Below are 55,648 nucleotides of genomic sequence, written 5' to 3'. Positions count from 1 at the left end.
TTCTGGCTGCTGGAGTTCGCGGATGTCAACGGCTTCGCCGGACAGAGATCGGACGAATCCGCACTGTCGGGGGTGGCGGTTAGGTTCGAGGCATGCTGACCACGCTGGCTGTCGAGAACTACCGCTCGCTGCGCGACCTGGTGCTGCCGCTGTCCGGGCTGACCGTCGTCACGGGGCCGAACGGCAGCGGCAAGTCGAGCCTGTACCGGGCGTTGCGGCTGCTGGCGGACGCGTCCCGCAACGGCGCGGTGGCGGCGCTGGCGCGCGAAGGCGGGCTGCCGTCGACGCTGTGGGCGGGGCCGGAGAACGGGGTACGCCCGGGTGCGCGCGTCCAGGGCACGGTGCGGACGAAGCCGGTCGGGCTCCGGCTGGGGTTCGCGGGCGATGAGTTCGGCTACGCGCTCGACCTGGGGCTGCCGGTGCCGGAGCGGGAGACGGTGTTCAACCTGGACCCGGAGTTCAAGCAGGAGGCGGTGTGGTCGGGGCCGGTGTTGCGGCCGGCGTCGCTGCTGGCCGACCGCGCGGGGCCGTCGGTGCGCACGCGGGTCGCGTCCGGCGGGTGGGGCCCGGACGTCCACCGGATCCGGCTGTCGGACAGCATACTGAGCGAGTTCGCGGACCCGCGGGCGTGCCCGGAGCTGCTGGTGGTCCGCGAGCGCATCCGGTCGTGGCGGTTCTACGACCACTTCCGCACGGACGCGTCGGCCCCTGCCCGCCGGTCAGTGGTGGGAACACGCACGTTCGTGCTGTCCCACGACGGCGCGGACCTGGCGGCGGCACTGCAGACGATCATCGAGATCGGCCGGGCGTCGGAGCTGGCTTCGCTGGTGGACGCGGCGTTCCCGGGTTCCCGGCTTTCGGTGGTCTCCCAGGACGGCCTGCTGTCGGTCCGCTTCCACCAGCACGGATTGCTGCGGCCGTTGTCGGCGGCGGAGCTGTCGGACGGGACGCTGCGGTACCTGCTGTGGGTGGCGGCGTTGCTGACCCCGCGGCCCCCGGAACTGCTGGTGCTGAACGAGCCGGAGACTTCGCTGCACCCGGACCTGCTCCCGGCGTTGGCCGTGTTGATCGCGACGGCGGCGAAGGAGACCCAGCTGGTGGTGGTTTCGCACGCTTCGCCGTTGATCCGGGCTCTCTCGGAGGTCGCGGACGTCGGGGCTTTGGAGCTGGAGAAGGAGGGCGGGGAGACAAAGCTGGTCGGCCAAGGCCGCCTGGACAGGCCTTCCTGGCACTGGCCCAAGCGGTAGCTCACGTACCTGGAGGGTCGGCTCACGTACCCAGGCAGTCGGTTCGCGTACCTGGAGGGTCGGTTGGTGAGCCGACTGTCCAGGTACGCGAGTCGTCCGCCTGGGTACGCGAGTTGGCGTTCCGGGTACGCGTTGGCTCGGGTCCAACGGCCCTGGTGAGCTTGGCCGGGCGGGCGGAGGGTGGGTGGATCGTCCGCCGCGCCCGAAAGTTCCGATCATGCGTTACTTCGCCACTGCCGCTGGGGTGCTGGCCGCCGCTGTGTTGGTCGGCGGCTGCACGGCCGCGCCCAAAGCGCAAACTCCGCAGCCGGTTCCGACCACCGTCACCGCCGAGCCCGTGACCGCCACCGTCACCACGACCGAAACCGTGCCCACGACGGTGACCAGCGTGGTCACCAAGGCGAACGCCGCACCCAAAACCACCCGACCCAAGGCCGAGGACTGCCAGACCGGCGGCTGCCTGAACGCCGCCAGGGGGATGAGCCAGGAGGACGTCGACCGCGAGCGGGATGCCTGGCTCGCCACCCACCCCGGCTGGTGCGCCGTCGGAACCACCGGTGCCGTCGCGCCCTGCTGAACCTCAGCGGCCCTTGGTGCTCTCCCGGATCTCCAGCGCGAACGGTGTCTGGATGTCCTGCGCCGGCGATGTCTTGTCGCCCGTGATCCTCCGGTGCACCAAATCGATCGCCGCTTCCGCCAATGCCGTCTTGTCCGGGGCGATCGTCGTCAACGCCGGGAGCGAGAACGCGCTCTCCTCGTTGTTGTCGAACCCCACGATCGCCACGTCCTCCGGCACCCGCAGCCCCAGCTCCGCCACCGCCCGGAGAGCGCCGATCGCCAGCAGGTCGTTGAAGCAGAACACCGCATCGGGCGGCGAAGGCAGCGCCAGCAACGATCGCATCGCCGCCGCCCCCACCGATCGGTGCCACTTCTCCGCCGGTGCCACCAACGCGTCCGAATAGGACAGTCCCGCCGACGACAAGGCCGCCCGGTACCCCGCCAGCCGCTGGGAAGACGTCCCACGAGCCGGATTGCGTCCGATCGCCGCGATCCGCGTCCGGCCCAACGATGCCAAATGGGACACCGCCGTCTGCGCCGCCAGGACGTTGTCGATCGCCACGTGGTCGATCGGGACGTCCACCGCGTGCTCGCCCAGCATCACGAGCGGGATCTCGCCCGGGGACGGGAAGTCCGCCGCCTCCAGTGCTTCCGGGTGCACCAATGCCCCGTCCACCAGGTGCGGCCCCAGCGACGACAGCGTCTCGCGCTCCCGGGACCTGGTCCCCTGCGTCTGCTCGATCAGGACGCTCCAGCCGCGCTTCTGCGCCGCCGTGATGACCAGGCCCGCCAGCTCGCCGAAGTACGGGATCGACAGCTCCGGCACCATCAGCGCCAGGAACCCCGTGCGGCCACGACGCAGGTTGCGCGCCCCGACGTTCGGCCGGTAGCCGGTCGCGGCCAGGGCTTCCTCGACCCGCCGCCGGTTCTCCGGCTTGACGAAGGCGTAGCCGTTCACCACGTTCGACACCGTCTTCACCGACACTCCGGCGAGCGTGGCGACGTCCTTGAGCGTCACGGTCACGGGCGGCTCCTTCTCAGCTGGTGAGCACGAAGCATAGCGACAATTTGCCGGTTTACAACGTTGTTCCAACGATGTAAAAAGTACCTCAAGGCTCCCGCGGTGACTCCGATCACCCCGGTGAGCGGGCCACCACCGTCGCTGCCCGAGGAGTCACCCGTGCCTCTGTCCACCCGCCCCCGCCTGGTCCTGGTCACCGTGGCCGCCGCCGCGCTCACCCTCACCTCCTGCACCAGCCGGGAAGAGACCCCGGCCGCCCCGTCGAGCGGCGGCGGACCGGCCGCTTCCGCGCAGTCCGTCGCGCCGTCCGCCGACGGCTGCACGCTCCAGAAAACCGGTTACGCCAAGGTCGACCTCAAGACCGCGGTGGTCGGTTTCTCACAGTCCGAAAAGGAAGCCAACCCCTTCCGGATCGCCGAGACGCAGTCCATTCGCGACGAAGCCGCCAAGCTCGGCATCGCCAGCGACAAGCTGCTCGTCACCAACGCCCAGAGCGACCTGAACAAGCAGATCAGCGACATCAAGTCGATGCTCGACCGCGGCGCCCAGCTGCTCGTCGTCGCGCCGCTGAACTCCGACGGCCTCCAGCCCGCGCTCGACGCGGCGAAGGCCAAGAAGGTCCCGGTCGTCACCATCGACCGCAAGGTGACGTCGCAGCCCTGCACCGACTACCTGACCTTCATCGGCTCGAACTTCGTCGAACAGGGCAAGCGCGCGGCGCAGGAGATGGCGCGGGTCACCGGCGGCACCGGCAAGGTCGCGATCCTGCTCGGCGCGTCCGGCAACAACGTGACCACCGACCGCACGTCGGGCTTCAAGGACGAGCTGGCCAAGACCGCCGGCCTCTCCGTGGTCGCCGAGCAGACCGGTGAGTTCGACCGCTCCAAGGGCCAGGCCGTGATGGAGCAGCTCATCCAGAGCCACCCGGACATCACCGCCGTCTACGCCGAAAACGACGAAATGGGCGTCGGCGCGGTCAACGCGCTGAAGACCGCCGGCAAGACGCCGGGCAAGGACGTCAAGGTCGTCTCGATCGACGGCACGCGCAACGCCGTGCAGCTCATCGCCGACGGCAGCTACAACGCCGTGATCGAGTCCAACCCGCGCTTCGGCCCGCTGGCCTTCCAGACGCTGCAGAAGTTCGAGAGCGGCGAGGCCATCCCGGCCAGCATCGTGATCACCGACGACCAGTACGACGAGACCAACGCCGCGCAGAAGGTCGGGAACGCGTACTGATGACGGCAGCCACCGAAGAGGACGTCGCCATGACGACCGCACCGGTGCTCGAGGTGGCCGGGGTGACCAAGCGGTTCCCCGGCACCCTCGCGCTCGACGACGTGAGCTTCGCGCTGCGACCCGGCGAGGTGCACGCGCTCGTCGGGGAGAACGGCGCGGGCAAGTCCACGCTGATCAAGGTGCTCACCGGCGTCTACCAGCCCGACGAGGGCGAGGTGCGCCACCTCGGCGAGCCGGTGACGTTCAAGCGGCCGATCGACGCGCAGCGGGCCGGGATCTCCACGATCTACCAGGAGGTCAACCTCGTCCCGCTGATGAGCATCGCCGGCAACGTCTTCCTCGGCCGCGAGCCGCGCACCAAAGCCGGTCTCGTCGACTGGTCCAAGATGTACGCCGACGCCCGCGAGCTGCTCAAGGGCTACGGCATCGACGACGACGTCAAACGCCCGCTGCACTCCCTGGGTGTCGGCGCGCAGCAGATGGTCGCCCTCGCCCGCGCGGTCTCGACCGACGCCAAGGTCGTCATCATGGACGAACCGACGTCGTCGCTCGAGCCGCGCGAGGTCGAGACGCTCTTCGAAGTGCTGAACCGCTTGCACGCCGAAGGCATCGCGATCGTCTACGTCAGCCACCGGATGGACGAGCTGTACCGGGTCTGCGAGAGCGTCACGGTCCTGCGCGACGGCCGGGTTGTCCACAGTGGACCGTTGAAGGACCTGCCGCGCATCGAGCTCGTGTCCAAGATGCTCGGCCGCGAGATCAAGCAGATCCGCGAAGAGGGCGTCACGGCGTTCGGCGAGGACCACGAGGTCGAGCGCGAACCGCTGCTCAAGGCGGAGAACCTGAGCGGCATGCGGAAGCTGCACGACGTCTCGGTGAGCATCCGGCCCGGCGAGGTCGTCGGCCTCGCCGGGCTGCTCGGCTCCGGCCGCAGCGAGACGGCACGCGCCATCGTCGGCGCGTTCCCCCTCGACCGCGGAAGCGTGCTGCTCGCGGGGAAACCGCTGAAGAAAGGCAAGATCGCCGCGGCCATGCGGGCCGGGATCGCGCTGCTGGCCGAGGACCGCAAGACCGACGGGATCATCCCGAACCTGTCGGTCCGCGAGAACATCGTGCTCGCCGCACTGCCGACGCTCTCGCCGTTCGGCCTGGTCAGCAAGGCCAAGCAGGACAAGGTCGTGAAGATCTTCATGGAGCGGCTGCGGATCAAGGCCGCGAGCCCCGAGCAGAAGGTGTCCGAGCTGTCGGGCGGCAACCAGCAGAAGGTGCTGCTCGCCCGCTGGCTGGCCACCGGCCCGAAGATCCTGCTGCTCGACGAGCCCACGCGCGGCATCGACGTCGGCGCCAAGGCCGAGGTCCAGGCGCTGATCGACGAGCTCGCGCAGGAAGGGCTCGGCGTGCTGCTCATCTCGTCCGAGCTGGAAGAGCTGATCGACGGCTCCGACCGCGTGGTCGTGCTGCGCGACGGCTCGGTCGTCGGCGAGCTGACCGGCGACCGCATCACCGAGGAGAACGTCCTGACCGCGATCGCAGCGGAAGCCGAAGAGGGTGACAACGATGTCTAGCGCCACCCTGACCAAGACCCCCGACCGCGCGAAAGTCACGGCGTGGCTGCAGAACTACGGCGTCTACCTGGCCGTCGTCGTGCTGTTGCTGTTCAACATCGCGTTCACCGAGAACTTCCTGTCCGCGGCCAACTTCCGCACCCAGCTGGTGCAGGCGGCGCCGGTCTGCATCGTCGCGCTCGGCATGGCGCTGGTGATCGGCACCGAGGGCATCGACCTGTCGGTCGGCTCGGTGATGGCGATCGCCGCCGCGCTCATCCCGCTCTACCTGGGCGCGGGCCCGCTGATGGCGATCATCGTCGCCGTCATCGCGGGCGTGGTCTCCGGCCTGTTCAGCGGATACCTGGTGGCGTACCTGGGGATCCAGCCGATCATCGCGACACTGGCGCTGCTCGTCGGCGGGCGCGGGCTCGCCCTGGTCATCGCGCACGGCCAGCTCGTCCAGCTGCACAACCAGGAGTTCCTGGAGCTCGGCACCGGCGACTTCCTGGGCGTGCCGATCATGGTCATCGTCGCGGGCGTGCTGGCGGTGCTGGCCGGGCTGGTCGTGCAGCGCACGACGTTCGGGCGGCACCTGGTCGCGGTCGGCGGCAACCGCGCCGCGAGCACCCTGGCCGGGCTGCCGGTGAAGCGCGTGCTCATCAGCGTCTACGTCATCTCCGGGGCACTGGCCGCGGTGGCCGGCGTGCTGGCGACGTCGCGGCTGGCCGCCAGCGACCCGAGTGACGTCGGCCTGCTCATGGAGCTGTCCGCGATCACCGCGGTCGTCGTCGGCGGCACCCCGCTGACCGGCGGCCGGGTCCGCGTGCTCGGCACCGTGTTCGGCGCGCTGCTCATGCAGCTCGTCCAGGCGACCCTGATCAAGCACAACCTGCCGGACTCGACCGCGCAGATGGTCCAGGCGGCCATCATCGTCGTCGCGGTCTACGTCGCGCGCGAGCGGAGCAACCGATGACAGCGCAGTCCGCTACTCCGATTACCGCCAGGAACGCCGCGTTCGCCGGTGTCCTGCAGCGCCAGGGCGCGGCCGTGGTGCTCGTGCTCGGCCTCGCCGCGTCGTGGTTCGCGTTCCCGCACTTCGGTACCGCCGACAACCTGCGCAGCCTCGTGCTGCAGGGCTCGTTCCTCGCGGTGATCGCGCTGGGCATGACGTTCGTGATCATCTCCGGCGGCATCGACCTGTCGGTCGGCTCGAACTACGCGCTCGGCGGCGTTCTCGCCGCGTACGGCGCGCAGTACGGGCTCGTCGTCGCGATCCTGCTGCCGCTGGCCGTGTGTTCGCTGATCGGGTTCGTCAACGGCGTGCTCATCGCGCGCACCGGGATGGCGCCGTTCATCGTCACGCTCGCTTCCCTGCTGTTCGCCCGGGGTCTGTTGCTGGCCCTGACGTCCGAAGGCGCGACGACGTACAAGGTCGACCCGGGCTCGGCGTTCCTCTGGCTCGGCCAAGGCACGATCTTCGGCGTCGGCGTGCCGGTGTACCTGACGCTCATCCTGTTCGCCCTCGGCGGGCTGCTGCTGCGCCGCACCCGGTTCGGCCAGTCCGTCTTCGCGATCGGCGGCGCCGAGCAGTCCGCGCTGCTGATGGGGCTTCCGGTGGCCCGCACCAAGATCAGCCTCTACACCCTCAGCGGCGCGCTCGCCGGGTTCGCCGGCGTCCTCACCGCCGCGTACCTCCAGTCCGGCGTCACGGTGATCGGCGTCGGGACCGAACTGGACGCGATCTCGGTCGTCGTCATCGGCGGCACGCTGCTCACCGGCGGCGCCGGGACGATCATCGGCACCCTCGTCGGCGTGCTGCTGCGCACGCTGATCCAGAACGTCATCAACCAGATCGGCACCCTCGACTCCAACTACCAGACGGTGGTGAGCGGGGCCTTCCTGCTCGTCGTCGTGGTGATCCAGCGCCTGCTGGCGCGCTCCCGAACCCGCTGACCCCTGTCCCCTACCAGGAGGTTCAACGATGTTCCGCCCTGCCCGAAAAACCCGGAGATGGCTGACCGCGGCCGCCGCGTTCGCCGTCGCGGTCGCCGGCCTCGGCACCGTGCCCGCCGCGAGCGCCGCCGACGCACCGCAGTGGCAGCGGCTCACCCCGCCGCTGTCGACGCCGTGGACCAAGGACGTCTCGCCGACGAACGCCCTCCCCGACTACCCGCGGCCGCAGCTGACCCGCGACAACTGGCAGAACCTCAACGGCGTCTGGGAGTTCGCGAAGGCGACCCCGGGTGAGGCCGCACCGGTCGGGAAGACGCTCGGCGAGCGGATCCTCGTGCCGTACCCGGTCGAGTCCGCGCTGTCCGGGATCATGCGGCACGAGACGAACATGTGGTACCGCCGCACGTTCGAGGTCCCCAAGAACTGGCAGATCGGCAAGGGACAGCGGCTGCAGCTGCACTTCCAGGCCGTCGACTACGACGCCACGGTCATCGTCAACGGCAAGACCGTCGGCCGCCACACCGGCGGCTACGACGCCTGGTCGGTCGACGTCACCGACGCGCTGACCACGAAGAAGACCCAGGAGATCGTCGTCGGCGTCGCCGACCCGAACGACCAGGGCGGTCAGCCCATCGGCAAGCAGCGCCAGCCCGGTGACGGCATCTTCTACACGCCGTCCTCCGGCATCTGGCAGACCGTCTGGATGGAGCCGGTGGCCTCGGCCCACATCGACCGGCTCGACGTCACCCCGGACGTCGCGAGCGGGTCGGTCACGGTGAACGCCGTGGTCGGCGGGCCGGTGAAACAGCGCGTCGAAGCCGTCGCCTACGACCACGGCCGCCCGGTCGGGCGCGTGTCCGGCGACGCGAACAAGCCGTTGAAGCTCAAGGTGGACCGGCCGCACCTGTGGTCACCGGACGACCCGTTCCTCTACGACCTGCGCGTCAAGCTGTCGGGCGGCGACGAGGTCGGTTCGTACTTCGGCATCCGGTCGATCAGCGTCGGCAAGACCGCCGACGGCAAGCAGCGGATGCTGCTCAACGGCAAGTTCGTCATGCAGGTCGGCCCGCTGGACCAGGGCTTCTGGCCGGACGGCATCTACACCGCGCCGACCGACACCGCCCTGAAGTTCGACCTGCAGCAGGAGAAGGCGCTCGGCTTCAACATGGTGCGCAAGCACATCAAGGTCGAGCCGGACCGCTGGTACTACTACGCGGACAAGCTCGGCCTGATGGTGTGGCAGGACATGCCGGCGATGAAGGACGACATCGAGCCGACCCCGGCCTCGCGCGTCAACTACGAGTCCGAGATGCACCGGATGATCGACCAGCACCGCAGCTTCCCGTCGATCGTCACGTGGGTGCCGTTCAACGAGGGCTGGGGCGACTACGAGGTCGGCCGGATCGCCGACGAGGTCAAGTCGTGGGATCCCTCGCGCCTGGTCAACGCCGAGTCCGGCGTCAACTGCTGCCGGTCCGAACCGGACAGCGGCAAGGGTGACATCTACGACGACCACACCTACACCGGGCCCGGAACGCCGGTGCAGACCGGAACCCGCGCGGCCGTCGACGGCGAGTACGGCGGTCTCGGCCTCAAGGTCGACGGTCACCAGTTCGACCCGGCCGGCAGCTTCGCCTACGAGATGGAACCCGACAGCGCGACGCTGACCCGGCGCTACGGCGAGCTCCAGCAGCGCCTGCTGCTGGTCGCCCAGCGGTGCGGCGTCTCGGCCGGCGTCTACACGCAGACCACCGACGTCGAGAAGGAGGTCAACGGCTTCTTCACCTACGACCGGCAGGTGAAGAAGATGGACTTCGCGGCGGTCCGCGCGGCGAACGAGGCGGTCATCAAGGGCGCCACGGGCAAGCCGGTGGCCGGGCCTTCGGTACCCGCGGGCACCCCGGGCATCGACGGCATCGCGGCGTACGGCTTCGACGAAAACGCGGGCACGACGGCCGCGGACTCCGTCGGCGACCACGACGCGACGCTCGTCGGCGGCGCGTCCTGGACCGCGGGCAAGAGCGGTTCGGCCTTGGCCACCAACGGTTCCGGCCAGTACGCCGACACCGGTGCGGCCCTGCTGAACACCGAAGGCAGCTACAGCGCGGCCGCGTGGGTGAAGTTCAACGCCGTGGGTGACGGCTTCCAGACGATCGTCAGCCAGGACGGCGACAGCACCAGCGCGTTCTTCCTGCAGTACTCGGGCCAGGACCACCGGCTGGCGATGAGCTTCGTGGGCACGCGGGCGCTGGCGCCCACGGCTCCGGAAGCGAACCGCTGGTACCACGTGGTCGGCGTCCGCGACGCGGCAGCGGGCACGCTGAAGCTGTACGTGGACGGGCAGCTGGCGGCCACGAAGAGCGTCTGCCTCGGCGACGCGTCGACGGGCCACACGGTGATCGGCCGCGGCAAGTACGGCGGCGGCCCGGTCGACTACCTCGACGGCGCGGTCGACCAGGTGCACGTCTACGACCGGGCCCTGTCCGACGCCGACGTCAGCGCGTTGTACTCCAGCGGAAAGTAGGCAACCGAAAGCACCCCTGAGGCGTGTGAGGCCCGGGAACCGCGATCGCGGTTCCCGGGTTTCGCATTCAGGGGGTGAGCCTTTTGGGCTCTCGAAGATCGTCCCTGCCCGCCAGAACGGGCGTCCTCGCCGTCACCGCGGCGCTCCTGCTCGCCGGGACGGCGCTGCCGGCTTCGGCCACGCAGTACACGTCGATCCAGTCGACGTCGTGGTCGTCCATCGATTCCGCCCAGCCGAAGAAGAGCTTCGTCAACCCGGCCGGCGACGCGCCGATCGGCGCCAAGGTGGACCACGGCAAGAAGCACGTTTCCAAGTCCTACTTCACTTTCGACCTCACCGGGCTGCGCGGCGCCAAGGTGCTTTCCGCGGAGCTGTCCGGCAAGGAGACCGCGGTCGCCGACTGCTCGGCGCCGCGCGGCACCGAGCTGTGGGTCACGGCCCCGGCGAAGAAGGCGCCGACCTGGGACGACCAGCCCCGCGAGCTGACCAAGCTGGCCGGCCCGGGCAGCCTCGACGTCTGCCCGTCCGACTACCTCGACTGGGACGCCGGACCGGCGCTGCAGCAGGCGATCGACGCCGGCCGGAGCTCGCTGACGCTGGTGCTGCGCCTGCCCGACAACCAGCAGTACAACCCGCGCTTCGGCCGCACCTACCGGCCGCTGCTGTACGTCAGCCTGGAGAAGAACCAGCCGCCCGCGACGCCCACGGCGTTGAAGACCGGCACGCACGCGTGCGCGGAGACACCGCTCGTCGGCCACGGCGACGCCGCGATGTCGGCCACCGTCAGCGATCCGGACGACTCCAGCTTCGAAGCCGAGTTCGCCTGGTGGCCGGTGGGCCACCCCGACCAGCGCGCGACCGGCCTCGACTACGTCTACAGCTCCGTCGCCTCCTTCGACCCCGACTCGCGGCTCGCGGACGGCGTCACCTACGAGTGGCAGGTCCGCGCGAAGGACAGCCTGGCCGCGAGCGCGTGGAGCGGGACCTGCCGGTTCACCACGGACTTCACCCCGCCGGCCACGGCGCCGACGGTCACCTCGACCGACTACGTGTACGAGGTGCCCGGCAAGGGCGGCATCGGCATCCCCGGCGACTTCACCCTCGACGCGGGCGGTGACACCGCGATCGTCGGCTTCCGGTGGCAGGCCGGTTTCACCGACAGCGGGTACGCCGCGGCCGACCGGCCCGGCGGCACGGCCACCGTCCGGTACACCCCGCGCAACGACGGCCCGCTGAGCATGTCCGCGTACGGGGTCGACGCGGCCGGGAACAGCGGGCCGTCGGGCGACTACCGGTTCTTCGTGGCCCGCAACGGTCCTTCGATGACCTGCACCCCGGCTCGTGCCTTCCTGGGCGAGACCCGGCAGTGCACCTTCGCCCCGCACGGCACCGACGGCGCGACCGCGTACGTCTACCAGATCGACGGCGGGCCCGAGACCACCGTGCCCGCGGGTGCGGGCGGCACGGCCACGATCACCGTCACGCCGACCGATGCCGACCAGCGCTACGACGTCTCCGTGCGGGCGCGGATGACCAACGGGAACCTGTCCGGCCCGGGTGGCGAGCAGCTCGACATCGACCGCGGCCTGCCCACGGTCGACGTGCCGGCGGTCCTCATGGTGGGCCAGCCCGCCGCCTTCACCCTGCACGCCACCCTGCCGGGGTCGACGTCGTTCACGTACGACTGGGACTACGGCGACCCGGCGACCGTCCCGGTGGGACCGGACGGCACGGCCCAGGTCACGATCGTCCCGCAGGAGCAGGGCCAGCACTGGATCCACGCGCGCACCACGACCGCGGCCGGGCTGGTCTCCGCGCGGAACGAAGTGAACGTCACCGCCGAGACCAACGGGCCGAAGGTGACGAGCGCCGAGTTCCCGGAGTCGTCCACCGGTGGCTACGTCACGACCCCGGGCACCTTCACGTTGACGTCGCCACTGCCGGGAGCGGTCAGCTTCACCTACCGCTTCCCGGGCGCGGAGCCGGCCACCGTGCCGGCGGGCCCGGACGGCTCGGCGAGCCTCGTCTTCACGCCGCTCACCACCGGCTGGCAGTACCTGGAGGCGACCACCACGTTCGCCGACGGAACCGTGTCGGCCGGCGCGTACTACTGGTTCAGCCCGCGGTCGGCCGCACCGGTGCTCACGTGTGACGGGAACGGGAGCTTGCGGCCGGGTCAGGTGGTCCACTGCACGCTGACGCCGGTGCAGCCGGACCTCGCCACCTACGGGTACACGATCGGCGACGGCCCGGAAGTGTCCCTGCCGGCGGGCGCCGACGGCACGGCGGCGTTCGAGTTCACGCTGCCGGCCGACCAGACGCGGTATGTGCTCCAGCTCCACGCCTGGAGCACGAACTCGGCCGGGCTGCGCACCGACGAGTCGTACACGTTGTTCTGGGTGGACGAAACCTCGGCCGCCCACGCGACTCACGCGGTCTGACGGCTCCGTGACGGCCACCCGGCGGGGTGGCCGTCACGGTTGACCTGGAGCCCGCTCCAGCCGCTACCGTCGCTGTCATGACCGAAGATCGTTTCGAACGCGGCAAGCAGGCCCTGGTCGACCTCAACGGGGAAGAGACCGCCCAGCGCGTGCTGGACAGCCTCGAAGACATCTCGCCGAAGCTCGCCGACAGTCTCGTGTCGTGGGGCTTCGGCGAGATCTACACGCGGCCGGCGCTCGTGCCGCGGGACCGGCAGCTCGTCACGCTCGGCATGCTCACCGCGCTCGGCGGGTGCGAGCCGCAGCTCGAGGTGCACGTCAACGCGTCCCTCAACGCCGGGCTCACCCCCGAGGAGATCGTCGAAGCGCTGCTGCAGTCGGCCGCCTACTGCGGCTTCCCGCGGGCGCTGAACGCGACCGCCGTGGCGAAGAAGGTCTTCGGAGAACGCGGGCTGCTGCCGGTGGCCGACCGATGAGGGCCGTGGTGTTCGGCGCGACCGGCATGGTCGGGCAGGGCCTGCTGCGCGAGTGCCTGCGCGACGAGCGGGTCGAGGCCGTGCTAGCGATCGGCCGGTCGCCCCTCGGCGAAGAGCACCCGAAGCTGACAGAACGCGTCGAGAAGGACTTGTTCGCGCTCGAGCCGATCACCGGCTACGACGTGTGCTTCTTCTGCCTCGGCGTGTCCTCGGTCGGGATGGCGCCGGAGGAGTACGAGCGAATCACCTACCAGCTGACGCTTTCGGTGGCCGGGAAGCTGCCGCCGGACACCACTTTCGTGTACGTCTCCGGGGCCGGCACCGACAGCAGCGAACGGGGCCGGGTGCGCTGGGCGCGCGTCAAGGGCGCCACCGAGAACGCGCTGGCGAAGCTGCCGCTGCGGGCGTTCTCCGTCCGCCCCGGCTACATCCAGCCACTGCACGGGGTCACGTCGAAGACCACGCTCTACCGGACGCTCTACCGCGTCGCGATGCCGCTGTACCCGGTGCTGCGGCGGCTGTTCCCCGGCTTCGTGACGACCAACGAGGAGCTCGGCCTGGCGATGCTGGAAGTCGCCGAGAACGGCTACGAGAAGCCCGTGCTGGAGAACGCCGACATCGTCACCGCCGCCGCGCGACGAGCCCGGCCAGCAGGTTCGTGAGCCCCTCGGCCAGCGCGGCCGCGAACTCCGGAGCCGCGCCCACCTCGGCCGCCGCCTTCGCCACGACGTCGGTCGGGTTCGCGAACGGCCACGCGCCCGACACCAGGACCACGACCCCGAGCGCGAACTGACGGGAGCCGTCGGCTGACAACTCCGGCACCCGCGTCCGGACCAGCGCGCCGAGCCGTTCGGTGCTGGCCGCCGCGCGCCCCTTGAAGCTACGCGCGAACTCCAGGGAGATGTTGCGCTCCAGCACCGGCGCCATCGAGCTGATCAGCTCGCACAGCAACCGCCGCTCGGCGAGCGTCGCGGCGATCGTCCCCGCAACACGCTCTTCGCGCGCGAAGCCGGGATCCGCCGGTGCCGGGTCGCCGAGCTTTCCTTCGAGGTCGTCGAGCCACGCCGTCCACGCCGCGTCGAGGACTTCGAGGAAGACCGCCTCGCGGCTGTCGAAGTAGCGGAGCACATTGGACTTCGCGAGCCCGACGTGGCAGGCGAGCTCCCGCAGGCTGATGTCGGCGACCGGCCGCTCGGCCAAGAGCTCCCGCGCGGCGGCGAGGATCGCGGTGCGGCGCGCCTCGATCTGCTCGGGCCGCCGGGCGCGCTGGAATCCGGCGCTCATGGCGCCGACAGTATCCCTTCTCAGCCGCTGTGCGCGGCCTCCCGGCGCGTCTTGACCCGGCGATAGCTCCAGATCAGCAGCGCGAAGAGGATCACCGACGACAGGATCAGGCTCGACCCGGTGCTCCAGCCGCCGAACGGCAGCGACTTCACCACGCCCCAGACGATCCCCGCGGCCAGCAGCGCCAGCCCGGCCAGCACCGAACCGGCGATCCGCAACGGCGACGACACGCTGTCCTCGGCCGCCTTCATCGCCCGGTCCCGCACCGGGTCGACGTACTTCTCGAGCGCCGGGAACTCCGACGCGAGCAGCAGGAGCCCGGCGAGCACGAGCAGCAGCCCGGGGCCGGGCAGGACGAGCAGCAGCACCCCGACCACGAGCAGGACGGCCCCCGCTACCGTGATCGAGATCCGCTTCGCCTGTTTGCCGATGCCCACTGGGCGTCTCCCCTCGTTTCGCCCGATTCTTCCTGGTTGCGGCCTCGCGTGCCACTCACGACCGCGCGGGCCCTGGCCGCGGCCACGCCCAGGCCGGCCAGCGCGACCACGCCGAGGGCGATCACGAGCCCCGGCCAGACGTAGAGCACCTGGGCGTAGGTACCCCGTCTTCCGGCGAACACCACCCCGAGCAGCTGCGGCAGGAACGCGAGCGGGAGCAGCGGCAGCAACGGCGGCGCGACCCGCCACCACCGGGGCTTCCGCCGGGCCCGCCGGACGCCCAGGATCGCCAGGGCCACCGCTGCGAGGGCCAGCGCGGCGAGCACCCGGTCCGCGATCACCCCGGCCGGCAGCGCGGGCTCGGGCGAACCGCCCTGGACCAGCGTCACCAAGCCCTGGGCCAGGGACTCGGCGTCGTTGTCGAGGGCGAGTCCGGTGCCGGCCAGCACCGCGATGCCGTAGCCGTCCGGCAGCAGGATCTGCGCGGCGGTGTGCGTGAACCACTCGCCGTTGTGGGAGATCTGATCCGGCCGGTACTTCCCCCAGCCCAGCGCGTAGTCGCGGCCGGCCGCCGGGGTGTGCGCCAGCGCGTTCGACGCCGGGGAAAGCACGCCGCCGCCGTCCTGCTGCGCCTCGAGCCACCGCGCGAGGTCGGTCGCGGTGCTCAGGACGCCGTGGCTGCCGCCGGTGAACCAGTCCGGTTCGGCCGCCGGGACCTCGAACCCGAAGGCCCGGACGTACCCGGTGGTCCCGGCCGGCGGCTCGTCCACCGTGGTGCTCGCGGTCATGCCCAGCGGGGCGAACAGCCGCGTCCGCAGGTACTCCGCGAACGGCTGCCCGGCCACGATCTCGACGATCCGGGCGGCCACCTCGTAGTTCGGGTTGTGGTAGTGGAACTCCGTCCCGGGCTCGCTCGCCAAACCCGCGTCCCGCAGCCGGTCGACGGCCTCGGCGAGCGTGTGCGGCTGCGGCAGCGTGAGGTCGGGGAACGCGGAGTCGGCCATCCCGGACGTCTGGTCCAGCAGCATCCGGACGGTGATCCGCGCGCCGCGCTCGTCGGCGAGCCGGAAGGCGGGCAGGTAGCGCGTCACCGGCTCGTCGAGCGTGATGCGACCGGCTTCGACGAGCTGGAGCACGGCGAAGGCCGTCATGGACTTGCTCAGCGAGGCGATCGGCAGCCGGGTCGACGCGGTGATGGGCGTGCCCGAGGCGTCATGGCCGTAGCCCGCGACGCGCACGACGTCACCGCCGCGGGTGACGGCGACCGCGGCGCCGGGCAGGCCGGTGTGGTCGAGGTAGGCGCGGACGTACCCGTCGATGTCGTTCGTCGCGGCGGCCGCCGCCGGGGTCGCGGTGCCGAGCAGGAGCGCGGCAAGCACGAGGAAAAGCCTGGTCATGCGGGTCAACGTAGGTACTGGGCGGGGTCGCCGGCGGCTGCCGGACGACGTCGACCACCCCCGACTTTCGGCAGGTCTTGACAGCCCGGCTATATTCAACTTATCGGTTGATAAACAGATTGGTTGATAAAGATGTCGGTTGACGAGGAGGCGCTGGACCGGGCGTTCACCGCCCTCGGCGACCCGGTCCGCCGGGCGCTGGTCGCGCGGCTGTCCCGCGGCGAAGCGACGGTCAACGAGCTGGCCGAGCCCTTCGCGATCACGAAGCAGGCGGTGTCCCGGCACATCCAGGTGCTGGAGCAGGCCGGCCTGATCACGCGCAGCCGCGACGGGCAGCGCCGGCCGTGCCACCTCGTGCCGTCCGCCCTCGAAGCCCTCACCAGCTGGATCGACACGTACCGGCTGGCCACCGAACGCAGCTACCGGCGGCTCGACGCCGTCCTCGAAACGCTGGAGGAAACGCCATGAGCACCACGATCACCGCCCGGCCGGGAACGCCGTTCATCGAGATCACCCGCGAGTTCGCGGCCCCGCCGTCGGCGGTCCTCCGCGCGCACACCGACCCGGAGCTGATCGTGCGGTGGCTGGGCCCGCACGGGATGGAGATGGAGATCGTCGAGTTCGACGCCCGATCAGGAGGTGCGTACGACTACATCCACCGCGACGAGCGTGGCGAGTATCGCTTCCGCGGCGTCTACCACACGGTGAGCGCCGACCGGATCGTCCAGACTTTCGAGTACCTGGGCGCACCCGGCGAAGTCACGCTCGACTCGATGACGCTGACCGAGGCCGGCGGCCACACCCGCGTGGAGACCCGCTCGGTGTTCCCCTCGGTGGAGGCGCGCGACGCGGCGCTGGAGAGCGGGATGAGCCGCGGGATCACGGAGTCGTACGAGCGGCTCGACAAGGTCCTGGCGGACTGAGATGGCCGGGGTGGTGGCGAGTTTCTGCATGTCACTGGACGGGTTCGTGGCCCGGCCCGACGATTCGGTCGGGCCGCTGTTCGACTGGTACACCGCGGGAGACGTCGAGGTGCCGATGGTCGGCTACCCGATGACGTTCCGGGTTTCCCCGCGCAGTGCGGACTACCTGCGGTCGTTTTTGGACTCGGTCCGCCACGGCGCGTTCGTCTGCGGCCGCCGGGTGTTCGACTACACCCACGGCTGGGGCGGCAATCCTCCCGGCGGAGGTGCGGCTTTCGTTGTCACGCACCGGCCTCCGCCTTCGGACTGGCCCGCGTCCCACCTTGCGCCGTTCACTTTCGTCTCGTCGGTCTCCGAGGCCGTCGAGCTGGCGCGGGGCGCCGGGGACGGATCCGTGGGCGTCTCCGGGCCGAATATCGCGCAGCAGTGCCTGAACCTCGGGCTTCTCGACGAGGTCCGGATCGATCTCGTACCCGTCTTCCTGGGCTCCGGTGTCCGGTACTTCTCCGACATCGACAGCGCTGCTTTGCTTGAGCAGGTCGAGGTCGTGGTCGGTTCCGGTGTCACGCACCTGCGTTACCGGGTGGTCCGCCCAGCGCCGTGAAACCTCAGTCCAGGCAGAACTCGTTGCCTTCGACGTCCTGCATCACGATGCAGGACTCGTTGAACCCGTCAGCCACCAGCACCCGCTCCTGCACCGCCCCCAGCGCAACCAACCGAGCGCTCTCCGCCTGAAGAGCAGCCAACCGCTCCTCCCCCACCAACCCGGTACCCACGCGCACATCGAGGTGCACCCGGTTCTTCACGACCTTGCCCTCGGGCACGCGCTGGAAGAACAACCGCGGCCCCACTCCCGAAGGATCACCGCACGCGAACGCCGCGCCCCGGCGATCCGCCGGCAGCGAACTGTCGAACTCCGCCCAGCTCGCGAACCCCTCCGGAGGTGGCGGGACCACGTACCCCAGCACCTCGCACCAGAACCGGGCCACGCGCTCGGGTTCCGCGCAGTCGAACGTGATCTGCACCTGCCTGATCGACCCCATCGGGCCAGCCTAGGCCACCCTCACTCGCCCGCGCCCGCCAGCAGCTGTTCGAAAGGGACGAACGCCGGCTCCTGAGCCGCAGCGGGCCGTCCGGCCGCAAGCGACGCCAGCTCCGCACCCGCCTTCTCGATCCGTCGCTGCAACGCCCCTTCCCCGCCGCCCCAGTCCGACGAAGCCGCGTACACCCCGGTGGCCACCGGATCCGCTTTCAGGTACCCGAACAACGGCCGCAGCTGGTAGTCCAGCACCAGGGAATGCCGCTCGGTCCCGCCCGTCGCACCCAGCAGGACCGGCTTGCCCGCCAGCGAGTCCGCGTCCAGCACGTCGAAGAACGACTTGAACAACCCGCTGTACCCGGCCGTGAACACCGGTGTCACCACGATCAGCGCGTCCGCGTCGACCACCGTGGCGATCGCCGACCGCAGCTCCGGGCTCGGAAACCCCGTCAGCAGGTTCTTCGTCACGTCCAGCGCGATGTCCCGCAGCTCCACCACCGAAACCGACACCGGCGACGGCGAAGCGGCGACCGTGGCCGCCGCCAGCCGGTCCGCCAGCAGCCGGCTGGACGACGGGACCGACAGCCCCGCCGTCACCACCGCGAGCTTCATGCCGGCACCTCTTCCGAAACCGCAGCAGCGGCCTCGACCAGCGAAGCGTGCGTGGGTGCGTCCGGAACGTGCGCCGGCCGCATCGAGTCCAGCTCCTTGCGCAGCACCGGCACCACTTCCGAGCCCAGCAGGTCCAGCTGCTCCAGCACCGTCTTCAGCGGCAGGCCCGCGTGGTCCATCAGGAACAGCTGACGCTGGTAGTCACCGAAGTGCTCGCGGAACGTCAGCGTCTTGTCGATGACCTCCTGCGGGCTCCCCACGGTCAGCGGCGTCTGGTCGGTGAACTCCTCCAGCGACGGGCCGTGGCCGTACACCGGCGCGTTGTCGAAGTACGGGCGGAACTCGTTCCACGCGTCCTGGGACTTGGGCCGGATGAAGGCCTGCCCGCCGAGACCGACGATCGCCTGGTCCGCCTGGCCGTGGCCGTAGTGCTCGAAGCGCTGGCGGTAGAACGCGATCAGCTGCTGGAAGTGCGATGTCGGCCAGAAGATGTGGTTGGCGAAGAAGCCGTCGCCGTAGAACGCCGCCTGCTCGGCGATCTCCGGGCTGCGGATCGACCCGTGCCACACGAACGGCGGGACGTCGTCGAGCGGCCGCGGCGTGGACGTGAAGCCCTGCAGCGGCGTGCGGAACTTGCCGGACCAGTCGACGACGTCCTCGCGCCACAGCCGGCGCAGCAGCGCGTACTTCTCGATCGCCAGCGGGATGCCCTGGCGGATGTCCTCGCCGAACCACGGGTACACCGGGCCGGTGTTGCCGCGGCCCATCATGAGGTCGACGCGGCCGTCGGCCAGGTGCTGCAGCATCGCGAAGTCCTCGGCGATCTTCACCGGGTCGTTCGTGGTGATCAGCGTCGTCGACGTCGACAGGACGATCTTGGACGTCTGCGCCGCGATGTGGCCCAGCATCGTCGTGGGCGACGACGGCACGAACGGCGGGTTGTGGTGCTCGCCGGTCGCGAAGACGTCGAGACCGACCTCCTCCGCCTTCAGCGCGATGCGCACCATCGCCTTGATCCGCTCGTGCTCCGTCGGCGTGGTTCCGTTCGTGGGATCGGTCGTGACGTCGCCCACCGTGAAGATTCCGAACTGCATGACCTGCTCCCTTCGCGACCCCCATCTTACATGCGCGTTCAACTACTTCCAAGCAAGAGATATTCCGGCCGTCAAAGCCGTAGGGGACACCAAGTAAGGTCATGGACATGGACGCGGAGCTCGGTCGGCTGGGTCTGGCAGAACGTTCGGTACGCCTTCTCACGGGCCGCGACATCTGGGGGTCGATCACGCCGCTGCTCGCGCCTCGCCGGAACCTGGTGGCGGCCTTCGGCCACGTCGGGCCCGGCGCGGCGGCGCTGCTGCCGCTGGAACCCGGCGACACGGTGATCACGGACGCGAGCCTGGACACCGTGCTGTCCGGCGCGACGAGTCCGCACGCCCTGCTGCACTGGGTGAAGGCGGGCGTGATCGTGCACTCGCTGCGCGGGCTGAACGCGAAGCTGGTGATCGCCGAGGACGAACCGTCGTTCGTGGTGGTCGGCTCGGCGGACGTCACCGCCGCCGGCCCGCGGCAGCTGTTCGAAGCCGTGACGGTCTCCCACGAGAAGCACACCGTCGAGGAGGCCCAGGAGGCCTGGCTCGAGTGGTGCGACCTCGCGGGACCCGCGCTGACGGCGGGTGACCTGGAGCCGCTCCTCGAGCAGTACGGCGCCGGCAAGCTGGTCACCTCGCCGCGCCCCGCCACCCCCAGCCGCCCCGCGGCACCCGCCCGGCCCGTCGTCACGAGCCGCCCGGCGACGCCGGTCCGGCCCGCGGCCCCGGCCCCGCCGCCGTCCCCCGTGCGGCCCGCTCCGACGCCGCCGCCCGCCCCGGTCGCCGAGGTCGCCCCGGCTCCTCCGGCCGAGCCGGCCCCGGAACCGGTTGCGGCACCGGCCGTCGCGAGCGAGCCGGAACCCGCCGACACGCCGGAGACGGTGGCGTCTTCGGAGTCTTCGGACGCTCCCGAGGCTCCGGAGACCGACGTCCCCCGGCCCTCCTGGCCGCGCCCGGCCGAGCTGTACCTCGTCAGCCTCGTCGAGGGCGGCGAGCCGTCGGCCGAGGCCGAGTACCGGCTCGAAGAGCTGACGCGCGAATACACCCACCCCGGCGAAAACGGCGAGCAGCCGTTCCGCGTCGAGCTGTTCTGGGCCGACGACGGCCAGGGCCAGGACCCGCCGCGCACGCTCCGCCCGGGCGTGCACGTGATCCGCGTGTACAGCCAGAAGCAGGGCCGTGCCCTGGTCGGGTCGCGGATCGAGGCACCCGGTCTCGTACTGCAGGCCTACGCCGACGAGTTCGCCTACCCGCGCCGCACCTACTGCTACATCCTGACCCGGGAGACGGCCTCGCGGCCGTTGTTCGGCGAGCTCCGCAAGGGCCTCGCGACGATCGGCGAGAAGCCGAACTTCCGGAACAGCTTCCAGGTCCCGCGGAAGATCGAAGCCCTCCTCGGCCTGTGGCCCGACCTGGGCTACGACCCCAAGTAGCGGGCGGCGCGCGCCACTCCGGAGCAGGGAGCGCGCGGAAGTTGTCGGGGTGGGCGGATATCCTGCAGTACGGTGCAGGCCGAGTCCGCACCATTACCAGCACTCTTCGCGAGCCACGATCCGGGAGAACGACCCTGTGACTGCCGAGACCTTGTACGGGGCCGACGACCTCACGCACCTCGAGGGGCTCGAGGCCGTCCGCAAGCGCCCCGGGATGTACATCGGTTCCACCGACAGCCGGGGCATCAACCACCTCTTCTCCGAGGTGGTGGACAACTCCACGGACGAAGGTGTCGCCGGCCACGCGACGAAGATCGTCGTCACGCTGCACGCCGACGGCAGCGTCCAGGTCGACGACGACGGCCGCGGCATCCCGACCGGCACCCACGCGAAGTCCGGTTTGTCCGGCGTCGAGCTGGTCCTGACCCGGCTGCACGCGGGCGGCAAGTTCGGTGGATCGGGCTACAAGACCTCAGGCGGCCTGCACGGCGTCGGCGCTTCGGCGGTCAACGCGCTGTCGCACCGCTTCGACGTCACGGTCAAGCAAGAGGGCAAGGTCCACCAGATGTCGTTCAAGCACGGCATCCCCGGCACCTTCGACGCGCCCGGCCCGAAGGCGAAGTTCACCCGCCGGTCCGGGCTGAACCTCACCGGCAAGATGAAGCGCGGCGAGCGCAGCGGCACGTCGATCCGCTACTGGTACGACTCGCGCTACTTCGAGTCCGGCGCGGCGCTGGACGTCGAAGGCGTGCGGGCGAAGCTGCGCAACACCGCGTTCCTCGTCCCGGGCGTCACGTACGTGCTGCGCACGGCGATCGAAGACACGATCAACGAAGAGACCTTCCACTTCCCGCACGGCCTGGTCGACATGGTCGACTTCCTCACGCCGTCGGGCGAGAAGCCGGTCTGCGGCACGCTGCTCATCACCGGCGAGGGCACCTACAAGGAGAACGCGGCGGACGCGGCGGGCGTCATGCAGTCCAATGTGGAGCGCCACGCCGAGGTCGAGGTGGCGCTGCGCTGGGGCACCGGCTACGAGCGCACCGTCGAGTGCTTCACCAACACGATCCGCAACGTCCACGGCGGCACGCACCGCCGCGGTTTCGACCGCGCGATGGCGAAGGCGTTGCAGGACGCGATCTCCAAGACCCGCGGGCTGCTCAAGCCCAAGGAGGACATGCCGACGATCGAGGACGTCCTCGAGGGCATGACGGCCGTGGTGCACGTCCGGCTGCCGGAGCCGCAGTTCACGTCGCAGACCAAGGACGAGCTGTCCACCGCGGGCATCACCCGGGTCATCCAGGGCATCGTCGACAAGCACGTGAAGGCCTGGACCGAAGACCGCAAGACGAAGTCCGAAGCCAAGGTCGTGCTGCAGAAGGTGGTCGACGCCTCGCGCGTCCGGCTCACCCAGAAGCAGCAGAAGGACGCCGCGAGGCGCAAGACCGCGCTCGAGGGCGCGGCGATGCCGCCGAAGCTGGTCGACTGCCGCACCACCGGCGTCTCCCGCAGCGAGCTGTTCCTCGTCGAGGGTGACAGCGCGCTGGGGTCGGCCCGGATGGCGCGCGTGTCGGAGTACCAGGCGCTGCTGCCGCTGCGGGGCAAGATCCTGAACGTGCAGAAGGCGTCGCTGGGCGACACGCTGAAGAACGCCGAGATCGCGTCGATCGTGCAGGTGCTGGGCGCGGGCACCGGGCGCACGTTCGACCTGACGACCATGCGCTACGGCCGCGTCATCCTGATGGCGGACGCGGACGTCGACGGCTCGCACATCCGGACCCTGCTGATCACGCTGTTCGCGAAGTACATGCGCCCGGTGATCGAGGACGGCCGGCTGTACGCGGCGATGCCGCCGCTGCACAAGCTCGTCACCAAGGGCCGCAACCCGGAGACGCACTTCACGTACACGCAGCAGGAGATGGAGTCCAAGTACGCGGAGCTGGAGCGGGCGGGCAAGAGCATCGTCACGCCGGTGCCGCGGTTCAAGGGCCTCGGCGAGATGGACGCCGACGAGCTGTGGGACACCACGATGAACCCGGCCAGCCGGTCGGTCCGCCGGATCACCATGGACGACGCCGAAGCCGCCGAGGGCGCGCTGGAACTGCTGATGGGCGAGAAGGTCGAGCCCCGGCGGAACTGGCTGGTCGCCTCTTCGGACCGGATCGACCGCGACGCCATCGACGCTTAATTTTCGCAGCTACCAAGGAGTTCTGCCGTGGCACGCCGCAAGGGCACCACCACCAAGGTCGATCCCAGCGCGTTCGACTCCGCCGGGGCGAACGTCTTCGACAACTCGCTGAAGACCGAGATCGAAGACAGCTACCTGGAGTACGCGTATTCGGTCATCCACTCGCGCGCCCTGCCGGACGCGCGGGACGGGTTGAAGCCGGTGCACCGCCGGATCCTGTACTCGATGAACGAGAACGGCTACCGCCCGACGCACGCGTACGTGAAGTCGTCGCGCGTGGTCGGCGACGTGATGGGCAAGTACCACCCCCACGGTGACGTCGCGATCTACGACGCGATGGTCCGGCTGGCGCAGGACTTCTCGCTGAACGTCCCGCTGATCGACGGCCACGGCAACTTCGGCTCGCCCGACGACGGCCCGGCCGCCTCGCGGTACACCGAAGCGCGGATGTCGCCCGAGGCGATGCAGCTGGTCGGCGAGCTCGGCGAGGACACCGTCGACTTCCGCCCGAACTACGACGGTTCGCTGGAAGAGCCGTCCGTGCTGCCCGCGGCGTTCCCGAACCTGCTGGTCAACGGCACGTCCGGGATCGCGGTCGGGATGGCGACCAACATGATCCCGCACAACCTCGGCGAGGTCGTGGCGGCGGCGCGGTGGCTGATCACGCACCCGTCCGCGACGCTCGACAAGCTGATGGAGTTCGTGCCCGGCCCCGACCTGCCGACCGGCGGCAGCCTGCTGGGCCTCGACGAGGTCCGCCGCGCGTACGAGACCGGCCGCGGTGTGGTCCGGATGCGCGCGAACTGCGAGACCGGGCCCCTCGAAGGCAGCCGGGGGCGGCAGGCGATCACCGTCACCGAGCTGCCCTACGGCGTCGGCCCGGAGAAGGTGATCGAGAAGATCACTGACGAGGTCAACAAGTCCAAGCGGCTCACCGGCATCGCCGACGTCAAGGACCTCACCGACCGCGAGAACGGCACGCGGCTGGTCATCGAGTGCAAGGTCGGCGTCAACCCGCAGGCGCTGCTGGCGGATCTGTACCGGCTCACGCCGCTGGAGCAGTCGTTCGGCATCAACAACCTCGTCCTCGTCGACGGCCAGCCGCAGACGCTGGGGCTCAAGGAGCTGCTGGAAGTCTTCCTGCGGCACCGCTACGAGGTCGTCACGCGGCGCACGAAGTACCGGCGCCGCAAGCGTGAAGAGCGGCTGCACCTGGTCGACGGCCTGCTGATCGCGCTGCTGAACATCGACAAGGTGATCAAGCTCATCCGCGAAAGCGAGAACGCGCAGGCCGCGAAGGACGGCTTGATGACGCGCTTCAAGCTGTCGGAGATCCAGGCGACGTACATCCTCGACACCCCGCTGCGCCGGCTGACCAAGTACGACCGGCTGGAGCTGGAGTCCGAGCAGGACCGGCTGCGCGAGGAGATCGCCGAGCTGTCCAAGATCCTCGACGACGAGTCGGTGCTGAAGAAGCTGGTCTCGGCGGAGCTGGCGAAGATCGCGAAGGACTTCCCGACCGAGCGCCGCACGTCGCTGATCGACGGCGACCTCAAGGAGGTCCTGGCCGCGTCGAAGCCGTCCGGTCCCCTGGAGGTCACGGACGACCCGTGCCAGGTGATCCTGTCGGCGACCGGCCTGGTGGCGCGCACGGCGGCGGAGTCCGAGGAGTCGACCGAGACCCGCCGGCGCAACGGCCGGGTGAAGCACGACGCGGTGGCGGCGGTGGTCCACACGACCGCGCGCGGCCAGATCCTGCTGGTGACGAGCCGCGGCCGGGCGTTCAAGACGGACGTGCTGCCGTTGCCGGTGCTGCCGGAGCAGGCGGGCACGGTCTCGTTGCGTGGCGGCATGGCGGCCCGCGAGCTGGTGCCGTTGGAGAAGGGCGAGACGGTCGTCGGCATCGCCCCGCTGGGCGAGCAGGCGGCGGGGTCCCCGGGCCTGGCGCTGGGCACCCGCGCCGGAGTGGTGAAGATCTGCTCGCCGGAGTGGCCGGTCCGCTCGGATGAGTTCGAAGTGATCTCCCTGAAGGACGGCGACGAGGTAGTCGGCGCCACGTGGCTCACGGACGGCTCGGAGACGCTGGCGTTCGTGTCGTCGGAGGCGTCGCTGCTGAAGTACGCGGCGTCGCTGGTCCGCCCGCAGGGCCTCAAGGGCGGCGGCATGGCGGGCATCAACGTGGGCGCGGGTTCGGCGGTGTTCTTCGGAGCGGTCCGCACGGACGACGACGAGCACGGCGAGCCGCTGGTGATCACGTCGACGGGTCAGAGCGTGAAGGTGACCCCGTTCAGCGAGTACCCGGCAAAGGGCCGCGCAACCGGCGGTGTCCGGGCGCAGCGGTTCCTGAAGGGCGAAACGGCTCTGCGTGTCGCTTGGATCGGCCCTCGCCCGGCAGGTGCGGCGAGGAACGGCGACCCGGTGGAGCTCCCGGAGATCGACGTCCGCCGCGACGGCTCGGGCCACGCCCACCCGGGTCCGGACGTGGTGGGCCACCTCATCGAACGAGACTGACGGGGTTTCCGGGGTGGTTCGAGCTTCGAGCCACCCCGGGTTCCTCAGGCCGGCGACTCCGCACGCAAGCGCAGCAAGGCCTTCCGCAGCCGGACGCGCTCGTACAGGAACGTGGCGATCACGACGACGATGCCGCCGGCGGCGAACAGGGCGAGCAGGTTGCCGACCGCCGCGCTGAGCAGGCAGCACCCCGCGGCCACCGAACAGCCGATGAGCGTGCTCCGGCGGCGGCGCCGGTGCTGGGCCAGCTGGTGAACCGCGATGCGCGTCGCGGCCGTGCGCAGCCGGGGATCCGCCGGCGCCCGGCCCGTGCGGCTCGCCTTGGCGGCGGCCTTGAACTCCGGCCAGGTCAGGTCTTCCGCGCAGGCCCGCCACATCGCCCGTTCCGTTCGCGCCATCGTGGGACCCAGGACCGCGCCGACGAACACACCCGCGCCGAGGCCGGTCAGCGCCACGACCCACCACGGACCGTCCGGCCACACCACTGCCGCCTCGAGCACCACCAGACCGGCGGCGAACAACCCGCCGGTCAGCAGTCCGAGCATCCAGGCGCGCCGCGATCCTCCGTGCCTCCCCATCCGCCCAGTTTCGTTCCCCCCGGAGCGCGCCGCCGAACGACTACGCCGGACGGCTCAACACCGGCACTACGGCAGCCTCGCCGCGATGTCGTCGATCGTCCACGCGCCTTCGGTCTCGATCACCTTCACGTCGTGCCAGCCGGCCAGCTCCGAGATCGCACCGCCCTGGACCGCGAACACCTTGCCCGTCAACGCGCACTTCTCGGACGCCAGGTAAGCCACCAACGGCGAGATGTTCGCCGGCGAGAACGCATCGAACTCGCCCTCGGCAACCGGTGCCGCGAAGATCGCGCCCATCCCCGGGGTCGCCAAGGTCAGCCGGGTCCGGGCGATCGGGGCGATCGCGTTGACCCGCACCCCGTAGCGCTCCAGCTCGGCCGCCGCCACCAGCGTCATCGCCGCGATGCCCGCCTTCGCCGCGCCGTAGTTGAGCTGGCCCGGGTTCGGCACCGTCGTCCCCGACGCCGATGCCGTGTTGATCACCGACGCCGCGACCGGCGCACCCGCCTTCGAAAGCGACTTCCAGTACGCCGCCGCGTGGTGGAGCACTGCCGCGTGGCCCTTGAGGTGGACCGCGATCACCTCGTCCCACTGCTGCTCGGTGAGGCCCGCGACGAAGCTGTCCCGCAGGATGCCCGCGTTGTTCACCACCACGTCCAGCCGGCCGAACTCGGACACCGCCTGGTCGACCAGCTCCGCCGCGCCCGCCCACGACGCCACGTCCGACGTGTTCGCCACCGCCGAACCACCTCGTTCGCGGATCTCCGAGACCACCTCGGGGTCCGGCTCGATGTCGTTGACGACCACCGAAGCCCCCTCCCGCGCGAACAACAGCGCGTGCTCCCGCCCGATCCCCCGGCCCGCGCCGGTGACCAGCGCGACGCGCCCGTCGAGTGCACCCATCACAGCTCTCCCAGCTCCGCGAGTCCGTCCTTGATCACCAACGTGTCACCGACGGTCGTCTCGAAGGCGTACGAACCGCCGCCCGCTGACCAGATCGACGTCGACAGGTCCTGCCCCGGCAGCACCGGCGACGCGAACCGCACGGCCAGCCGCCGCAGTCTGTCCACTGAGGACTCGCCGACCTCGGTCAGCAGCGCCCACGACGTGAACGCCATCGTGCACAGCCCGTGCGCGATGATCCCCGGGAGTCCCGCGGCGCGTGCGACCTCGTCGTCGAGGTGGATCGGCATCGGGTCACCGGCGGCCGGGCCGTAGCGGAACGTCTGGTCGTCGTCGACGTGCTGGCTGACCTTCGCCACCGGCGCCGAAGATCGCAAAGACTCGTCGAAGCGGTGCGAAGGCCCCAGCGACCCCTCCTTCGAACCGGTGTCGAAGCCGCGCACGAAGAACGTCACGTACTGCTCGTTCACCAGGTCACCGGAAGCACTGCGGCACTCCAGGTAGACCGTCGCCCGCGTGCCCTTCGGCAGCCCTTCGAACCCGGTCATCTTCGCCCGCGACACCAAGGAATCCCCGGGCCGGATCGGGCGGTGGAACCGGAAGTCCTGCTCGCCGTGGAGAACGCGACCGAACAACGACGTCGGTACCACTTCGAGGGCCGGCTCCAGCAGCGACTGGAACACCGGCACGATCGCGAACACCGGGCTCGCGACGTCCCCGGCGCGGTGGGCGGGGATCGGGTCGTTGGTCGCCAGAGCGTAGTCGACGAGCCGTTCCCGCGTGACGTCGAACGACACCGGCGACGTCCACTTGCCCAGGCCGGCGGGGTCGAACTTCATGCGACCAGTGCCTTGAACTTCTCGAGCGACTCGTCGAGGTTCTTCTTGCCGTCCTTCTCGACGGCCTTGCCCAGCGCGCCGACGATCATCTGGCCGGTGAACTCGGCCTCGATGGTCGCCGCCGAGCCGGCGCCGGCCGCCGCCACCGACAGCGAGAAGCTGATCTTCACCCCGGCCATCCCGGTCCCCGAAATGACCAGCCGGGACGGCGCTTCGTAGGTGTCGACGGTCCAGGTGATCGTGTTCGCCATCCCGAGCATGGTGACCACTTCGGACACCTGCGAACCCGGCGAGAACTCCGCCGGGACGTCGCCCTTCCACTTGGTGTGGATGGTCAGCCACTTCTCGAAGTTGGTGGGGTTGGAAAACTCCGCCCACACCTTGTCCGGCGCGGCGGGCAGTTCGACGGACGCGCTGATCCGGCCCACGGTCTCTCCTAAGCTCGCTGGTAGGCGGTGACGACGGCGGCGCCACCGAGTCCGATGTTGTGCTGCAACGCGGCCCGCACATCCGAAACCTGCCGCGCGTCCGCGTCGCCGCGCAGCTGCCAGGTCAGTTCGGCGCACTGGGCGAGCCCGGTCGCGCCGAGCGGGTGGCCTTTCGAGATGAGCCCGCCGGACGGGTTCACGACCCACCGGCCGCCGTAGGTCGTGTCCCCGGCGTCGACGAGCGACCCGCCTTCGCCCTCTTCACAGAGCCCGAGTGCTTCGTACGTCAGGAGTTCGTTGGCGGAGAAGCAGTCGTGCAGCTCGACGACCTGGAAGTCGGCCGGCCCGAGCCCGGCCTGCTCGTACACCTGGCGGGCGGCCTGCCGGGTCATGTCGTAGCCGACGATGTTCTTCGCGCTGCCGTCGAAGGTGCTGCGGAAGTCGGTGGTCATGGCCTGCCCGACGATCTCGACGGCCCGCTCGGCCAGTCCGTTCGTCTCGACGAAGGCCTCACTCGCCAGGATCGCCGCGCCGGAGCCGTCCGAGGTCGGCGAGCACTGCAGCTTGGTCAGCGGGTCGTAGATCATCCGCGACGCCAGGATGTCGTCGAGTGAATAGACATCCTGGAATTGCGCGTACGGGTTGTTCACCGAGTGCCGGTGGTTCTTCTCGCCGATCTTCGCGAAGTGCTCGGCGGTCGTGCCGTACTGCTTCATGTGCTCGCGGCCGGCGGCGCCGAACATCCACGGCGCGGGCGGGAACAGCACCTCGGAGATCTCGGCGAGTGCCTGCATGTGGTTGCCCATCGGCTGCTCGCGGTCGTCGAAGGTCGACCCGAGCGAGCCGGGTTTCATCTTCTCGAAGCCCAGCGCCAGGACGCAGTCCGCGCGGCCGCCGCGGATCGCCTCCGCGGCCAGGTACAGCGCGGTCGAGCCGGTGGAGCAGTTGTTGTTGACGTTGACCACCGGGATCCCGGTCATCCCCAGCTCGTAGACGGCACGCTGCCCGGACGTCGACTCGCCGTAGACGTACCCGACGTACGCCTGCTGGACGGCGTCGTACCCCAGCCCGGCGTCTTCGAGCGCCTTGGTCCCGGACTCACGCGCCATCTGCGGGTAGTCCCAGCCTTCGCGCCGCCCGGGCTTCTCGAACTTCGTCATCCCGACGCCGACGACGTACACCCTGTTCGTCATGGCAACAAACATACAGACCGGCATGTATTTATCAAGGCCGGACCACGGACCCGCAGGTCAGTGGCACAAAAGTCAGCCCAGCGGAGCCAGCGGACCCGGGTAGCGAGCCGGGTCGAGGCAGCTGCCGAGACCGTCGACGACCGAGCAGAAGCCCGGCGGCCGCACCGGCGTGTAGCCGGCCGGGACGCCGTGGCCCGTGATCAGCTGCCGGTACGCCGCGACGGCGTCGGTCGGCCGGCGCGTCAGCGTGGCGTCCGAGCGGGCGTCCACTGTGTACAGTCCGAACCGCGGCTGGTAGCTGCCCCACTCGTAGTTGTCGGTGAGGCTCCAGTAGTTGTAGCCGATGACGTTCATGCCGTCGGCCTTCGCGCGCTGCACCCAGTAGATGTGGTCACGCAGGTGATCCGAGCGCGTGTAGCCGTCGGGACGCGCGTTGCCGTTGTCGGTCGGCATCCCGTTTTCGACGACGTACAGCGGCAGGCCCGGGAACTTCCGCGCGTAGTAACGAAGTGCGTAGTAGATGCCGTCCGGCTGCGGCGTCACCTTCCAGAACTCGCCGCTCGCCGCGTGGATCGCGCTGAGGTTGTCGAGGCTCGCGCCGTAGTAGTAGTCGAGGCCGGCGAAGTCGAGCTTGTCGCGCACCTGGTCGAGGAACGACGCGTCGAGCACGCCCTGCACGGCCGGGATGTACGCGCTGTTGCTGGACACGAGCGCACCCGGGTCCAGCTGGTGGATCAGGTCGTACGCCGCGCGGTGCACCTTCACCAGCCGCGCCTGCGCCCACGGCAGCTTCCACCCGGCGAGCCCGCCGTTGGCGGTCTCGTTCTGCAGGTAGACGGTCGGCTCGTTGATCGTGATCCAGAGCGCGCCGAGCCCCTTGTACCGGTCCACGACGCGGCGGGCGTTGGCGAGCCAGGCGTCGACCGTGCGGTCGCTGTCCCAGCCGCCCTGGTCGGCGACCCAGCCCGGGTAGACCCAGTGGTCGAGGGTGATCATCGGCCGCATCCCGGCGTCCAGGACGCGGCGCACGACGTCGTCGTAGTTCGCCAGCTCGGCCTGGTCGACCTGCCCGGGCCGCGGCTCGATCCGGGCCCACTCGACGCTGAAGCGGAACACGTTCACGCCGAGCTGCTTCGCGCGGTCGATGTCCTCGGCGTAGTGGTGCCGGAAGTCGACGGACTCGAGGTAGGGCTCCTTGATCGACGACGTCTTCGCCTGCTCGTAGCGGCGCCAGTTGCTGTCGGGCGCCGAGCCCTCCGCCTGGTAGCCGGAGGTGGCGACACCCCAGAAGAACGGCTGCGTGACCGCCACTGCCGGGGACACGCCCGCGACGAGACCCGCGAGCAACGTCAGGACCACGAAGACCACGCCGCGCCGCATCGCACCCTCCATTTTGTGAAAGTGCTTCATGTTAAAGGGGCGGTGACTCGCCGCACATCCACCGAAGGACGGAAGACAGGGTCACTAAAGCAAGGCTAACCTCACTTCGATCTTGACCGAGGTGAGGGGACACCGTGACCGCCGAAGCACCCGAGCTGACCAGGGCCGATCCACCGAAACGCGCCGTCCGCCGCTGGTACCGGCGCAAGCCCGTGCGCCGCGCGCTGGTCGTCACGCACCGGTGGACGTCGCTGGTGCTCGGGCTGCTGCTGGTCCTCGAAACCACCGCCGGAGTAGTCCTGCTCTACCGCGCCGAGTACTTCCGCGCGACGCACGCGGACTTCTACGCGCACACCGAGAGTGCCCACCCGATCGGCCTCCAGCAGGCGCGGGACCTGGTCAAACAGGCTCACCCGGAGTTCTCCGCGGCCTGGGTCAGCAACGACGACGGCGTCATCGCGGTCGGCGACGCGAACTACACCGAGGCGTACGCGGTCGACCCCGGCAGCGGGCGGATCACCGGGCCGCAGAAGCTCACCGACGGCGTCATGGGCTGGCTGACGAACCTCCACGACTGCGCGTTCACCTGCCAGGACGATCCGGGATACGTCTCGTGGCTCGCTGCGCCGACACCGGTCCCGGAAATGAACTGGGGTGAGCTGGTCCTCGTCGTGCTCGGGCTGCTGATGATCTTGCTGGCCATCACCGGGATCGTCGTCTGGTGGCCGGGCTTCAAGAAGTTCTCGCACGGCTTCCGCGTCCGGCTCGGCAAGGGCCGCTTCGCCCGCGACTACGACCTGCACAACGTCATCGGCATCGTCTCGGTGCCGTTCGTGCTGATGTGGGGCGTCACCGGCGCGGCGTTCTACCTGCCCCCGGTCGAAAACGCGTGGCTCGCGATCACCGGCGGCTCGGCGCCGGACGAGGCGAAGTACAGCTTCACGGCGAACCCGGCCGCGCCCGGCACCCCGGAGATCGGCATCGACCGGGCCTCGGCCGCCGCGCTCGCCGCGTCCCCCGGCACGGTCCGCTACCTCGTCCCGCCGGCCGAAGGCACCGACTACTACACGGTTTCGATCGCGGACGACGGCTACCAGCCCTACGGCGCCCGCGCGTTCTTCGGCGGCGACCGCACGGTGTACGTCGACAGCCACGACGCCACGCACGTGTCCTCTGTGGACGCCAAGGCCGAACCGGCGGCCAACCGGTTCTACGGCAAGGTGTTCGAGGCCGCGCACTTCGGCTGGCTGGTCGACGGCTGGTGGCGGCTCGTCTGGGTGGTCCTCGGCCTGACCCCGCTGGCACTGATGCTCACCGGCATCTCGACGTGGCTCTTCCGGCTGGGCACGAAACGCCGTCGCCGCAAAGCGAAACGCGCGTGATCGAGCCGCTGGCCTTCGCGACGACCGCGGTCTGCCTGCTGGCCGGGCTCACGGCACTGGCCGTGACGGCGGCCGGGCGGTACCGCTGGCCGCGGTGGCGCCCGCTGGCCGTCCTGGTCGAACTCGCGCTGCTGGCCCAAGCCATCGCGAGCTCGGTGAGCGACCACCCGGCGGAACCCGGGACGCACCTGGCGTACCTTGCGACGTCACTGGTCGTACTACCGGCCGGGACGGCGTGGGGCGCCCGCGGAACGACGCGTTCCGCGGGCGCCCTCTTCGCCCTGCTGCTCCTGACGGTCGCCGTCCTGGTCGTGCGGATCAGGACGACGGCGCGCTAGGCGACCTTGAACGACTGAGCGGCGCTGCCGTCACAGGTCGACTGGACCAGCTGGACGCTGTCCGCGGTGGACGCTCCCGGCACGGTCAGGCACTTGCCGCTGTGGCGGGCGACGAAGTGGTAGTACCCGCTGCCCTCCGACACCGGCTGCCACTGCTGGTTGTTCCCGCCGCTGTAGGACCACAGCTGCAGACCGGCGTTGTCCGTCGTCGCCACGTTGGTGACGTCGATGACCTCGGCCGGGTTGGTGCGGTTGTTGATCCGGTCGAAGCCGCCGCTGGTCGGGGCGAACTGGTACTGCTGCGCCGTGGTGCCGTTGCAGGCGTACTGCTGGATCACGGTGCCGTTGGTGCTGCCCGCGGCCTTCGCGTCGACGCACTTGCCGGACGCCTTGTTCGTCACGGCGTACCAGGCCGACGGGTCGATCGTGCCGTCCGGCGGCGGGGTGGTCGTGCCGCCGCCCCCGAGCCACTTCAGGCCGTCGAGCAGGAACCGGTTCTGGTCGGCGCTTTCGAACGTCGAGGACAGCGCGGTGTTCGTGTCGTAGTTCATCGCGTTGTGGCCGAAGTTCGAGTAGATCATCTTGTAGTTCTTGTTCGTCCACGAGATCGGGTAGTACCCGCTGTACCAGGTCTGGTTCGGGTCGGTGCCGATCGGGAACGTGGACTGGTCCATCGACGCCAGGATGGTGATGTTCGGGTTCTGGCGCAGGTCGTTCTGCCAGGCGTACCACTCGGACGTCGACGACTTGATCGTCGCCGGCAGGTTCACCGTCGACGGGTGCGTGCGGTTCTCGATCTTCAGCGTCTCCGGCGTCGGGCCCCACGAGTTCGAGGTGAAGCGGCCGGTGCCGAGGAAGTCGTTGTGGAACCAGTTGGCGTACGACGGCGTCGAGCTGTCGTTGTAGGCCGTGACGTGGAAGCCGTAGAACGCGCCGCCGGCCTGCATGTACCGCTGGAAGCCCTGGAACTGCGCCTGCGACTGCGGCTGGTCGTCGAGGAACATGACGACCTGGTACTGGCTCGGCGTGATGGTGGTCAGCTGGTTCCAGTTGGTCGTCGAGGTGTAGGTGAAGCCGTTGGCGCCCGCCTGCTGCGGGAACCAGACGTTGGCCTCCTTCTCGAAGCTGATGTGCGCGGCGTCGTAGGTGCCGCTGTAGAAGGCGAGCACCTTGAACGGCGTCGCGGCCTGCACGGCCGGGGCGCCCAGGGTGAGACCCAGGCAGGCGGCGAAGAAGGCCAATACCCGGATCAGGGGGCGGCGGGATCTGGACGACATGCGTGTTCCTTCCGGTGGGGGCGGGGAAACGATCACCAGTGGCGCGAGTAGTGCAGGCCGTAGCCGAAGGGGAACAGCGCGGGCTTGCCATCGCCGGCGTTGATCGGCTGCTGGTCGGCGCTGCGCATCCAGGTCACCGGCAGCTTGCCGGTCGGGTTGTAGGCGCCGAAGAGGACGTCGGCGACACCCTGGCCTTCGCTGCCCGGCAGCCACGACTCGACGAGCCCGGCCCAGTCCGGCAGCTGCGCCGCGATGTCCAGCGGGCGCCCGGACACCAGCACGACCACCGTCGGCACGCCGGAGTCCTTCAGCTTCTGCAGCGTCGCGAGGTCGGTGGCGTCCAGCCCCATCCCTTGTGGACGGTCGCCCTTGCCTTCCGCGTACGGCGTCTCCCCCACGACGGCGACGGCGACGTCGTAGCTCTTGTCGATCCCCGCGCCGTCCTTGGCGTAGGTCACCTTCGACGACGTGCTCTTGATGCCTTGCAGGATCGTGGTGCCGGGGATGACCGGGCCGCTGGTGCCCTGCCAGCCGACCGTCCAGCCGCCGGACTGGTTGCCGATGTCGTCGGCGCTCTTGCCGGCCACGAAGATCTTTTCGCGCTTGGACAGCGGCAGCACGTGGTTGTCGTTCTTCAGCAGCACCTGGGATTCCCGGACGGCCTGGCGCGCCAGGTCACGGTGCTGCTTGCTGCCGATGGTGCTCAGGAACCGCCGATCGGTCAGCGGGTGCTCGAAGAGGCCGAGCTCGAACTTCTTCGTCAGGATGCGCTTGTTCGCGTCGTCGATCCGCGACATCGGCACGCGGCCTTCTTGCACCAGCGTGCGCAGCGTGTCGATGAACTTCTGCCACTCGTAGGGCACCATCACCATGTCGATGCCCGCGTTGATCGAGGCTTCGACCTCTTCGGGGGTGAAGCCGGTCTTGCCGTCGATCTTGTCGACGCCGTTGTAGTCCGAGACGACGATGCCCTTGAAGCCGAGCTCCTTCTTCAGGACGTCGTTGATCAGGTACGAGTTCGCGTGCAGCTTCACGCTGTTCCAGCTGCTGTAGGAGATCATCACCGAGCCGACCCCGCGCTGGACGGCGGCCTTGAACGGCGGCAGGTGGATCTGGCGCAGCTCCTGCTCGCTGATCTCGGTGTTGCCCTCGTTGACGCCGCCGGTGGTGCCGCCGTCGCCGACGTAGTGCTTGGCGGTGGCCAGGACCGAACCCGGCCGGTCGAGCTTCGTTCCCTGCAGGCCGGTGATGATCGACGTCATCTCGGTGGCCAGCTGCGGGACCTCGCCGAAGGACTCGTAGGTACGGCCCCAGCGGTCGTTGCGGGCGACGCACAGGCAGGGCGCGAAGTCCCAGTCGATGCCGGTGCCGGAGACCTCTTCCGCGGTGGCGCGGCCGATCTTCTCGACCAGCCGCGGGTCCCGGGTCGCGCCGAGGCCGATGTTGTGCGGGTAGACGGTGGCGCCGTAAAGACCGTTGTGGCCGTGGACGGCGTCGACGCCGTAGATGAGCGGGATGCCCAGCGGCGTGGCGAGGGCGGCTTTCTGGAAGCCGTCGTACATGTCGGCCCAGGTGACGGGCGTGTTCGGAGTCGGCTGCGAGCTGCCGCCGGAGAGCAGCGAGCCGAGCCGGCCGGTGGTGACGTCGGCCGGGCTCTTCACCCCGAGCCGTTCGGCCTGCATCATCTGGCCGAGCTTGTCGTCGAGGGTCATCCGGGACATCAGGTCGGCGACCCGGACCTTCACCGGACGCCAGGAATCCCGGTACGCCGGGCCGTTCCCGGCGAGGGCGGGGGTCTCCGACGCCACCAGCAACCCCAGTGCCAGCGCGCCGATGCCCAGTCTGCGTCCGAGACCCATCCGGGTCCTCCTCGTCGAGAGACCGAAATTCACGCCTTGAATTAAGACACAGGCTTTTGGGGTTGGTCCAGACCTCTGACCGAACTCGGTTTCCGCTCAGCGGGATTGCGGATTGCGGTCATATACTGACCTAATTCGCTTCTACGGTCGTCCCATGACTCGCGAACACGAAGACCTCCTGGGCCTGCTGGCGGAAGTGCGGAAGCGCTTGCTGATCCCGGTCCGCGACATTTCGGACGCCGACGCGGCCCGCCGGACGACGGTGAGCGAACTGACCCTGGGCGGCCTGATCCGCCACTTGGCGACGGGCGAGCGCATGTGGCTGCAGGTCCTGAAGTCCGCGGACGGCTCGCTCCCGGACGGCATGCTGGACACGGCGCAGTACTCGATGAGCGAGACGCTCTCGCGCTGGCTTTCGGCCTACTCGGCGGCCGCCGAAGCCACGGACGCGTATGTGCGGTCGCTGCCTTCACTGGACGTTTCGGTGCAGCTGCCGACGACCCCGTGGTCACCGCCGGATCCCCAGTTCTGGTCGGCCCGCCGGATCGTGCTGCACCTGATCCACGAGACGGCCCAGCACGCGGGCCACGCGGACATCATCCGCGAGTCCCTGGACGGCGCGAACTCGACCGCCCAGCTGAACTGAGCCACACTGGCCCGATGCCGGCCGTCTACAAGAACGCGCGCGGCCAACGCGAAGTACGGCGTTGGTGCACGGAAGCGTTGGCGCGCGCGGATTTCCCGATCACCGGTACGACGGTGACCACCAGCGCCGGACGGGTGGAGCTGACCTCTGCGGGCACCGGACCGGCACGGGTCGTCCTGGTCCCCGGCACCAGCTTCACCGCGGCGGTGGCCCTGCCGTGGCTGCGAGCGCTGTCAGCCCGCCGGCCGACGACGGTGGTGGACCTGCCCGGCCAGCCGGGACTCAGCGACCCGCGCCGCCCCCGGCGGGCCCGGTCGGCCTGGTACGGCGCCGTGCTGGACGAGGTCCTGACAGCGACGGACGCCGAAGACGTCGTACTGGTGGGCAATTCGCTCGGCGCGGCCGTCGTCCTGGCCGCCGAGTCACCGCGCATCGCGGGCCGGGTGCTGGTCTCCCCCGCCGGGATCGTGCGGCTGAGCGTGGATCCACACCTGGCCCTGGCCTCGACGCGCTGGCTGCTGCGGCCCACCACGGCGAACACCCACCGGATGCTGCGGCTGTTCGTCGGCCCCGGCGAGGAACCACCGGCGACGGAGGTGGAGTGGATGACGCTGGTGGCCCGCTGCTGCCGCACAACGCTGGCCCCGCCGCCGTTGCCTGCTCCGCTCCTGGCGCGTCGCTCCGCGCAGCCGTGCGTCGTCGGAGTCGGGGAGTACGACCGGTTCCTGCCCCCACGCCGCTTGGTCCCGGCGGCGCGCCGCACGCTCGGCTGCGACGTCCAGGTGTTCCCGGGCATGGGCCACCTGACCACGGCGGCCCACCTCGACGAGGTCACGGACCTCGTGGCGCGGCTGGCCTAGCGATCCGAGCGCAACGAAGCCGGGTCGAAGGAGTCCCAATATGCGTCCTCGTCCTCGGCGCTCGTCACCGGTTCGGGTGATTCCGGCGGCGCCGAACCGAGCCGCTCCGCCCTCAGCCGCTGGAACTCCTCGACCGTCATCCCCGGGTCGTCGTCCTCGGCTCGCGCGGGCGCCGGCATGCCCGTCATCTGCTCGATCAAGGACGTCATCTCTTCGCCCAGCAGCAAAGCGACCTTGTTGTAGCCGTCCTGGGTCGCCTCGCGCATGGCCGCCTGGGCGATCTCCACCACCAGCGGCCCCAGGCTCTCGCCCAGGTTCACCGCCGACGGCGCCAGCCACAGCCGCAGCAGCTTGCCGCGGCCGTCGACCGTTGCCTCCACCTGGCCGTCGAGGTCGTGGGCCGTGCCGGATGCCGACGCCAGCAGCTCGTCCACGCGGGCCATCGCCTCTTCGCGCGCCCGGGCCTGGGAAATCAGCTCACGCGTCGTGGGCATCGCGCTCACCTTCCGTACGAGTAGGTGTCGGCGTCCGGGTCGTCGTCCGGGATCGGTTCGTAACCCAGGACTTCCAGCTGCGACGCGTCCACCACCGGCGCCAGCGCGTGGTACATCTTGTCGCCCGCGCGGCGGGTCGCGCGCTGGGCCAGCTCGAGGATCTGGTCGGCGAGCACCGACGACCCGTGCCGCAACGCCGACCGGTGGATGCTGAGCCCGGTCAGCAGCCCGCCGGGCGCGACCTCGACCTCGATGGTGCTGTCCGGGGACGACGCCTTGCCCACCACCGGGCCGGATCGCTCGAAGCGCGCGGAAGCCTCCGCGCCCGCGCGGTCCGCTTGCTCGGCGATCCGCGAGGAAGCGAGGTCCATGTCGAATTCGGCCACGGTGCGAAGTTACCCCGTCGGCCGGTAGAAGCCGATGAACGACTGTCCCGCGTTCGTGGTGCGGATCTTGCTGATCTGCACCGGGTCGCCGGCCTCGATCATCTGGCCGTCCCCGATCACCATCGCCACGTGCCCCGACCAGACGACGAGGTCGCCCGGCAGCAGCTGGTCGATCGAGGGCACCTCGGCCCCGACCGTCTGCATCTTCGCCGTCCGCGGCAGCTGCAGCCCCGCGTCCTGGTACGACGTCATGGTCAGGCCACTGCAGTCCAGCCCCTGGCCGCGCGCGGTCCCACCCCACACGTACGGCACGCCGAGCTGCGAAAGCGCGTTGCGCACAGCCTTCGCGGCAGTCTCGTTGGGCGCCATGACCTGCTTGCCGCCGGGCAGGTTGATCGCGACGCCGGAGCCGGGCTGCGGCGGGATCGCGACCGGCAGCCGCGGCTTGTGCACGGCACCGCCGCCCCCGCCACCGCCGCCTCCTCCCCCACCGCCGCCGCCTCCGGAGTCCCCACCACCGGAGTAGCCGCTGTTGCTGTTGAACGACGACCCCACGTGCGTCGAAGCCGAGGAAGCCGACGTCGTCTGCTCCCCGCCGCCGCCGAGCTTGGTGCCGATGTCGGTGAGCTGGGTGATCGTCTGCTCGCTGAAGGTCGCGGCCTGGCCGGTCAGCTGGCTGATCTTGGTCTGCAGCTTCATCAGGATGTCGCGCGACGCGGCGGCGCGGCTTTCCGGCGGCTGGATGGACTTCACCGCCGCCAGCGCCTTCATCGCGGCCGAGATCTCCTTGATGATCTGGTCGCGGACCTGGTCGTTCTTGATCTCGCCCAGGTTCAGCGTCTCGGCCGCCTCGGCAACGGCCTTCTCGATCTCGGCGCTCTCGTCGAGGAGGTCCTGGACCTCTTTCTCCAGGCTCTGCGACGTCGCGGTGGCGCGATCGGTCGTGGCCCCCGAACTCGCAGACGTCAGGTTGACGCGCTGGTCGGCCGCGGTGTCGCGGGTGCGTCCCACCGACGTCTGTAACGCGACGTGCGCGTCGCGCGCGCCGCTGAGCGCGGCCGGGTCGTGGCGCAGCTTGTCCGCGAACTGGTTCGTGGTGTCCAGGCTGTGCCGGACGAGCTGGTCGGTGTGGTGCTCGGTCACGGGAGATCCGTCCCGAGGCGCCGGACGACGTCGCCGTGCTCGGCCTCGACCGCCGCGTAGTTGCGGTCGGTCTGCCGGGCCGCGTCGCCGACCTGCCGCCAGCCGCCGCCGACGCGGTGCATCCGCTCCTGGAGCGCGCGCATCCGGCCGCTGTAGGCACCGGTCAGGCCGGACTCCGCACCCATGTCGGAGAAGCCGACGCCGACGTGCGGGCCGACGTGCGTGTCGGCCGCGCCCTTGACGTCGTCACCGAGCGGGTCGACCTGGCGGGCGTACCTCGCGTACGCGCCGTCGTCGACGTGAAACCCCTGATGCGAACCGCCCACTGGCCCTCCCTGTCACCGGAGGTGCGACGTGCGCGTGCGACCCCCGGTTCCCCTGCTCCGGGAAACAGCCTAGTCGACGGTCCCTACCCGAGTGGGCGAATTGCCCGGAGTCAGCCGGTGACCTTCGCGAGCCAGCCCGAGTCCTGCCAGTTGACGATCGCGCCGTTCGCCGTGACCGTCGGCGTGCCGAATCCGCTCCGGCCGTTGCCGAAGTCCTGCGCCAGCTTCGGGTCGTTCTCGATCTGCTGGAAAGCGGCGTTGACCTGCTGGTCGTACGTGCCGGCGTTGACCGTCTGCGAGAACGCCGGGTCGGTGATGCCGACGTCCTGGCCGAGCTTGATCAGCTGCGCCTTGTCGTAGCCGCGCTTGCCCTCTTCGGGCTGGTTCGCGAACAGCGCGTCGTGGAACTGGAGGAACTTGCCGGCGTCGGCCGCGGCCAGCGCCGCGTTCGCCGAGTCGAGCGAGTAGCCCGGCGGGTCGGAGCGGTCGTTGAGCAGCGGCACCATGTGGTAGCGCACCTGCAGCTTGCCGTCGTTGATCGCCTGCTCGACGTCGGTCTTGTAGGTCTTCTCGAACTGGCCGCAGATCGGGCAGAGGAAGTCGGCGTAGACGTCGATCGTGGCCTTCGCGCCCGCCTTGCCGACGGTGACGACGACGCCGTCGCGCTTCTGCGTCACGCCGCCGGCCAGCGAACTGCCCTGCCCGGGGTTGATGACCTGGCCGTCGGTCTTGTTCTTGTCCGAGATCGTCCAGATCACGCCGCCGATCACGAGCGCGGCCACGACGACCACGGCGGCGATTCCGATGATCCACTTCCGCTTGTCGGTCGACGCGCCCCTGGCCTGGGCCACCGCCCTGGCTCCCCCGGCCTGTGCGGCCTGACGACGCTTCCGAGCGGTCCGCTCAGCTCCACCCACTGTGTATCAGTTCCCTTCCGCGATACCCGAGTAGTCGGGCTCGGGTTCGTCAGAGTTCCCGCGACCTCGCGCGAGCCAGCCGTCGAGCGACAGCCACGTGCGCGGCCGCGCCAGCAGCCACACCGCCAGCAGCGCGAAACCGGAGTCGCGGAGGATCTCCTGCGGGTATTCGGTCTGCCCCGCCGCCACCTGGCCGCCGCCGCCGAAGCACCCGCAGTCGATGCTCAGCCCGCGCGCCCAGGACTGGGCGATGCCGGCGATGAGCACCAGGAGCAGCACCAGCGCGGCGCCCGCGACCCACCGGGTCGCCAGGCCCGCGAGCAGGAACAACCCGAGCACGAGCTCGACGAGCGGCAGCGCGATGGCCACCACGTTGGCGAGTGCGTCCGGCAGCACGTCGTACGCCTTCACGGCGATCAACGTCTGCCCCGGATCCGCCAGCTTGAGCGCACCGGAAACGAGCCAGACGGCCGCCAGCCCGACCCGGGCGAGCGTGCCGACGGCGTCCAGTACGGGTTGGGACGGTCGCACCACGCACTTAGGCTAACGGGAGGACCTGAGAACCACGTGAGGGCACGGCGACGGCGGAGGGAGGGGCGCGATGCGGTGGCGGACGCTCCTCGGTTCGGCGTTGCTGCTGGTCACGGCGGCGGCCTGCGGTCCGTCGAAGGTCTCGCCGACCGACTCGCTGGTGACCCGTGCCAGTGCGACGGATCACCTGACCATCGGCATCCGGTTCGACGCCCCGGGGCTTTCCGAGCGCACGGTCGACGGCCGGTTCGTCGGGTTCGACGTCGACGTCGCGACTTTCGTCGCGTCGGAACTGGGGGTCGCCGCGAAGGACATCACGTGGCGCGAGACGACGTCCGCGACGCGCGAGACGGACCTCACGTCCGGCGCGGTCGACCTGGTCGTCGCGACCTACTCGATCACCGACAAGCGCAAGCAGCAGGTGGCCTTCGCCGGGCCGTACTTCACCACCGGGCAGGACCTGCTGGTGCGGCGGACGTCCCCGGACATCACCGGCCCGGAGACGCTCAACGGGCGCCGCCTGTGCTCGGTCACCGGGTCGACGCCGGCGCAGCAGGTGAAGGACAAGTTCGCGCAGGCCGTGCAGCTGGTCGAGTACCCGCGGTACCCGGACTGCGTGACCGCGCTGCTCGCCGGCCAGATCGACGCGATGACCACCGACGGGGTGATCCTCGCGGGCTACGTCACGCGCGACCCCGAGCTGCTGAAGGTCGTCGGGAAGGCGTTTTCGAAGGAGAGCTACGGCGTCGGGCTGCGCAAGGGCGACAGCCAGGGCGTGAACGCGGTCGACGACGCGATCCGCAAGATGATCTCCTCCGGCGAATGGCTGCGCTCGCTCAACGCGAACATCGGGCCGTCCGGTTACCAGCTGCCCGCCCCACCCGAGGTCACCGAGAAGTGAAGCTGCCCGATCTCCCGGTTCGCGCTGTCCTGCCCGAGCTCCTTTCCGCGTTGGACGCCCACGGCACCGCGGTCCTCGTCGCGCCGCCCGGGACGGGGAAGACGACGCTGGTGCCGCTGGCGCTGGCTTCGTCCGGCGGCCGGGTGGTCGTCGCCGAGCCGCGGCGGCTGGCTGCCCGCGCGGCGGCTTCCCGGATGGCCGCGCTGCTGGGTGAGCCGGTCGGCGAGACGGTGGGGTACGCGGTGCGCGGCGACCGGAAGGTGTCGGCGCGGACCCGGATCGAGGTCGTGACGTCGGGGCTGCTGGTGCGGCGCGTGCAGGGCGATCCCGAGCTGCCCGGGGTGTCGACGGTGCTGCTCGACGAGTGCCACGAGCGGCACCTGGACGCGGACCTGCTGCTGGCGTTGCTGCTCGACGTCCGCGCGGGGCTGCGCGACGACCTGCGCCTGCTGGCGACGTCGGCGACGGTGGCCGCGGGCCGGCTCGCGACGCTCCTGGGTGATGCCCCGGTGATCACGGCCTCGGTGGCGACCTATCCCGTGGCTTTCTCGTACGTCCCGCCGGCGCGGGGTGAGCGCATCGAGGCGTGCGTCGCGCGGGCGGTGCGGACGGCACTGTCCTCAGGGGACGGTGACGTGCTCGCCTTTTTCCCGGGCGCGGGCGAGATCGCGCGGACGTCGGGGATGCTGTCTCTGTCCGATGTGGACGTCCTGCCGTTGCACGGGCGGCTGTCGGCGGCACACCAGGACGATGCGCTGCGGCCGCGGTCGCGTCGCCGAGTGGTGCTGGCGACGGCGGTGGCGGAGTCGAGCCTGACGGTGCCGGGCGTGCGCGCGGTGGTGGATTCGGGGCTGGCGCGAGTGCCACGAGTCGACCACCGACGCGGCCTGCCCGGTTTGGCGACGGTGCGCGTCTCGGCGGCGGTGGCCACGCAGCGTTCCGGGCGCGCGGGCCGCGAGGGGCCGGGGCGGGCGTACCGGTGCTGGGCGGCGAACGAGCAGGCGTTGCTGCCGGCGTACCCGGAGCCGGAGATCAGGACGGCCGAGCTGGCCCGGCTGGCGCTGGAGCTGGCGTGCTGGTCGACGCCGGACGGGAGCGGTCTGGCCTGGTGGGACCCACCGGGCGAGGGCGCACTGGCGGCGGGGCGCGCGTTGCTGGCGACGTTGGGTGCAACGGACGCTTCGGGAGCGGTGACGGCACGCGGTCGCCGGATGGCGGAGCTGGGCCTGCACCCCCGGCTGGCACGGGCGTTGCTGGACGGCGCTTCGGAGGTCGGCCCCCGGACGGCGGCCGAGGTGGTGGCCCTGCTGGACGCGGGCGCAACGCTGACGGACGTGAACGCGGAGTTGAGAAGGCTCCGTTCAGCCGCGGACGAGGGCTCGCGACGCTGGAAGCGCGACGCCCGGCGGCTCGAGGGGTTGCTCACCGACCGCCCGAACGCTCGGCGGGTGACCGGTCGTTCTCCCGCCAGCACCACCGAGCGCGGGCTCGACCCGCAACCGACCGATCGTTCTCCCTCCGGCACCACCGAACGCGGCCCCGCCCGGCAACCGACCGATCATTCTCCCGCCAGCACCACCGAGCGCGGGCTCGACCCGCAACCGACCGATCGTTCTCCCTCCGGCAGCACCGAAGCCGGCGCCAACCGGCGAGCGACCGGTCGTTCTCCCTCCGGCGAGACCGAACCCGGAGCCGGCAAGCGAGCGACCGATCGTTCTCCCACCCGAGCAGCCACCGGCCACACACCCCACCTGGCCGGCGATGCCCGGCCCGATCCCGCGCTGGTCGTCGCCCTCGCGCACCCCGAGCGGCTCGCCCGGCGGCGTCCCGGGGGCGCGCCCGTCTACCTCATGGCCGGCGGCACCGCGGCCGAACTCCCGCCCGGCAGCGGCCTCGACTCCGAATGGCTGGCCATCGCCGAAGCCACCCGCGACCCCGGCCGCGTCCACGGCACCATCCGCCTCGCCGCGGCCGCCGACGAAACCCTCGCCACGCACGTCGGTCCCGTGTCCGAAGTGGACGAAATCACCTGGGACGGCGACGTCGTGGCCCGCCGCGTCCGCAAGCTCGGCGCGATCGTCCTGTCCGAGAAACCCCTCCGCGCCCCGGACGTCCACGACGCCCTCGTCACCGGACTCCGCGAAAACGGCCTCGGCCTCCTCAAGTGGAGCCAGGACGCCACCCGCCTGCGCGAACGGATGGCCTTCCTGCACCGCGTCGTCGGCGCCCCCTGGCCCGCGGTCGACGACGCCACCCTTCTGTCCGAAGTGGACACTTGGCTGGACCTGTCGCACGCCCGCCGGAAGTCCGACCTCGCGAACATCAACGCGGGCACCGCACTCAAGGCCCTCCTGCCCTGGCCCGAAGCGTCCAAACTGGACGAACTCGCCCCGGATCGACTGGAAGTCCCGTCCGGCTCGCACATTCGGGTCGACTACACCGGCGACCAACCCGTGCTCGCCGTCAAACTTCAGGAGACCTTCGGCTGGACCGAAACGCCCACCCTCGCCGGCGTCCCGGTCGTGCTGCACCTGCTCTCCCCCGCCGGCCGCCCCGCCGCGATCACCGCCGACCTCGCGGGCTTCTGGACCAGCGGCTACGCGGGCGTCCGCGCCGACCTGCGCGGCCGCTACCCGAAGCACCCCTGGCCCGAGGACCCGGCCACCGCCGCCCCGACCCGGCACACCCGCCGCCGCGCCTGAACCCCGCCGAAAGTCGGGGGTCGGCTGCGACCGTCGGCCGATGTCCCCAGCGTCCCGGAAATCCCAGACTGGGGTCATGATCACGCTCAGGGGACTCACGAAACGCTACGGGGAGAAGACCGTCGTCGACGCGCTCACCTGCGACGTCACATCGGGCCAGGTGACCGGCTTCCTCGGTCCGAACGGCGCCGGGAAGTCGACGACCATGCGGATGACCGTCGGCCTCGACCACCCACAAGCAGGCGAGGTGCTGGTCGGCGGCAAGCGCTACGCCGAGCTGCGGCACCCGCTGCGCGAGGTCGGCGCGCTGCTCGACGCCAAGGCACTGCACCCCGGCCGCAGCGCCGGGAAGCACCTCACGGCCATGGCGCGCAGCAACGGGATCGCGACGAGCCGCGTCGAAGAGGTCCTCGCGACCGTCGGGCTCTCGGACGTCGCCGGCAAGCGGGCCGGGCAGTTCTCGCTCGGCATGGGCCAGCGGCTCGGCATCGCGGGGGCGCTGCTCGGCGACCCGGGCGTCCTGATGTTCGACGAGCCGGTCAACGGCCTCGACCCGGACGGCGTCCGCTGGGTCCGGCAGCTGATGCGCTCGCTGGCCGCGGAGGGGCGGACGGTGTTCGTCTCCAGCCACCTGATGAGCGAAATGCAGCTGACCGCCGACCACCTGATCGTCATCGGCAAGGGCAAACTGCTCGCCGACGCGCCGGTCGCGGAGTTCATCGCGGGCAACTCCCGCACGACGGTCTCGGTCCGCGTCCCGGCCGACGGTGAACGTTCGAAGCTCGCCGCACGGCTGCGCGCCGAGGGCGGGTCGACGCACGCGGGCGAGCCGGACGAGCTGGTGGTGGACGGTCTCGACGTCACCCGCGTCGGCGATGTGGTGCACGAGCTGGGGATCCGCGTGCACGGGCTCGCCGAGCGGACGGCGTCGCTCGAGCAGGCGTACATGGAACTGACCGCTTCTTCGGTGGAATACGGGGTGTCGGCATGACTGTGACTTCTTCAAGCGCACGCGCGGGCGGCCTGTCCGGAGCGGTGGCGGCGGAGTGGACGAAGTTCTGGTCGGTCCGGGCGACGTGGTGGTGCCTGATCGCGGGGACGGCGCTGATGCTGGGCTACAGCACCCTGTCCGGAATAGCCCAGCACTTCGACGACGACCCCCAGTCGGCGAGCACCATCGCCCTCGGCGGCGGTTTCTACTTGACGCAGTTCGCGGTGATCGCGCTGGCAACGCTGTTCGTCACGAGCGAGTACGCGGGCGGCGGCATCCGGTCGACGCTGCTGTGGACGCCGGTCCGCTCTCGCGTGGCACTGGCGAAGGCGGCAGTGCTGCTCCCGGTGCTCTTCGCTTACGGCGTAGCGCTTTCCTGCGCGGGCATGGCACTGGCCACGGCGGTGAAGGACGGCCACGGCCTGCCGACGACGCTCGAAGGAGGCTTCACGACGGCATCCGGGATGGGCGGGTACTTCGCGTTGCTGGGGTTGCTGTGCACGGGCATCGGCTGGGCGCTGCGCAGCGCGGCGGGGACGCTGGTGACGGTGATCGTGCTGCTGGTGCCGCTGCCGCTGATCGTGGCATCGCTGGGACTGCCGGAGCTGGTGGCGTACTTCCCGGGCATCGCGGGGGTGAACGCGATGGTCGAGACGGGGCACCCGAACCCGATCACGATGGCCCCGGCCCCGTACGCGCCCTGGGTGGGGTTGCTGATCTGCGCGGGCTGGGCCGCGGCGGCGCTGGTGGCGGGAAGCGCGGTGTTGCAGCGCCGGGACGCCTGAGACTGCGCTCTCAGGGGCGAGCGCGGAGGGGGTGTTGATCGACAGCGGTGCGGTGATCGCGGGGACGGCCCGTTGCGCGGCGGGCCCCACCCGACGGCCCGCCCCCGGCTCCGCACCGCCCGCCTGTGGACCCGGCCCGACGGACCGGAGGTCTGTCAGAGAGACTGGGGGCCAGTGCCCGCCCTCTCGACCTGGAGCCTTTGATGCCGCAAGGAACCGTCCGTTGGTTCGACGCCGAACGGGGTTTCGGCTTCCTCGCGCCCGAGGACGGCTCGCCGGACGTGTTCGTGCACGCCTCCGAGATCGTCGGGGACGGCGGCGCGAAAGTGCTCCGCGAGGGTCAGGCCGTCGTTTTCGAGGTCGGCGAGAACGACCGCGGGCCCCAGGCGCTGCGCGTTCGCGTCACCGCCGATGCGGCCACCGGCAGCGCCGTGGGCCTGCTCGGCACCGTCAACTGGTACGAGCCGGGCAAGGGGTACGGCTTCGCGTCGCCGGACGGCGGCGGCGCCGACATCTTCGTGCACAGCTCCGCCATCGTGACCGGCGGCGTGGTCACCGAGGGGCAGCGGGTGGCCTTCCTGATCGTCGAAGGCGAGCGCGGCCCGCAGGCCGGGCATGTGATCCCGCTGGGAGCAGGGGCCGGCTCACCCGCTGCGGCCGGTATCGCGGACGGTGCCGACGGCACGGTGGCCTGGTACGACGAGGACAAGGGCTTCGGCTTCATCAACCCCGACTCCGGCGCCGGGGACGTCTTCGTTCACGCCCGGGCCCTGGCCGAGGGGCTGACGTGGCTCGCGGAGGGCGACCGCGTCGCCTACGAGGTGGCCAGTGGAGACAAAGGCCCGCAGGCCCGCGACGTGCACCTGGTCCGGGGCGCCGAGCCCCAGACGGCGCCGCAGCGGTCGGCGCCTGCCGCGGCCGCAGGGCCGGCGGCGCGGGACGTGCCCGTTCGAGGCGGCGAGGGCGTCGTCGCGCGCTACGACGGCGACCGCGGCTTCGGCTTCATCACCCCGGACGCAGGCGGCGACGATCTCTTCGCCCACGCGTCCGTGATCATGGGGTCGGAGCCGCTGCAGAAGGGTGACCGGGTCCGGTACGCGGTGCGTCAGAGCGACCGGGGCCCGCAGGCCGACCGCATCGAACGCCTCTGACGAGGCGGCCCCACCGATGGCTGATCACTTCCCGACGAGAGTGCTCGTTCATCCCCGTCGATGGTGGCGTCAGCAACGCGGCTGCAGCCTCCTCCGGGAGATCGATCTCCCTCGTGGTGACGGGGGCCCCGTGCCGACCCGAGGACCTGCTCCGCGCTCGATCTTTATGAGCCGGCGGACGTTGATCACGGTGCAGGCCAGCGTGAGTAGCGCCAGCGTGGTGCGTTCGTAGCGGAGCCCGAGGCGTTTGAACCGCAGCAGCCAGGAGATCGTGCGTTCGACGACCCAGCGGACCCGGCCGAGGCGGGACTCGCCCTCAAGCCCGCGCCGGGCGATACGGACCTTGATACCGCGGCGGGTCAGGTAGCGGCGGCAGCGGCGGTAGTCGAGCCCTTGTCGGCGTGCAGCTTGTCCGGTCGGCATCGTGGCCGGCCCGCCCGGCCGTGGTGGCCGCGCACGGTCGGGTTCGTGTCCAGCAGCGGCTCGAACAGCATGCTGTCGTGGGTGTTTGCCGCCGACAACATGATGTGCAGCGGTAGCCCGTTCGCGTCGCACAGAACGTGGTACTCGGAGCCGGCTTTACCCCGGTCAGTGGGGCTGCGGCCGGTCAGCTCGCCCCCCTTTTCGACCGCACCGACACCGCGTCGATGCAGCCTCTGGTCCAGTCGAGCTCGTCGATGGTGGACAGCTCGTCGAGCACGAGCCGGTGCAGCCGGTCCCACACGCCGGCGTCCTGCCACTCACGTAACCGCCGCCACGCGGTGTGCCCGGAACCGCATCCGAGCTCCTCGGGTAGGTCTCGCCGGCGGCAGCCGGTGTCGAGCACGAACAAGATGCCCTCCAGCGCGGCACGGCAGGTTACGCAGTGACACACCCTTAAGTTTTGAGACCAGGTCCAAGACCGCCGAAGAACTCCGGTTGTCCACATCCCACCAGGCCTGTGGACAACCGGACTCACCCCACCCCGATCCCGGCCAAAAGCTCCCGAGCACTCTCCACCAACGCCTCGAAACCAGGCGGCGCAAGAGAACCCGTCCCGGCCAAAGAGTCGAAGATCGTCCCCTCCAGCCAGTTCACCACCACCGTCGCGTGCCGAACCGGGTCGGACGAACCCGCCTCCCTCAACGCCTCCACCGCCAAGCGGCGGATCAGCAACCCACCCTCGTCGTACACCGCGCGCAGCTCCGGGCGCCGCGTCGCCTCCAGTGCGAACTCGTACCGGGCCAGCATCCGCGTCCGGCCGGATGTGATCGCCTCGAACGCGAACCCCGCGATCGACTCCGCCAGCCCACCCGGCCGCGGCGGGACCTGGTCCAGCGCCACCATCCGCGCCATCGTCAACGACAGCAGCGCCGCCCGTGTGCGCGCGTAGTACGACGTCGAGCCCAGCGGCAACCCGGCCGCACGGTCGACCGCCCGGTGCGTCAGCCCGCGCATGCCCTCCGCCGCGATCACCTCGATCGCCGCGTCACCAATCACCGAAAGCCGGTCCACGAAGACGCACTCTACAGGTGTAGTGTCCTCTACAGATGTAGAGGAGGAGCCATGCGCGCAGTGGTCGTCGGCGGGGGAATCGGTGGCCTGGGGGCCGCGATCGGGCTGCACCGGGCGGGCTGGACCGTCACCGTGCTCGAACGAGCCGAAGAGTTCGGGGACGTCGGCGCCGGCATCTCGCTCTGGCCGAACGCCCTGCGCTGCCTGGACGAACTCGGCGTCGACCTCGGCGAACACCTCGCCGCCCAAGACAAAGGCGGCCTCCGTGACCGACGCGGCCGGTGGGTCGCCCGGTGGGACGCCGACGGCTTCCGGCGCCGCCACGGGCGCCCGCTCGCCGGCATCCACCGGGCCGATCTCATCGCCGGCCTGCTCGACGCCCTCCCCGCCGACCTCCTGCGCACCGGCACCGAGGTCACCGAAGTGACCGAAAACGGCGTCGTCCGCTTCGCCGGCGGCGAGATCCGAGCCGACCTCGTCGTCGCCGCGGACGGCATCCACAGCCCGATCCGGCGCGCCCTCTTCCCCCACCACCCCGGGCCGGTCTACAGCGGCAGCTCAGCCTTCCGCGGCATCGCCCGGCCGGCGGCGATCCCCGGGCTGAGCACCACCTTCGCCCCCGGCACCGAGGTCGGCGTGCTCCCGCTGACCGGCGGCGACGTCTACTGGTTCGCCTCCTCCGTCACCGAACCCGGCGCCCGCCCGGCCGACCTCAAGGCGTACCTGAAGGAGCACTTCGGCGACTGGCACGACCCGATCCCAGCGCTCATCGACGCGACGCCGCCCGAAGCCCTGCTGTACCACGACCTCCACCACCTGGCCGCACCCCTGGAAACCTACGTCCGCGGCCGGGTCGCCTTCCTCGGCGACGCCGCGCACGCCATGCCGCCGTTCCTCGGTCAGGGCGGCTGCCAGGCCCTCGAAGACGCCGTCGTGCTCGCCCACAGCGTGTCCACAGTGGACGACGTCGATGCCGCCCTCGCCGCCTACGACGCGCAGCGGCGGCCCCGGAGCCAGCGGGTCGCGCGCGCGTCGGTCCGGGCGGGCAAAGCCGGGCCGCAGCTGACCAGCCCGGTGCTCACCGCCCTGCGCATGAGCCTGCTGCGGCTCGTCCCCACGAAACTGACGGCCCGCGCCGGCGCCTCGATCAACGGCTGGCGGCCGCCTCGTCTCCCCCGGCCAGTCCCGCCTCGTACGCCGTGATCGCCGCCTGCACCCGGTTCTTCGCCCCGAGCCGGGTCAGGATCGTGCTCACGTGCGCCTTCACCGTGCCCTCGACGACGAACATCTTCGCCGCGATGTCCGCATTGGACAGTCCGGAACCCACCAGTGCCAGCACTTCCCGCTCGCGCGGGGTCAGCGCCGCGACCTTGGCACGCGCCGCCGCGGCCCGGGAGAGCCGGCCGCCCGACAGGCGCGCGATCACCCGCTGCGCCACCTTCGGCGAGAGGAACGCGGCCCCGTCGGCGACCGCGTGAATGCCGGCCAGCAGCTCGCGCGGGTCACCCGACTTCAGCAGGAACCCGCCCGCGCCGAGGCCGAGCGCGCGCTCGATGTACTCGTCCTCGCCGAACGTGGTCAGCATGATGACGCCGGTCGAGGGCAGCAGCCGCCGGATCTCCGCGGCCGCGCCCAGCCCGTCCAGGCCGGGCATCCGGATGTCGAGCAGCACGACGTCCGGGTGCGTGGCGAGCGCCTGCGCCACGGCCGACCGCCCGTCCCCGGCCTCGGCGACGACCTCGATCCCCGGGTCCGCGCCGAGGATCGCCGCCACCCCCGCCCGCATCAGCGCCTCGTCGTCGGCCAGCACGACCCTGATCACGAATCCCCCTCGCTGAACCAGTTCTTCGAAACGAGCTTCCCGTCGGAGAAGCACAGCCGGTAGGCGGCGTAGTCGTTGTCGAGCCACGATCTCCCGGTGCCGTAGTACTCGCACACGGCGCCGGGGACCGAAGGCGGCTCGCCACGCACGGGACGCGCGGACCGCTGGCGTTCCGGCAGGCTCAGCTCGGCGCGCGACTGCCCGATCCGCAGCTGTTCGTACACTCCGGCGGGCAATTCCGAGGTGTTCCACTGGTAGAGGAACGCGATCCCGCTGACCGCGAGGAGCACGCCGAACAACGCGACCGGGATGGCGACCGCCTGGATCAGGCTGCGCCGCACGTCGCGCCGGGCCAGCTCCAGCGCCCGGGCCGACGTCGACTGCCCGACGGCGTCGTCGGCCGCCTCCCGCCGCTCCGGGGTCTCCTCGACCGGCGAGGCGCCGTGCGGCAGCTCCGCGGTCACGGCGAACCCGCCCTCGCGCGGCCCCGCGCTCAGCGTCCCGCCGACGAGCCGGACACGTTCACGCAGCCCGATCAGCCCGAGGTGCCCGGACGCCGCCCCGGGCAGCGGGCCGGCGGGCGGCGGCGCGTTCACGACGGTCACCGACGTCTGCGCACCGGTGCTCGTCACCCGCACGGTCACCGCGGCACCGGGCGCGTGCTTGGCCACGTTCGTCAGGGCTTCCTGCACCACGCGGTAGGCGGCGCGCGCGACCATCGGCGGCGCCAGCTCGCTGTCCACAGTGGAATCGATGAGCAACCCCGACGCCCGGGCCCGCGAGATCAGCTCGCCGAGGTCGCCCTGCACCGGCTCGACCGGCGCGGCGTCCTCGCGCAGGACGCCGATGATCTCGCGCAGCCGTTCGGTCGCCGCCGCGGCGCTGGTCCGCAGCTGCGTGGCGGCGTCACGCTGGCCGTCGTCGAGCCCGCCCGCGACCTCCAGCGCCGCCGCGCGAACCGCGATCAGGCTCAGCTCGTGGCCCAGCGAGTCGTGCATGTCGCTGGCGATCCGCGCGCGTTCGCGCAGGCGGGCCTGGTCGGCGACCAGGCGCTGCCGGCTTTCCATCTCCTCGGCCCGGCGCCAGCCGGTGCGGGCCAGCTCGCCGCGCACCCGCACGTACCGGCCGAGCAGCCACGGCGACAGCCCCGCGAACACGAGGATCGCCATCATCGAGCCCCAGTCGCCGAGGCCGTCGGGGCCGACGAGCAGCGACACCGGGACGCCCAGCAGCGCGACGGTCCCGCCGATCACCACGGCGGGACGGGCCCGTGCCATCCGCAGCGCGGCCTGGTAGCTCATCGCCACCAGCACGAACACCGTCCACACCGGGACGCGGTCGCCGTAGGGGAAGGGGACGGCGAGCGTCCCGACCAGGGCGATGCCGAGCGAGACGGCCGGGTACCGCCGGGCCGTCGCGACCGATCCCGCGACGACGGCGAGGCCGGCGACGAGCTCCCAGGTCCGCTGGCCCAGCGTGTCGGCGACCACGATGAAGGCCAGGAACAGCCCGAGGGCGACGTCCAGCACCACGCGCCACCTGCGCTTCGTCACCTCTCGCACGAGTTCGAAGCTACAAGGGCGTCAGCGGGCCGGACCACTGCCGAAAGTCAAGGTGTCCAGGAACGCCAGTGTCTGCGGCCAGGACAGCGCGTACGCGTCGGCGTTGACGGCGGTGCCGTGCCGCGAAGAGTCGCTGAAGCCGTGTTCGGCGCCCGGGAAGTGCTGGGTGAACGTCGCGCCGCGCGGCCGGGACTGCAATGCCGTCTGCAGGCGGGCGAACGTCTCGTGCGAGACGACGGTGTCGGCCTCCGGGTAGGCGACGAGCACCGGCGCGGTGATCTGTGTCGACAAAGCGACCGTGTCGAGGTCGTGGTTCGGCGGCGCCGGCTCACGGACCGTCGGGTGGTACGCGACGACGCCGGAAAGCCGCTGGTCACGAGCGGCGAGCAGGAGCGCGAAGCGGCCGCCGAGGCACCAGCCCATGACCCCGGCCGACGTGCAGCCGAGGTCGCCGAGCAGGTGGTCGAGCAACGCCGTCTGCTCGGCCAGCGCGGTCTCGTCGCGCAGCTCGCCCAGCTTCGCGCCGAGGTCCTCGCGGGAGGTGTTGTCGGTGCTCGCGCCGTGGAAGACGTCCCAGGTCAACGCCGTGATCCCGCGGCCGGCCAGCTCGTCGGCCCACGCCCGGACCTGCTCGCCGATGCCGGTGATCATCGGCAGGAGCAGCATCCCGCGCTCGGAGCCGCCGGCCGGGCGGGCCAGGTACGCGGAAAGGTCGCCGACACGGACGGTGGACGTCTCGATGCTCATGTCCCGCATGATGCATCATGATCCACCATGGCCGAGCGCACACTCGCCGAACAGTTGGGCGGCTACCTCCCCGAAGGCATCGAGGCCCTCGAAGAGCACGAACGGCAGGACCTCGCCGACGCGCTGCGCGACGCGCGCCGGCGGCAGGCGAAAGCCCTGGCCGAAGCGGGCGAAGAGGGCCTCCGGTACGTGCCCGCGTTGCTGCGCGGAGCGGTCCGCAAGGCGGTCGGGCTGTGACGAACTACGAAGCCGAGGCCGAGATCCTCAAGCTCGCCCGCGTCCTCGGGGTCGAGCCCGCGCGGCTCGAGTACCTCGCCCGCGTCGACGCCGACGACCTGCAGGCGTTCCGCACGCAGGTCACCGACACGCTGTTCGACGCGAACAGCGCCGTGCTGCAGCGGATGGCCCTGGCCGCGCGGCTGCTGCCCGGCGGGGTGCTCGCCAAGATCGCCGAGAAGGTGTTCGGCCCGCTGCTGTGCGCCCGGATCGCCGGGGTGGTCGACGTCGCGCGCGGCGTCGACGTCGCCAAGCGGCTGCACCCGCGGTTCCTCGCCGAGGTCGCGGCCGAGCTCGACCCGCGGCGCGCGAGCGCGATCATCTCGCGCATCCCCCTCGACACCGTCCTCGCGGTGGCGGCCGAACTGGCGCGCAAGGAGGACTGGATCACCCTCGGCCGGTTCGTCGGGCACCTGCCGGACCCGACCGTGCGGCGGGCCCTGGCGGAGATCGACGACCCCGGCCTGCTGCGGATCGCGTTCGTCCTCGACGACAAGAACCGCATCGACCACGTCGTCGGCCTGCTCCCGGCGCACCGCCTCGGCAGGCTGATCACCGCCGCCGGAGCCGACGAAGACCTGTGGACCCCGGCGCTCGACCTGCTCGGCCACCTCGGCGATGCCCGCCGCGAGACGCTCAAGCCGATGCTCGGCGGGCTCCCGGACGGGCTCCGGGAACGCGCTCAGGCGACGATCAAGTAGATCCCGTACCCGACGATCGCCGCGCACAGGGCGAAGCAGATCACCGCCCCGGCCAGCGGGCCGGTGCCCGAGGCACCGGCTTCGCGGGCCGATTCGCGCTGGGAGAGCCCGACCACCCCGAAGGAGAACAGGCTCGTCAGCACGACCACCGAAGCGAGCGCGACGACGAAGACGAGACCGAGGGAACCCCAATCGATGTGCACGGCGCTCCTCAGGCGTTGGCCGGCTGCGCGGCCGGCTCGGACTCGTTGATGGAGTTGGCGTTGACCGGGTTCCGCTTCGACGCGAGGTAGATGCCCACCGCGACGACGACCCCGGCGAGGCCGATCAGGACCGTGCCCCAGGTGCCGAGCGTCGAGACCTCGGCGGCGACCGCGCCGACGATCGCGGCGGCGGGCAGCGTCAGCGCCCAGGCCACGACCATCTTCCCGGCGACGCCCCAGCGGACCTCGGCGAGCCTGCGGCCCAGGCCGGAGCCGATGATGCCGCCCGAGCAGACGTGCGTCGTCGAGAGCGCGAACCCGAGGTGGGCCGAGGTCAGGATGACCGCCGCGGCGCTGGTTTCGGCCGCGAAGCCCTGCGGCGTCTGGATTTCCGTGAGCTTCTTGCCCATCGTCTGGATGATCCGCCAGCCGCCGAGGTAGGTGCCCAGCGCGATCGCGGCCCCCGCGGTGAGGATGACCCAGATCGGCGGGTTCGAGCCCGGCGCGAGCGAGCCCGACGCGATCAGCGTCAGCGTGATGACGCCCATCGTCTTCTGCGCGTCGTTCGTGCCGTGCGCGAGCGAAACCAGCGACGCCGACGCGATCTGGCCGGCCTTGAAGGTCCGGCCCACGGTCTTGTCCTTCGCACGGGCGGTGATCCGGTAGACGAGGAAGGTGCCCAGCGTCGCGACGATCCCGGCGACGATCGGCGAGGCGAGCGCGGGGATCAGGACCTTCTCGACGACCTTGCCGAAGTGCACGGCGTCCGAGCCCGAGGCGATCCAGGTGGCGCCGATCAGCCCGCCGAACAGGGCGTGCGACGAGCTCGACGGCAGCCCGATCAGCCAGGTCACCAGGTTCCACACGATCGCCCCGACCAGGCCGGCGAAGATGATCACCGGCGTCACCTTGGTGTCG

The 55,648-nt window shown here is 70.7% G+C and carries 55 protein-coding genes and 1 pseudogene (1 of these 56 running past the window's edge); 28 read left to right on the top strand and 28 right to left on the bottom strand.

Annotated elements, in window-relative coordinates; translation table 11 throughout:
- Window positions 1-92 precede the first annotated feature (92 nt).
- Window positions 93-1,247: an AAA family ATPase gene (locus tag QSK39_RS50980; RefSeq protein WP_285485077.1), complete on the top strand. Its 1,155-nt coding sequence runs from the start codon at window positions 93-95 to the stop codon at window positions 1,245-1,247.
- Window positions 1,248-1,464: 217 nt separating this feature from the next.
- Window positions 1,465-1,824 carry a hypothetical protein gene (locus QSK39_RS50975; protein WP_285485076.1) on the top strand — a complete coding sequence of 120 codons (360 nt, stop codon included), beginning with the start codon at window positions 1,465-1,467 and terminating at the stop codon, window positions 1,822-1,824.
- A 3-nt stretch (window positions 1,825-1,827) separates the two neighbouring features.
- Here QSK39_RS50975 and QSK39_RS50970 read toward each other — a convergent pair whose 3' ends face one another.
- Entirely contained in the window at window positions 1,828-2,829 is a 1,002-nt protein-coding gene (locus QSK39_RS50970) for a LacI family DNA-binding transcriptional regulator (protein ID WP_285485075.1), read from the bottom strand.
- A gap of 156 nt (window positions 2,830-2,985) precedes the next feature.
- Between QSK39_RS50970 and QSK39_RS50965 the strand changes: the two genes are divergently transcribed.
- From QSK39_RS50965 to QSK39_RS50930, 8 genes are all read left to right on the top strand, one after another.
- A complete protein-coding gene (locus tag QSK39_RS50965) occupies window positions 2,986-4,062 on the top strand; it encodes an ABC transporter substrate-binding protein (RefSeq protein WP_285485074.1) in 1,077 nt (358 codons plus the stop codon).
- A complete protein-coding gene (locus QSK39_RS50960) occupies window positions 4,062-5,627 on the top strand; it encodes a sugar ABC transporter ATP-binding protein (protein ID WP_285485073.1) in 1,566 nt (521 codons plus the stop codon). The genes QSK39_RS50965 and QSK39_RS50960 overlap by 1 nt, the downstream gene beginning before the upstream one ends.
- Entirely contained in the window at window positions 5,620-6,582 is a 963-nt protein-coding gene (locus QSK39_RS50955) for an ABC transporter permease (protein WP_285485072.1), read from the top strand. Before QSK39_RS50960 ends, QSK39_RS50955 begins: the two co-directional genes overlap by 8 nt.
- Entirely contained in the window at window positions 6,579-7,562 is a 984-nt protein-coding gene (locus tag QSK39_RS50950) for an ABC transporter permease (protein WP_285485071.1), read from the top strand. Before QSK39_RS50955 ends, QSK39_RS50950 begins: the two co-directional genes overlap by 4 nt.
- Window positions 7,563-7,590: 28 nt before the next feature.
- Window positions 7,591-10,086, top strand: coding sequence for a LamG-like jellyroll fold domain-containing protein (locus QSK39_RS50945; RefSeq protein WP_285485070.1), 2,496 nt, complete (start codon window positions 7,591-7,593; stop codon window positions 10,084-10,086).
- Window positions 10,087-10,160: 74 nt separating this feature from the next.
- Entirely contained in the window at window positions 10,161-12,527 is a 2,367-nt protein-coding gene (locus QSK39_RS50940) for a hypothetical protein (protein ID WP_285485069.1), read from the top strand.
- A gap of 77 nt (window positions 12,528-12,604) precedes the next feature.
- The gene (locus QSK39_RS50935) at window positions 12,605-13,003 is read left to right on the top strand and encodes a carboxymuconolactone decarboxylase family protein (RefSeq protein ID WP_285485068.1); all 399 of its coding nucleotides are present in this window, start codon (window positions 12,605-12,607) and stop codon (window positions 13,001-13,003) included.
- Entirely contained in the window at window positions 13,000-13,665 is a 666-nt protein-coding gene (locus QSK39_RS50930; RefSeq protein ID WP_285485067.1) for a Rossmann-fold NAD(P)-binding domain-containing protein, read from the top strand. The genes QSK39_RS50935 and QSK39_RS50930 overlap by 4 nt, the downstream gene beginning before the upstream one ends.
- On the opposite strand, the gene QSK39_RS50925 is transcribed toward QSK39_RS50930, so the two are convergent.
- From QSK39_RS50925 to QSK39_RS50915, 3 genes are read right to left on the bottom strand one after another with little or no spacing between them, the layout of a single operon-like run.
- Window positions 13,625-14,287: a TetR/AcrR family transcriptional regulator gene (locus tag QSK39_RS50925; RefSeq protein WP_285485066.1), complete on the bottom strand. Its 663-nt coding sequence runs from the start codon at window positions 14,285-14,287 to the stop codon at window positions 13,625-13,627. The genes QSK39_RS50930 and QSK39_RS50925 overlap by 41 nt on opposite strands.
- Window positions 14,288-14,307: 20 nt before the next feature.
- Window positions 14,308-14,724 carry a PGPGW domain-containing protein gene (locus QSK39_RS50920; RefSeq protein ID WP_285485065.1) on the bottom strand — a complete coding sequence of 139 codons (417 nt, stop codon included), beginning with the start codon at window positions 14,722-14,724 and terminating at the stop codon, window positions 14,308-14,310.
- Window positions 14,682-16,121 (bottom strand): serine hydrolase domain-containing protein, encoded by a 1,440-nt coding sequence (locus QSK39_RS50915; protein ID WP_285485064.1) that lies wholly within the window; start codon window positions 16,119-16,121, stop codon window positions 14,682-14,684. Before QSK39_RS50915 ends, QSK39_RS50920 begins: the two co-directional genes overlap by 43 nt.
- Before the next feature lie 132 nt (window positions 16,122-16,253).
- Here QSK39_RS50915 and QSK39_RS50910 point away from each other — a divergent pair, with 132 nt between their 5' ends.
- Genes QSK39_RS50910 through QSK39_RS50900 form a run of 3 tightly spaced genes read left to right on the top strand, consistent with a single transcriptional unit; the run spans window position 16,254 to window position 17,648 of the window.
- Window positions 16,254-16,589, top strand: a complete 336-nt coding sequence (locus tag QSK39_RS50910; protein ID WP_285485063.1) for an ArsR/SmtB family transcription factor — start codon at window positions 16,254-16,256, stop codon at window positions 16,587-16,589.
- Entirely contained in the window at window positions 16,586-17,044 is a 459-nt protein-coding gene (locus tag QSK39_RS50905) for an SRPBCC family protein (protein WP_285485062.1), read from the top strand. The genes QSK39_RS50910 and QSK39_RS50905 overlap by 4 nt, the downstream gene beginning before the upstream one ends.
- Window positions 17,045-17,072: 28 nt before the next feature.
- Window positions 17,073-17,648 carry a dihydrofolate reductase family protein gene (locus tag QSK39_RS50900; protein WP_502873390.1) on the top strand — a complete coding sequence of 192 codons (576 nt, stop codon included), beginning with the start codon at window positions 17,073-17,075 and terminating at the stop codon, window positions 17,646-17,648.
- A gap of 4 nt (window positions 17,649-17,652) precedes the next feature.
- Here the strand turns inward: QSK39_RS50900 and QSK39_RS50895 are convergent, their stop codons facing one another.
- Genes QSK39_RS50895 through QSK39_RS50885 form a run of 3 tightly spaced genes read right to left on the bottom strand, consistent with a single transcriptional unit; the run spans window position 17,653 to window position 19,789 of the window.
- A complete protein-coding gene (locus tag QSK39_RS50895) occupies window positions 17,653-18,087 on the bottom strand; it encodes a VOC family protein (RefSeq protein WP_285485060.1) in 435 nt (144 codons plus the stop codon).
- A 20-nt stretch (window positions 18,088-18,107) separates the two neighbouring features.
- Window positions 18,108-18,695: a CE1759 family FMN reductase gene (locus tag QSK39_RS50890; protein ID WP_285485059.1), complete on the bottom strand. Its 588-nt coding sequence runs from the start codon at window positions 18,693-18,695 to the stop codon at window positions 18,108-18,110.
- Entirely contained in the window at window positions 18,692-19,789 is a 1,098-nt protein-coding gene (locus QSK39_RS50885) for an LLM class flavin-dependent oxidoreductase (protein ID WP_285485058.1), read from the bottom strand. Before QSK39_RS50885 ends, QSK39_RS50890 begins: the two co-directional genes overlap by 4 nt.
- A 107-nt stretch (window positions 19,790-19,896) precedes the next feature.
- Between QSK39_RS50885 and QSK39_RS50880 the strand changes: the two genes are divergently transcribed.
- The 3 genes from QSK39_RS50880 (at window position 19,897) to QSK39_RS50870 (ending at window position 25,915) form a co-directional block, all read left to right on the top strand.
- On the top strand, window positions 19,897-21,216 hold the full coding sequence (locus QSK39_RS50880; RefSeq protein WP_285485057.1) for a phospholipase D-like domain-containing protein: 1,320 nt from the start codon (window positions 19,897-19,899) through the stop codon (window positions 21,214-21,216).
- A 136-nt stretch (window positions 21,217-21,352) separates the two neighbouring features.
- Window positions 21,353-23,404 (top strand): DNA gyrase/topoisomerase IV subunit B, encoded by a 2,052-nt coding sequence (locus tag QSK39_RS50875; protein ID WP_285485056.1) that lies wholly within the window; start codon window positions 21,353-21,355, stop codon window positions 23,402-23,404.
- 27 nt (window positions 23,405-23,431) lie between these two features.
- Window positions 23,432-25,915, top strand: a complete 2,484-nt coding sequence (locus QSK39_RS50870) for a DNA gyrase/topoisomerase IV subunit A (protein ID WP_285485055.1) — start codon at window positions 23,432-23,434, stop codon at window positions 25,913-25,915.
- A 44-nt stretch (window positions 25,916-25,959) separates the two neighbouring features.
- Here QSK39_RS50870 and QSK39_RS50865 read toward each other — a convergent pair whose 3' ends face one another.
- The 6 genes from QSK39_RS50865 to QSK39_RS50840 all read right to left on the bottom strand — a co-directional run bounded on the left by QSK39_RS50865 (window position 25,960) and on the right by QSK39_RS50840 (window position 31,236).
- Window positions 25,960-26,493, bottom strand: a complete 534-nt coding sequence (locus QSK39_RS50865; RefSeq protein ID WP_285485054.1) for a hypothetical protein — start codon at window positions 26,491-26,493, stop codon at window positions 25,960-25,962.
- Between the two features lie 66 nt (window positions 26,494-26,559).
- On the bottom strand, window positions 26,560-27,396 hold the full coding sequence (locus QSK39_RS50860; RefSeq protein WP_285485053.1) for an SDR family oxidoreductase: 837 nt from the start codon (window positions 27,394-27,396) through the stop codon (window positions 26,560-26,562).
- Entirely contained in the window at window positions 27,396-28,235 is an 840-nt protein-coding gene (locus tag QSK39_RS50855) for a MaoC/PaaZ C-terminal domain-containing protein (RefSeq protein WP_285485052.1), read from the bottom strand. The genes QSK39_RS50860 and QSK39_RS50855 overlap by 1 nt, the downstream gene beginning before the upstream one ends.
- A complete protein-coding gene (locus QSK39_RS50850; RefSeq protein ID WP_285485051.1) occupies window positions 28,232-28,663 on the bottom strand; it encodes a type II toxin-antitoxin system Rv0910 family toxin in 432 nt (143 codons plus the stop codon). Before QSK39_RS50850 ends, QSK39_RS50855 begins: the two co-directional genes overlap by 4 nt.
- A gap of 8 nt (window positions 28,664-28,671) precedes the next feature.
- Window positions 28,672-29,856 (bottom strand): lipid-transfer protein, encoded by a 1,185-nt coding sequence (locus tag QSK39_RS50845; RefSeq protein WP_285485050.1) that lies wholly within the window; start codon window positions 29,854-29,856, stop codon window positions 28,672-28,674.
- A gap of 72 nt (window positions 29,857-29,928) precedes the next feature.
- The gene (locus QSK39_RS50840) at window positions 29,929-31,236 is read right to left on the bottom strand and encodes a family 1 glycosylhydrolase (RefSeq protein ID WP_285485049.1); all 1,308 of its coding nucleotides are present in this window, start codon (window positions 31,234-31,236) and stop codon (window positions 29,929-29,931) included.
- 134 nt (window positions 31,237-31,370) lie between these two features.
- On the opposite strand from QSK39_RS50840, the gene QSK39_RS50835 reads away from it, so the two are divergent.
- Complete coding sequence (locus QSK39_RS50835) at window positions 31,371-32,618, top strand: PepSY-associated TM helix domain-containing protein (RefSeq protein WP_285485048.1); 1,248 nt, start codon at window positions 31,371-31,373, stop codon at window positions 32,616-32,618.
- Window positions 32,615-32,956 carry a hypothetical protein gene (locus tag QSK39_RS50830; RefSeq protein ID WP_285485047.1) on the top strand — a complete coding sequence of 114 codons (342 nt, stop codon included), beginning with the start codon at window positions 32,615-32,617 and terminating at the stop codon, window positions 32,954-32,956. Before QSK39_RS50835 ends, QSK39_RS50830 begins: the two co-directional genes overlap by 4 nt.
- Here QSK39_RS50830 and QSK39_RS50825 read toward each other — a convergent pair.
- A complete protein-coding gene (locus QSK39_RS50825; RefSeq protein ID WP_285485046.1) occupies window positions 32,953-34,233 on the bottom strand; it encodes an RICIN domain-containing protein in 1,281 nt (426 codons plus the stop codon). The two genes, QSK39_RS50830 and QSK39_RS50825, sit on opposite strands and share 4 nt — an antisense overlap.
- A gap of 32 nt (window positions 34,234-34,265) precedes the next feature.
- The gene (locus QSK39_RS50820; RefSeq protein WP_285485045.1) at window positions 34,266-36,092 is read right to left on the bottom strand and encodes a glycoside hydrolase family 3 protein; all 1,827 of its coding nucleotides are present in this window, start codon (window positions 36,090-36,092) and stop codon (window positions 34,266-34,268) included.
- Between the two features lie 154 nt (window positions 36,093-36,246).
- On the opposite strand from QSK39_RS50820, the gene QSK39_RS50815 reads away from it, so the two are divergent.
- Together QSK39_RS50815 and QSK39_RS50810 are read left to right on the top strand one after the other, a co-directional pair.
- Window positions 36,247-36,738, top strand: a complete 492-nt coding sequence (locus QSK39_RS50815) for a DinB family protein (protein WP_285485044.1) — start codon at window positions 36,247-36,249, stop codon at window positions 36,736-36,738.
- A 14-nt stretch (window positions 36,739-36,752) separates the two neighbouring features.
- Window positions 36,753-37,598 (top strand): alpha/beta fold hydrolase, encoded by an 846-nt coding sequence (locus QSK39_RS50810; RefSeq protein ID WP_285485043.1) that lies wholly within the window; start codon window positions 36,753-36,755, stop codon window positions 37,596-37,598.
- Here the strand turns inward: QSK39_RS50810 and QSK39_RS50805 are convergent.
- The 6 genes from QSK39_RS50805 to QSK39_RS50780 form a co-directional block, all read right to left on the bottom strand.
- A complete protein-coding gene (locus QSK39_RS50805) occupies window positions 37,595-38,092 on the bottom strand; it encodes a YbaB/EbfC family nucleoid-associated protein (RefSeq protein WP_285485042.1) in 498 nt (165 codons plus the stop codon). The genes QSK39_RS50810 and QSK39_RS50805 overlap by 4 nt on opposite strands.
- A 5-nt stretch (window positions 38,093-38,097) precedes the next feature.
- On the bottom strand, window positions 38,098-38,478 hold the full coding sequence (locus QSK39_RS50800; protein WP_285485041.1) for a YbaB/EbfC family nucleoid-associated protein: 381 nt from the start codon (window positions 38,476-38,478) through the stop codon (window positions 38,098-38,100).
- 9 nt (window positions 38,479-38,487) lie between these two features.
- Window positions 38,488-39,621 (bottom strand): C40 family peptidase, encoded by a 1,134-nt coding sequence (locus QSK39_RS50795; protein ID WP_285485040.1) that lies wholly within the window; start codon window positions 39,619-39,621, stop codon window positions 38,488-38,490.
- Window positions 39,618-39,947 carry a hypothetical protein gene (locus QSK39_RS50790; RefSeq protein ID WP_285485039.1) on the bottom strand — a complete coding sequence of 110 codons (330 nt, stop codon included), beginning with the start codon at window positions 39,945-39,947 and terminating at the stop codon, window positions 39,618-39,620. Before QSK39_RS50790 ends, QSK39_RS50795 begins: the two co-directional genes overlap by 4 nt.
- A gap of 110 nt (window positions 39,948-40,057) precedes the next feature.
- Window positions 40,058-40,798: a DsbA family protein gene (locus QSK39_RS50785; protein ID WP_285485038.1), complete on the bottom strand. Its 741-nt coding sequence runs from the start codon at window positions 40,796-40,798 to the stop codon at window positions 40,058-40,060.
- 72 nt (window positions 40,799-40,870) lie between these two features.
- Window positions 40,871-41,398: a MauE/DoxX family redox-associated membrane protein gene (locus QSK39_RS50780; RefSeq protein ID WP_285485037.1), complete on the bottom strand. Its 528-nt coding sequence runs from the start codon at window positions 41,396-41,398 to the stop codon at window positions 40,871-40,873.
- 67 nt (window positions 41,399-41,465) lie between these two features.
- Here QSK39_RS50780 and QSK39_RS50775 point away from each other — a divergent pair, with 67 nt between their 5' ends.
- The 5 genes from QSK39_RS50775 (at window position 41,466) to QSK39_RS50745 (ending at window position 47,925) form a co-directional block, all read left to right on the top strand.
- Window positions 41,466-42,296: a glutamate ABC transporter substrate-binding protein gene (locus QSK39_RS50775; RefSeq protein ID WP_284749458.1), complete on the top strand. Its 831-nt coding sequence runs from the start codon at window positions 41,466-41,468 to the stop codon at window positions 42,294-42,296.
- Window positions 42,293-44,998, top strand: coding sequence for an ATP-dependent helicase C-terminal domain-containing protein (locus tag QSK39_RS50770; RefSeq protein ID WP_285485036.1), 2,706 nt, complete (start codon window positions 42,293-42,295; stop codon window positions 44,996-44,998). Before QSK39_RS50775 ends, QSK39_RS50770 begins: the two co-directional genes overlap by 4 nt.
- A 76-nt stretch (window positions 44,999-45,074) precedes the next feature.
- Complete coding sequence (locus tag QSK39_RS50765; RefSeq protein WP_285485035.1) at window positions 45,075-45,989, top strand: ATP-binding cassette domain-containing protein; 915 nt, start codon at window positions 45,075-45,077, stop codon at window positions 45,987-45,989.
- A complete protein-coding gene (locus QSK39_RS50760; RefSeq protein ID WP_285485034.1) occupies window positions 45,986-46,774 on the top strand; it encodes an ABC transporter permease in 789 nt (262 codons plus the stop codon). Before QSK39_RS50765 ends, QSK39_RS50760 begins: the two co-directional genes overlap by 4 nt.
- 203 nt (window positions 46,775-46,977) lie before the next feature.
- Window positions 46,978-47,925, top strand: a complete 948-nt coding sequence (locus QSK39_RS50745) for a cold-shock protein (protein WP_465444001.1) — start codon at window positions 46,978-46,980, stop codon at window positions 47,923-47,925.
- Window positions 47,926-48,093: 168 nt separating this feature from the next.
- On the opposite strand, the pseudogene QSK39_RS50740 reads toward QSK39_RS50745, so the two are convergent.
- A pseudogene (locus tag QSK39_RS50740) lies at window positions 48,094-48,778 on the bottom strand (IS5 family transposase); the annotation flags it as partial.
- A gap of 101 nt (window positions 48,779-48,879) precedes the next feature.
- On the bottom strand, window positions 48,880-49,362 hold the full coding sequence (locus tag QSK39_RS50735) for a TetR/AcrR family transcriptional regulator (protein ID WP_353051133.1): 483 nt from the start codon (window positions 49,360-49,362) through the stop codon (window positions 48,880-48,882).
- 108 nt (window positions 49,363-49,470) lie between these two features.
- Between QSK39_RS50735 and QSK39_RS50730 the strand changes: the two genes are divergently transcribed.
- A complete protein-coding gene (locus QSK39_RS50730) occupies window positions 49,471-50,622 on the top strand; it encodes an FAD-dependent monooxygenase (protein WP_285485032.1) in 1,152 nt (383 codons plus the stop codon).
- Here QSK39_RS50730 and QSK39_RS50725 read toward each other — a convergent pair.
- Genes QSK39_RS50725 through QSK39_RS50715 form a run of 3 tightly spaced genes read right to left on the bottom strand, consistent with a single transcriptional unit; the run spans window position 50,567 to window position 53,550 of the window.
- A complete protein-coding gene (locus QSK39_RS50725; protein WP_285485031.1) occupies window positions 50,567-51,241 on the bottom strand; it encodes a response regulator transcription factor in 675 nt (224 codons plus the stop codon). The two genes, QSK39_RS50730 and QSK39_RS50725, sit on opposite strands and share 56 nt — an antisense overlap.
- On the bottom strand, window positions 51,238-52,803 hold the full coding sequence (locus QSK39_RS50720; protein ID WP_285485030.1) for a sensor histidine kinase: 1,566 nt from the start codon (window positions 52,801-52,803) through the stop codon (window positions 51,238-51,240). The genes QSK39_RS50725 and QSK39_RS50720 overlap by 4 nt, the downstream gene beginning before the upstream one ends.
- A 21-nt stretch (window positions 52,804-52,824) precedes the next feature.
- Window positions 52,825-53,550 (bottom strand): dienelactone hydrolase family protein, encoded by a 726-nt coding sequence (locus tag QSK39_RS50715; protein WP_285485029.1) that lies wholly within the window; start codon window positions 53,548-53,550, stop codon window positions 52,825-52,827.
- A 27-nt stretch (window positions 53,551-53,577) separates the two neighbouring features.
- On the opposite strand from QSK39_RS50715, the gene QSK39_RS50710 reads away from it, so the two are divergent.
- Together QSK39_RS50710 and QSK39_RS50705 are read left to right on the top strand one after the other, a co-directional pair.
- Complete coding sequence (locus QSK39_RS50710) at window positions 53,578-53,787, top strand: hypothetical protein (protein WP_086863938.1); 210 nt, start codon at window positions 53,578-53,580, stop codon at window positions 53,785-53,787.
- Complete coding sequence (locus QSK39_RS50705; protein WP_285485028.1) at window positions 53,784-54,527, top strand: hypothetical protein; 744 nt, start codon at window positions 53,784-53,786, stop codon at window positions 54,525-54,527. The genes QSK39_RS50710 and QSK39_RS50705 overlap by 4 nt, the downstream gene beginning before the upstream one ends.
- Here QSK39_RS50705 and QSK39_RS50700 read toward each other — a convergent pair.
- Both QSK39_RS50700 and QSK39_RS50695 read right to left on the bottom strand, forming a co-directional pair.
- Complete coding sequence (locus QSK39_RS50700) at window positions 54,509-54,730, bottom strand: hypothetical protein (RefSeq protein ID WP_285485027.1); 222 nt, start codon at window positions 54,728-54,730, stop codon at window positions 54,509-54,511. The two genes, QSK39_RS50705 and QSK39_RS50700, sit on opposite strands and share 19 nt — an antisense overlap.
- Before the next feature lie 8 nt (window positions 54,731-54,738).
- On the bottom strand, window positions 54,739-55,648 hold the 3' portion of the coding sequence (locus tag QSK39_RS50695; RefSeq protein ID WP_285485026.1) for an inorganic phosphate transporter. Its footprint extends 215 nt past the window's final position; the window shows 910 of its 1,125 coding nt (coding positions 216-1,125); the start codon falls outside the window, past its right edge — the gene reads right to left on this strand; the stop codon is at window positions 54,739-54,741.

The sequence above is a fragment of the Amycolatopsis sp. NBRC 101858 genome, assembly GCF_030269325.1.
In the GTDB taxonomy this organism is placed as follows: domain Bacteria; phylum Actinomycetota; class Actinomycetes; order Mycobacteriales; family Pseudonocardiaceae; genus Amycolatopsis; species Amycolatopsis ponsaeliensis.
Note: the sequence above shows the minus strand (reverse complement) of the source record. Positions and strands in the feature narration are given on the sequence as shown.

Excerpts from the sequence above, each read along its gene's own strand:
- QSK39_RS50980 (WP_285485077.1), top strand. The coding sequence starts at position 93 with ATGCTGACCACGCTGGCTGTCGAGAACTACCGCTCGCTGCGCGACCTG.
- QSK39_RS50975 (WP_285485076.1), top strand. The coding sequence starts at position 1,465 with ATGCGTTACTTCGCCACTGCCGCTGGGGTGCTGGCCGCCGCTGTGTTG.
- QSK39_RS50960 (WP_285485073.1), top strand. The coding sequence starts at position 4,062 with ATGACGGCAGCCACCGAAGAGGACGTCGCCATGACGACCGCACCGGTG.
- QSK39_RS50955 (WP_285485072.1), top strand. The coding sequence starts at position 5,620 with ATGTCTAGCGCCACCCTGACCAAGACCCCCGACCGCGCGAAAGTCACG.
- QSK39_RS50950 (WP_285485071.1), top strand. The coding sequence starts at position 6,579 with ATGACAGCGCAGTCCGCTACTCCGATTACCGCCAGGAACGCCGCGTTC.
- QSK39_RS50945 (WP_285485070.1), top strand. The coding sequence starts at position 7,591 with ATGTTCCGCCCTGCCCGAAAAACCCGGAGATGGCTGACCGCGGCCGCC.
- QSK39_RS50935 (WP_285485068.1), top strand. The coding sequence starts at position 12,605 with ATGACCGAAGATCGTTTCGAACGCGGCAAGCAGGCCCTGGTCGACCTC.
- QSK39_RS50930 (WP_285485067.1), top strand. The coding sequence starts at position 13,000 with ATGAGGGCCGTGGTGTTCGGCGCGACCGGCATGGTCGGGCAGGGCCTG.
- QSK39_RS50925 (WP_285485066.1), bottom strand. The coding sequence starts at position 14,287 with ATGAGCGCCGGATTCCAGCGCGCCCGGCGGCCCGAGCAGATCGAGGCG.
- QSK39_RS50915 (WP_285485064.1), bottom strand. The coding sequence starts at position 16,121 with ATGACCAGGCTTTTCCTCGTGCTTGCCGCGCTCCTGCTCGGCACCGCG.
- QSK39_RS50910 (WP_285485063.1), top strand. The coding sequence starts at position 16,254 with ATGTCGGTTGACGAGGAGGCGCTGGACCGGGCGTTCACCGCCCTCGGC.
- QSK39_RS50905 (WP_285485062.1), top strand. The coding sequence starts at position 16,586 with ATGAGCACCACGATCACCGCCCGGCCGGGAACGCCGTTCATCGAGATC.
- QSK39_RS50900 (WP_502873390.1), top strand. The coding sequence starts at position 17,073 with ATGTCACTGGACGGGTTCGTGGCCCGGCCCGACGATTCGGTCGGGCCG.
- QSK39_RS50895 (WP_285485060.1), bottom strand. The coding sequence starts at position 18,087 with ATGGGGTCGATCAGGCAGGTGCAGATCACGTTCGACTGCGCGGAACCC.
- QSK39_RS50890 (WP_285485059.1), bottom strand. The coding sequence starts at position 18,695 with ATGAAGCTCGCGGTGGTGACGGCGGGGCTGTCGGTCCCGTCGTCCAGC.
- QSK39_RS50885 (WP_285485058.1), bottom strand. The coding sequence starts at position 19,789 with ATGCAGTTCGGAATCTTCACGGTGGGCGACGTCACGACCGATCCCACG.
- QSK39_RS50880 (WP_285485057.1), top strand. The coding sequence starts at position 19,897 with ATGGACGCGGAGCTCGGTCGGCTGGGTCTGGCAGAACGTTCGGTACGC.
- QSK39_RS50865 (WP_285485054.1), bottom strand. The coding sequence starts at position 26,493 with ATGGGGAGGCACGGAGGATCGCGGCGCGCCTGGATGCTCGGACTGCTG.
- QSK39_RS50860 (WP_285485053.1), bottom strand. The coding sequence starts at position 27,396 with ATGGGTGCACTCGACGGGCGCGTCGCGCTGGTCACCGGCGCGGGCCGG.
- QSK39_RS50855 (WP_285485052.1), bottom strand. The coding sequence starts at position 28,235 with ATGAAGTTCGACCCCGCCGGCCTGGGCAAGTGGACGTCGCCGGTGTCG.
- QSK39_RS50845 (WP_285485050.1), bottom strand. The coding sequence starts at position 29,856 with ATGACGAACAGGGTGTACGTCGTCGGCGTCGGGATGACGAAGTTCGAG.
- QSK39_RS50840 (WP_285485049.1), bottom strand. The coding sequence starts at position 31,236 with ATGCGGCGCGGCGTGGTCTTCGTGGTCCTGACGTTGCTCGCGGGTCTC.
- QSK39_RS50825 (WP_285485046.1), bottom strand. The coding sequence starts at position 34,233 with ATGTCGTCCAGATCCCGCCGCCCCCTGATCCGGGTATTGGCCTTCTTC.
- QSK39_RS50820 (WP_285485045.1), bottom strand. The coding sequence starts at position 36,092 with ATGGGTCTCGGACGCAGACTGGGCATCGGCGCGCTGGCACTGGGGTTG.
- QSK39_RS50815 (WP_285485044.1), top strand. The coding sequence starts at position 36,247 with ATGACTCGCGAACACGAAGACCTCCTGGGCCTGCTGGCGGAAGTGCGG.
- QSK39_RS50810 (WP_285485043.1), top strand. The coding sequence starts at position 36,753 with ATGCCGGCCGTCTACAAGAACGCGCGCGGCCAACGCGAAGTACGGCGT.
- QSK39_RS50805 (WP_285485042.1), bottom strand. The coding sequence starts at position 38,092 with ATGCCCACGACGCGTGAGCTGATTTCCCAGGCCCGGGCGCGCGAAGAG.
- QSK39_RS50775 (WP_284749458.1), top strand. The coding sequence starts at position 41,466 with ATGCGGTGGCGGACGCTCCTCGGTTCGGCGTTGCTGCTGGTCACGGCG.
- QSK39_RS50765 (WP_285485035.1), top strand. The coding sequence starts at position 45,075 with ATGATCACGCTCAGGGGACTCACGAAACGCTACGGGGAGAAGACCGTC.
- QSK39_RS50760 (WP_285485034.1), top strand. The coding sequence starts at position 45,986 with ATGACTGTGACTTCTTCAAGCGCACGCGCGGGCGGCCTGTCCGGAGCG.
- QSK39_RS50745 (WP_465444001.1), top strand. The coding sequence starts at position 46,978 with ATGCCGCAAGGAACCGTCCGTTGGTTCGACGCCGAACGGGGTTTCGGC.
- QSK39_RS50735 (WP_353051133.1), bottom strand. The coding sequence starts at position 49,362 with ATGCGCGGGCTGACGCACCGGGCGGTCGACCGTGCGGCCGGGTTGCCG.
- QSK39_RS50730 (WP_285485032.1), top strand. The coding sequence starts at position 49,471 with ATGCGCGCAGTGGTCGTCGGCGGGGGAATCGGTGGCCTGGGGGCCGCG.
- QSK39_RS50715 (WP_285485029.1), bottom strand. The coding sequence starts at position 53,550 with ATGAGCATCGAGACGTCCACCGTCCGTGTCGGCGACCTTTCCGCGTAC.
- QSK39_RS50710 (WP_086863938.1), top strand. The coding sequence starts at position 53,578 with ATGGCCGAGCGCACACTCGCCGAACAGTTGGGCGGCTACCTCCCCGAA.